Raw genomic sequence first — 41,430 nt, 5'->3', positions numbered from 1 at the left:
GATTTTGGCAAAGCGGGCTCAACTGGGGCGCTCACGCCTAGTGCTGAGAGTCCGCAATGGTCCTTTCGCGCTGGTTACTATGGATAAAGTGGTATTGTTCGAATAGCGTTCCGACTGGCATAGTCGGCAAGGAAGCCAAACCGTGCGAGGTCGGGGCCGCTGAATGGCAAAAACCAAAGTGAACCTTATTGGTGCTGGTCGCGTAGGCCAAACTCTTCTCGGTCTTTTGCGACGCTCGCGCAGATACGCGGTTCAAGACATACTGAGTTCTCGCCTGAGTTCGGCGGAACATGCAGTCCAATTTGCTGGGACAGGTCGAGCGTTGGAGCACTACGCAGATCTGGCACCAGCCGAGCTTTGGATTTTGGCTGTGCCGGACTCTCAGATTTCAGTTGTAGCAGCAGAAATTGCAAAGGCCTTTGAATATCACGACCTCAACGAACCGCCGCCAGTGGTGTTTCACTGCAGTGGATTCTTCCCCGCAGATCAAATGGCGCCCCTTCAGAAACTAGGCTGGCGGCTCGCCAGCGTGCACCCGGCGCTGACATTCGCTGAGCCGGTAACCTCGATCCAACAATTCGAGGGAACGCTTTGTGGCGTCGAGGGTGAAAGCTCGGCGTTAGAGCTTGTAGAGGATTTCCTGGATGAGATCGGTGCAATCCCATTTCGGATCAACTCCGAGAGCAAAAGCCTCTATCATGCGGCCGCCGTGATCTCGAACAACTTCGCCGTGGTTTTGCAGGCGATTGCGCGTGAAGCCTGGGCTAAAGCAGGCGTGCCGGATGACATTGCAAAACAATTGAACACCAAGCTGCTTCAAGCGACCTGCGAGAACGTTGTTGCCTATGGGCCCTTGGGGGCACTTACAGGACCTGCGTCGCGAGGTGACACCTTTGTTGTCGCGCAACAAGGGAAAGATGTGGCCGCTTGGCACCCTGCGGCAGGGATCGTCTACAAAGAGTTGAGCCTGCTGGCTCAGAAACTGAAGACGGATGGTAAGACACAGGATGGAGTGGATTCCAAAGGCTAACCGTGCCCACACTTCAATCAGGCTGCGATCTGCGCGCCTTGTAGCCATGCAAAGAAGAGCAATTCATCTTGGTACGTTTACCACGGGCCAGCCGTTCGCGTTCTCGCGTGCTGCCTTTGTGGGCTGCTGCGGTGCCCGAGCGATTACAGGGCTTTCGTCAGGTGAGCCGAAATCCCTTTCTCCTGAAGTCGAAGTCACCTGCACTGGAAAACTGCCGATCCTTCCGCGTGGCGCGGTTTGGGATCAGAACCAGGCCGGCCGCGGTTGGATCTGTTGAAGAGGCTTGGGAGATTCGTCCCGCGTCGCGCCAGTTCATGCGGCGTGCAGCGAAAGTCGATCCACACCAGACCGGCCCTTGGTGCAGATCGCCGCGAAGGTATCAGGAGAGCCCGACCTGTACCTTGGATTTTTGTGCTGCGCGCGCACGCAGCGGGAAATTCGCTGCATTTGCAACCATCCAAGTGCTGTCATGCAGCGGAGGAACCGGCCATCGGTGCAAAGCGCAGCGAGAATACGAGAGGCAATTCAAGGGTCGCGGGACAAAACGTGCATTTGCTGAGCGACATCATATGGCTAGTTTTGGCGCTCTGAGGTCATATAAGCCATTGGTCATCATCGAAACTTGTTGACCACTGAAATTAAGACGATGGCGGCTGCAAATCCAATAAATTACCCCAATTGTAATGCAAGGACTAATTGGAAGTTACTAAGAATCTCGCGAGTGCTTCGCACGGTTACTCGAGCAACCGCATGCGTTCATGCGCCTGTTTCGCGTTGGGAAAACAAACCCTTCAGTACGAAATTTGCCGTACTGGGACTATGAGCGGAGGGAAGATCATAAACAATCGCTAACCTGCTAAGGGCCTTAACATCGACATCATGAGGCATTGGGGACATCGGATCGATGAAGAAGAACAATGCGTCGAGCACGCCTTCACAGATCATCGCACCAATCTGCTGATCTCCTCCTAAGGGACCGCTTTTGAGACAGGTCAGCTTCAGCTGTGGTGATGCCTCTAGAACTTTGGCCCCGGTCGTCCCGGTTGCGAATAGATCTGCTCCTTCTAGCAATGAAACATGTTGTCGAACCCATTCGACCAGGTCACCCTTCTTGGCGTCATGGGCGACCAGTGCCAGCCTGAGCGGTTTACCGGATAAATTGCTCAACAAAATCCGCCCCTAGTCACCGACCGGGATTGCAGGATTATTTGCTTGGATCGACTGCGGCAAGGGTCGTTCGGCATGCCAAATGCGCGGTCCATGTTGTCAGGTAACTCACAACGCGGCTCCAACACATTGCGTCTGGTTCGAGGAAGAAACGAACGGCGCGGAAGATGAAAGGACCAAGTTATGGCACTAGTAGATTCGGATCAGCCAACCAAGATTGTGGTCATGTTTGGCCCGCCCGGATCCGGCAAAGGTACTCAAGCGCGACGCCTGGCCGATGAATTGGGATACATCCAAATTTCGACAGGAGATCTGCTGCGTTCGGCGGTAGAAGCACAATCTACATTGGGTTTGATTGCAAAGGCGACGATGGAGGCCGGTGGGCTGGTAAGTGATGACATTGTACTTGCATTGTTGAAAGAGAGGTTGTCGGAGCCAGACGTTCAAGCGGGTGCGATCTTCGACGGGTACCCGCGCACAGTCAATCAAGCCAAGGCACTCGACCAATTACTAAAGCAGTCGGGCCAGCGAGTCGAAAAAGTAGTCGAACTTAAAGTCAAAGACGATGATCTTGTCGAAAGAATTACTGGAAGGCACACATGTGCAGACTGCGGTGAGGGGTATCATATCCGCTTTAAGAGGCCAAAATTGGAAGGTGTGTGTGATGTTTGTGGCGGTACAAGATTCAAGCGCAGGGCAGACGACACCGCCGAGACAGTTCGCACAAGGCTAAGCGAGTACTACGAGCAAACACTTCCTGTGCTTTCGTACTACGTGCCGAAAGGCGCAGTTAGTACACTGGATGGTGCTGACAGCGTCGATGAGGTCTTTGCCAACCTTCTTTCAGTAGTTTCTGCAAAATCGAGGGTAGATACGTGACTCGCGGCGTATGTCCCCAGCTGAAGGGCACGACATCATCGATATCCGGAAGCTGTATGGCAAAGCTGATGCCTTCCCACATGACCTTGGATTTACATCAACCGCATCATGTGAATCTTTACAGTTCAGTTTAGAGCCCGGCGAGGTCAACACCGGTGAATGGCCGGTTCGGTGAAGTCTGCTACGCCGCAGAACAAATCGCGCCAAACGGGCGCCGGCTTTCTGCGTCAGCAATAGCCGCAATTGCACAAGTCCGGTTTGTCCGCAATCTGTGAGTTAGCATGAACCTTGGTCTCGCATACGCAGCGAATGTCGCCTCTGACGGGCCGCACTGCAGCGACGGTGATCAAGGTCGAACGACGGCTATGGGCCGTCGCTGTCTGGCGCGGATCTGCTCGTAAAAAAGATTCTTCGCTTGCTACGACGTCAAATTACTAGAAGGTGCGATCCGATTGAACGTTCGCTCACCAATAATCCAGTTCGGTCTCATATTTCAGCGCCAGCCCGCTTATTGCGCATCGCTTTCACAATCGGCCAAGTGATGATCAGAAGAGTAGCAATTGCCAAGGCGGCCGAAAGCGGTCGGGTCAGAAGTTCGGTCGCGTCTCCCCGGCTGATCAATAATGCGCGGCGAACGCTTTGCTCCGCCATCGGGCCAAGGATCATGCCTAGAATGATTGGGGCCAGCGGTACGTTGAGCTTCTCAAGGAAGTACCCGGCGATGCCAGCCAGGAGCATGACCCAAAGATCAACCGGGCGACCGTTGATAACGTAAACGCCCACACACATTAGGATCAAGATAGATGGGACGAGCAAAACACCAGGAAGGCGCTGGAACTGCGCAAAGACGCGTGTTGCGACAGCACCTCCAAGCAGGAAAATCAGAAGAGAAGTGATTAGCATTTCCATCATGAACCCGCCGACCAGAACGGGATTCTGATGAAAGAGCTGCGGACCGGGTTGGAGCCCGTGGATGGTCAAAGCACTGAGAACTAAGGCAGCCACAACGTTTCCGGGGATGCCCAGCGACAATGCCGGGATCATTGATGCGGCGTTATCGGCGTTGTTTCCGCATTCTGCGGCCGCGACGCCTTGCGGATTTCCTTTGCCGAAACTCTCAGGGTCGTCGGAGGCATTCTTGGCAGCGTTGTAGCTGAGGAAGGCGGCAATATTGCCACCTGCACCGGGCAGAATACCAACGCTGATCCCGATACCAGAAGACCGAAGCCAGGTCGGGATCAGCTTCCGCCTTTCGCCCGGTTTGAACGGGACGTTTGTCAGTTTGAGCTGTGCAGCCGACAGCCCCTTGAGGTCGCACTTTTCAGCTAACTGCAAAACGGGCGGCAGAGCATAAAGGCCCACCAGAACAACGATCAGGTCGAGACCACCCAAAAGCCAAGTCTGATCGAAGGTATAGCGCGCCTGCCCTGACAGGTTGTCGATACCAATGGTGCCGATCAGCAGACCAAGCACCGCCGCCATCACTCCTTTGGCGGGGTCAGAACCCACCATCACGCCCACCGAAGCCATGCCAAATATCGCGATCCAGAAATATTCTGCCGGACCGAAGAACAGCGTGACACGAGCCAGAAGCGGCCCGACCGTCATCAAAGCAATCGCACTCGCGATGCCGCCCACAGCCGAAGACCAACATGCGATTTTCAACGCCTTTGCAGCCTCGCCCTTGTCGGCCATCGGAAAGCCGTCAAATGTTGTCGCAATCGAGGCTGGCGTACCGGGGATGCGCAACAGGATTGCCGGAATGGCACCGCCATACATCGACCCGTTATAAATGCCCGAAACCATCGCAAGGGCGACCAGCGGGTCCATTGAATAAGTCAGGGGAAGCAACAGTGCGATAGCCATAACCGGGTTCAATCCGGGCAAGGCCCCGATAAATACCCCCAAAAGCGTCGCACCGATCATGGCCACAATTGGCCAAACGGTCAGCACCTTGCTCAGCGCCTGTGTATAGAATTCCATCTCAGCCCCCCAGTCCTACCAGCGAAGGCAGAGCCCCGCGCGGAAGCGGCTTTTCCAGAAGCAGAGAAAAGACGAGGTAGATTATGCCCATGAAGACCGCAGCGACGATCAGAGCATAAAGGCCGCGCCGGTACCCCAGCGCGATGGGTAGCGCCAGCATTAACAGGAACGATGCCGGGTAAAATCCCAGTGGCACAATCAACGCCACATAGACGATGCCAAGCACAATCGTGACCAGCATCTGCGCGGGACCATCAACCAGTTTGCGTTCAGATGTTGTCCCCGCGCGCACAGCCTTCAGAACAACAGTTGCACCAAGAAGCGCCAGGATAATGCTCAGCACCATCGGGTAGATACCGCTGGCCCCGGTATATGAGGTCGCCATCCACGCGGCGGCGGCACCCAGCCCCATAAAGATGAGGCCAAGCACAATATCCTGACGCCGTTCCATCAGTTCGACAGTCCGAGGCTTTTGGACACCTCGGCCAATCCATCAAACTCGGCTTGCAGCCTGGCGCCCAAGTCGTCGCCTTTGACGATGTTCGGCACTTCGCCCTTGGTGGCAAGGAACTCAACATAGCTCGGGTCGTTCACCGAGCTCTCAATGACATCCGCTAGCTTTGCGACAATCGCGGGGTCCATATCTTTTGGCCCCAGAATTGCGCGCCACAAAAGTGTTTCTTTGTCTCCCATACCAAGCGCATCCAGACCGGACGCATTCGGCAATGCGGCGACGTCAGCAGCCGAGGTCACGATGGGGCAAGCTGCCTCGCCGCTTTCGACATAGGGCAATACGGTCGAGATCGACCCGCCATAGATGTCCACATGCCCGCCAAGGAAGTTTTGCAGCGTCTCGCCGGCGCCGCCGAACGGGATGGGAACCGCGTCAATACCCTTGGCCTGGAAAATGCGCTCGGCAGCCAACTGCATCGTGCCACCGATGCCATCATTGCCATACGTGTACTTTCCGGGGTTGGCCTCAAGCTCGGCCAGGAAACCGGCACCGTCCGTTGCCGGGAAATCGGTTTTGATACACAGCGTATACGCCGTCTCGGAGGTTGAGGCGATTGGGGTGAAGCTGTCCAGTGAATAGGCAACATTCTGCACCTGCGGCACGGTGGTCAGCGGGCTATTCCATGTCGCAAAAAGGGAATAACCGTCCGGCTTGGCCTGCATGAATTGCGATGCACCGACCGAGCCGCCACCGCCGCCAACATTTAGCACGGCAATCGAGGTTCCCAGCGCCTCTTCCAGCAGGATCGCCAGCTTGCGAGCACTGGTGTCGGTGCCACCGCCGGCGCCCGCCGGGATAGTCAACTCGATGGCGCGTTCGGGATATTCGGCAAAAATCGGCGTCGCCAGTGCGACAGAGGTCAATGCATAGATCATGGTTTTCTGGATGGTCATCTGGTCCTCCCTGGACAATCAGTTGTCAGTTGATCTCGCTGCGATAGCGGAATTGCGCCGCGCTCCCGCGGGCAATGCGCCATTCAACGGGCTTATGCTCGATGTCGAAGGCAGTTCTGTGAATGACCGCCAATGGATCACCTGTTTTCAGTCTCAACTGTTTGGCAACGGTTTCATCAGCCGAGCCAAAAGTCAGATCGTCGGTGGCGCGCTTTACCAGCACCCCAAACTGCTCGAAGTAAATCGGGTAAAGGAGCGGCCCCAGCGCATCTTCGCTTAGTGTTTCAAATCCGGCGAATAGTGACGCGGGGATATAAATCTCCTCGAACAAGACCGGCAGATCACTCAGGCTACGCACCCTGACGATCTTGATCACATCCTGCGTTCCCAGAGCTTCTGCGGCCTCTGTCGGGGCGGGTGCCCGTGTGCGGACGATCAGCTTGCTGGAGGGGATTGATAGCTGCGACCCATCCACCTCACGCCACTGAAAGAATCGGAACAAAGTCGCATCGAATGACGGTGCCTTGACATATGTACCCGAGCCTTGTCGCCGTTCCAGCAAACCTTCGCCAACAAGTCCGTCGATGCTTTTGCGTACGGTGCCGACCGACAGCCCATACTCCTTGGCCAGTTTTGCCTCGGACGGAATTGGTTGCTCTGCGGTCCACTCTCCGGCGGCGATCTGCGCAGCCAGTGTGTCACGCAGCCGAATATAGGCCGGAAGCCTGTCATCCGTGGTGTGAAATGGTGCCGACATCTCTTTCCTCCCAAGAATCCACTACCCCATGTTGACCTATATAGTCAACTAGTCATATATATGATTTAGGAGGCCCGCCAATGATCGACTTTGATTGCCATGCGCATGTCTACGAGCAATTCATTGCAGTTGAAGGTGCGCGTTATGTCCCTAACGCTTCGGCTCCATTGGACAAATGGCTAGAGCATCAGGTGACGCATGGCCTTTCCGGCGGTGTCATCGTACAGGTCAGCTTCTTGGGAACTGATAATTCCCAGCTTCTTTCGGCCCTTGCCGGACTGGACAAGTCGCGGTTTACCGGGGTCGCCGTGGTCCCAATCGATATCGGCGCGGAAGAGCTGGAATCACTGGTCGATCAAGGTATTCGCGGTGTGCGATGGAACCTGGTGCACGGCGCGGCCATTCCTGACTTCTGGTCAAAACCTGTTAGCGACTTTCTTGCGAAACTGCGCTCCCGGAACCTACATCTCGAAATTCATCTCGAAGGCCCCCGCTTGGCTGACATCCTCGACCCGCTAACGGATCAGGGCCTCAAAGTCGTAATCGATCACTTTGGATTGCCGTCAGAAGCTAACCCGCTGCGAGACCAGATGGTTACAGCGGTCAAATCCCTTCAGCGCGAAAATTTGTACATGAAATTCTCGGCACCTTACCGAACGCCGTTCGATCTAAACCCGCATGCCCACGAGTTACTATCGGCTTTGTCTGTGGATAGAGTAGTTTGGGGCAGTGACTGGCCACACACACAGCACGAAACCGTTGCTGATTTTTCTGGCTGCATTGAGTTTGGTCGGAGCCTATGGCCTGCCAGCGACAATAGTGCAGTCACATCACTCTACGGGCTGAAAAGGCTCCAGCGCGTTTAGACATGTCTAAACAAGCGGGCTTTCGCGCCCGGTGTCTAAATGCCTGCTCCAACCGCCGCATCCTGTGAAGGCGCCGAGTGTCCGTTATTAGCCGAAGTCGAAGATGGCTCAAAAAGTGGATCCCAAAAGCTGCACTTTTGCTAGCACGCCCTAAATCTTGACGCCTGGGTCGCGAACTGTGCTGACCAAGTTTGTGTCCGGAAGGAGTAATCGATTTTACTTCTAACCCCCAAAACCAGCCACCTCAGGAAGCCAAGTGGACAAAGGTGGGAATGCAAAGACGAAGATCAGACCCAAAAGCATTAGCACTGCATAGGGCAAGGCTCCTCGAATGACCTCCGACAATGGAGCTTTCGCAATGCCTTTGATTACAAAGAGATTCATCCCCACGGGAGGAGTGATCAACGCAAGTTCAAGGTTGATCATCAGCAAGATGCCATACCAAATTGGATCGATCCCCAGTGCCAGCATGACAGGAAAGACAATTGGTGTTGTGATCAGGATGATTGAGATGGTCTCAAGAAACATCCCCAACACGAGAATGAGCAGCATAACGGCTACGACAAACATGGCGGGGCTGAGGCCGATTGCTGTCACTTGTTCAACGATTTCGATGGGCAGCCGAATAATGGTTACGGCGTGACCAAACAGTGCCGCAGCCGCCAATATCATGAACAGCATCGCCGTTGTGCGCACTGTCTCAAAAGCGGTCACCCATAGGTCTCGCAAACCGAAATTGCGGTAGACAATTACGCTGATGAACAGCGCGTAAAGGCAGCCAATCGAAGCAGCCTCAGTAGCTGTAAAAATTCCAAGGTAGATCCCACCCAAAACCACCGGTGGCATCAACAAGGCCCAGATCGATTGAATCATACGTGCCCAGATAACGCCCATACCCGCAAATGGTTGAGAGACAACTGCGGCCCCAAACCCGGCGCTGGCCATCGCCCAAATCGCGAAAATGACAGCCATCATGATACCCGGCACCAACCCGGCCAGGAACAAAGCTCCGATCGAAGCTTCGGTTACGATGGCATAAAGAATAAGAGGCCCAGAGGGAGGGATGAGAATCCCGAGCGTACCGCCCGCTGCAATCACACCGTAGGAATAGCTCGGGCTGTAGTTAAAGCGCTTCATCTGCGGGATAGCCGTCGAGCCAATAGTAAGAGCCGTGGCAACAGAGGAACCTGAAATGGCTGCGAAAATGGTGCAGGATAGGATTGTGGCCACCCCAAGACCACCGCGCAAATGGCCGACCATCGCATTAGCTGCATCATACAGATCCTTAACCACACCAGCCCGGATCATCACATGTGCCATGAAGGCAAACATCGGTATGGCCGTCAAAAGACCGTTGTTCAGTTTGGCAAACACCGTATCAGCCGCGCTGTTCACGTTGCCTTCTGTCAGCATCATTATGATCAGCGATGTCAGACCGAGCCCGGCGAAAATTGGCATCCCCGTAAGCAAAAGGACAATCAGACCGGCTAAAATCAATAACGTCATCATAGTCGGCGCACCGTCAGAAGCGTGAAGATGCGAGCCAGCGCCGCAAGGATCAGAATGATCATGCCAACGAGAAGAAAGCACTGCGGAATCCACATCTGAACGCTCAGATATCCATCTGAATAAATGCCGAAGTCGTATGAAAACTGCACCATAATCACCGCGCTGTAGAGAATAGCCGCAGCGACCAAGATCACACCTATCATCCCCCAAATCTCGACCAACCATTGAGTTCGAGGACCAGCACGCTCAGTCAGCAGGTCAACTCCGAAATGTTCGCCGCGCAAAAGGACCTCGCCCGCTCCGAGTGCCACCATTGCCACGACGATAAAGCCGTTGAGTTCATCGGAAAAAGTGATCGGTGTGCCAAGGATATAGCGCATAAAGACGCTGTAGCTCACGACCCCGAATACAACTAGCACCAGCAACGCGGCGATACCTGCCCCAGATAACGTAACCAGACGCACCGCGCGCTCCACCCCTGAGACCGGCAAGGCCTCAGAGGTGTCAGTTTCATGACCCTGCTTCATGTCAGTTCGAAATTTGGCCGACCAGCTCAAGCAGCTTGACGCCGTCTTCACCGGTTGCGTCGCCAAACGATTTATCGAAAGCAGGTACCATGAGCGCTTTCCATGCGGCTTCTTCCTCAGGCGTCTGGAAATGCACTTTCATGCCATTGTCAGCCAGTTGATCGGGTGCTGCGGCAGATGCTTCTTCGGACGCGGCAACTGCCCATTCTGCCGCTTTGGCCCCCGCCTCGGCTATAGCGGCTTTCTGTGCATCCGTCAGACCATCATACCAAGCCGGGTTAAGGTAGCCGTGGAAGAACACACTAAAGAGCGGCACGACCGTCACATGGTCCTGGACTTCAAAGTATTTGCGCGAATAGGCGGCGGCAATATCGGTCATGCCCGCGTCGATCACACCGGTTGAGAGTGCTTCGTACACTTTCGAGCCAGACATCGCTGAAGGTGCTGCCCCCATGGCGACAAGCCCCTCATCCGCCACCGGGTTCAGGCCCCGGATCTTCACGCCTTCGAAATCTTCCGGATTGATCAGCGGCGATCCCTTTGACGTCAACGCTGTCATCCGTGTTGTGAACAGCCAGACCGCGTTCTGCACACCTTTTTCAAGCAGCTTCTGATCCAGAAATGCTGCGGCTTCACTATCCGGCCAAGCGGCGAGCGTCTCCGTATCAGTGACAGCATAGGGTTTCAGCGTAACGTTCATGATCGGCAGGGTCTTGCCCCATTGCGGGTTAATCGAGAATGCGCATTCAATGTTGCCCTTGGCTACCGAAGCGATGTTCTCGCGCGCGCCAACTAGGCTGTTGGCACCAAAGACCTGAACGTCGATTTCTCCGTTCGACAGGGTCTCAATCTCCTCGGCCCATTGGTCGATGACATTCGCGATATGGTGCCCAGGGGGTAATTGGTGGCTGCAGCGCATCTCGGTTGCTTCTGCGTGGGCCGTGCTACCTACGGATGTTGCGGCCAATAGCGCGGCCGCTGCTGTTCTGAAAATGTTCATGTTCTCCTCCACTTATTTAGCTTGTTGTTTATCGGGCACGCCAGCTGATCAGGCGCGGTGCTCCGGCGCGTGGCAACGCACCAAAGAGCTGTTCGTCGGGCATTTCGGACGAGGCGATCTCTCGCACAGACATCAGCTGTTCTAAGTCGATGCCGGTTGCAAAACCTTTACGTTCACAGAGATATACAAGGTCTTCAAAGACCACGTTCCCTGTTGCGCCGGGGGCAAAGGGGCAGCCTCCGAGGCCTGCCAGCGAGCCATCGATCACCCGGATACCTGCGTCTAGGGCGGCAGAGGCATTGACGATCCCCATTCCCCTTGTGTCGTGCAGGTGAATGCTCAGCGCAACGTCGCCCAGTTCGTTTTTCACACATTCAACAAGGTCTTGCACCTGATCTGGACCCGCAAATCCGACTGTGTCTGCAAGACCGATCATGTCCACACCCGCCTCCGCGCATGCGGCCGCGATGCGCACCACATCGTCCGGATCGACTTTGCCAGCAATCGAGCAACCGAACGCCATGGCGATGCCGACCTGTACCAAAGGTGAGGTTTCTGAGCCTCTTGCCAGTTCGACGGTTTTACCAACCAGAGCAATTGCTTCCTCACGTGTACGACGTGTGTTTGCCTGGCTATGTTCCTCGGTCGCCGAGACCACTGTGACGATTTCGCCGACCGGAGTTTGAACCGCGTCCGTCGCGCCGCGATCATTCAAGGCAAGCGCTGCCGAATGGACGTTAAGGCTGCGGCAAATGTCGATGATGTCCCGAACATCAGCGAATTGCGGCATAGCTTTTGCCGGAAGGAAAGAGCCAATCTCAAAGTGCCGAACACCCGCGGCACTTTCACGGCGCAACCATTCGGCCTTCGCTGCCGTTGAGGGATATCGTTGGACCATCTGCAGACCGTCGCGCAATCCGACTTCCCGCAATACGACCCTGTCGGGTGGGTATATTTCTGACAGGCGAGTCACGTTGAATTCCTATCCGCCGCGCCACTTGCAGCCGATATTTCCGAAGGTGACAGGCCAAGCTCTGAAAGCACGGTGTCAGTGTCATCGCCGACATCTGCGACATCGAGTGAAACCGGATGTGGAATCCCGCCATCAACTTCGATGGGCAAACCCGGAGCCCGGAACACCTGCCCACCAGCGTCGTGTGAGAGATGCAGACCGCCGGGGCGCAGGACATGTGGATCCTGATACATATCGGCAGGACGATTGATCGGCGAAAAGGGAATGCCCGAAGCTTCAAAAGTCTCGATCAGTTCAGGAAAATCGCGTTTGCCGATTGCTTCTGCAAAAAGGGGAAGTGTCCAGTTCCGCGCTTCGATCTGGTCCATCTTTGTCTGAAGCCGGTTATCCTCCAGCAAATGCTCTAAGCTGATTGCTTTGCACAATATTTGCCAATGGCCCTCAGTGACAGCACCCACAAAGATCTGACGATTGTCCCGCGTGTCGAAGATGTCGTAGACCGGCCAGGAAAATTCCCGCTCGGGCATAGGGGCCGGTTCGTGTCCGTCCAGATCGAATTGCACCATGTGTTGCATGACAAGCATTAGGCAATTCTCGAACAGGCCAATGCGTATCGTCCGACCCTCTCCGGATTCTTGCCGCTCCAACAACGCGCCGAGAACTGCAAGAGCGCCGAAGACCCCACCCATGATGTCATTTGCAGAAGAGCCAATGCGCAAGGGACGACCCGTTGGGCCAGTCATATAGGCCATTCCGGTCATCATCTGAACCACCTCGTCCATTGCCGTTCGGTCCTGATAGGGACCATGCAGGAAGCCCTTGCAGGATGCGATGATCAAATTGGGGTACTTACCTCGCAACGCGGAGGGCGCAAATCCCATCTTGGCAAGTGACTGGTCGCGGAAGTTCTCAACGAAAACATCGGCGGTTGCCAGAAGCTGATCCAGCGCCGACGTTCCGGCCTCGGACTTTAGATCTAAGGTAATTGAACGCTTGCCGCGATTGAAACTTGGGAAGAACCCCCGCCCCATTCCGGTTAGGTGCCGTGTTTTGTCCCCCGCAGGGGGCTCAACCTTGATCACGTCAGCACCAAGATAGGCAAGGACCTGACCGCAACTTGGCCCCATAATCATGTGGGTCATTTCAACGACGCGGATGCCCCGCAAAGGCCTGAAATCGTCTGACACCATGTATGCTCCGGTTGGACTTGCGTTAACCAAAGCTAACCGATCGGTATGCTTTGCAAAATTTCAATGTTAATAAGGCTGCTTTCTGATATTGAGAAAGCATGGACAGCAGGCAACTCCGATACTTTGCTGCGATCTTTGAGGAAGGCGCGTTGGCTCGTGCTGCTGATCGGGAAAGGGTCGCTGTGTCTGCATTAAGCAGGCATCTGTCCAATCTCGAAGCCGAACTTGGTACGCAGCTATTTGAGAGATTGCCAAGGGGCGTGCGGCCGACAGCATCTGGTGCTCGATTATATGAACACGCGCGTGCGATCCTGCGATCCATGCAAGCCGCCAGCACCGATATCCGAGAAACTGAGAATGAGGTCGCGGGTGAGATTTCGGTTGGCTTTGCACATTCGGCTGTCAAAGCTATTGGCGTGCCCCTGGTACAGCGTGTTTCACAAGACTATCCGAACCTACGCCTGCATCTTTCTGAGATCTTTTCCGGGTCTACCGCCCAACAGCTTGCGTCTTCGGAGGTCGATTTGACCCTAACCTACAACCAACTTCCTGACGCGCGTTTCAGGTTCCAACCGGTCTTGGAAGAGGAGTTGGTTCTGGTGGGTCGGCCAGATGTTATCGGTGGAACCGATGCAATCAGTTTTGAGGCACTGCTGGACTTACCGTTGATAATTCTTCGCCAAGGCCTGTACACCCGAGCTGTGATGGACGACCCTTCCCTACTCAGGCGGATCGAAGAGAACGCGCAGTTCCAAATAAACTCGATCTCCGCAATCAGCGGATCCCTTCTGTCTGGCATCGGTTGCATCGTGGGCACCGAGTTTATTCTGAAAGAACACATTGACGCGGGCGCATTGGCGACGCGTCCGATTATCAAGCCAAAACTCAATCGCACGCTCTACATAGGAGATTTAAGTGATCGTCCGGCGACTTTTGCCTTCGAAGCTGTGCGTCGGCTCTGTATTGAACTTACAGTTGAAGCAGTGGAGGCGCGACAATGGAAAGCGACGCTGACGAGTTAGTCGCATGACATTGTCATGAGTTCGAAGCAGTAGTTCGCTGCCAATCGTTTTGCTAATCGCCATAGTGCTATGTGAACCTAGATCGCACAATCGGAACGACGCTGACTTTTGTCCGCAACGCAGATTCCTCGGCGCTGGTCAATTAACACTGATTGTCAACGTCCGCTTACCGGAATCTGCATTACGGCGTAGCGAGTTGCAGTGAAGGTCGGCTTTGGGCCGTCAACGATGGCTTGTCACCTCAAGGAACGCGGAGATGCTTTGCTCTGTTCAAGGACTGCCTCTAAAGCGACTTGCTCACTCGTCAGGACGCAGCGAATGTCATGTGTGGATGGCGCCCGCATAGCAAGAAGAAAATGGATGGTGCGCACCGTTTCAGAAGCGGTCTTGTGTCCGGCCTGTTTGCGCGGTGCACTTGACCGCTGGCCCTGATGGGATCCGCAGATCAGGTTCCCAACTGCTTTGCGGACAGCTACGCCCGTGACATTCGGCGGAGTGTCCTGATCATTGCGGCTGAAATGTGCTCCATCACATCATTGGTCTTGCTATCTCGTTGTTAACGTTATTGGTCAGGCGGCGTGCGGTCGGTAATGCGGGCTGCCGATGCGGCATCCGAGCGGTGCCCTCGATGTCCCTTTTGGGCCGGCTTCGTTTCAGCATCACAGCAGCTTGGCCTGGCATAAAAGGGAAGAACCCCAATCTTTATCGGCGGGACGCTCAAGGCAACTTGATCTACAAGCCTGCCTACAACCGAGACAGCCCCATGGGTTGGCAGGTTGATCACATCTGGCCAAGGTCAAAAGGTGGCTCAGATGCGCGGCGTAATCTTCAAGCTCTTCAAACTGGCGCAAACAAGCGCAAATCGAACAAGACGCCGAGAAGGGCGAAGGCATCGTCTCGGAAGCGCCGATGGTAATCCAACTTACTGTTCCCACGCACTATGCCTAGGTCTTCAAGATGAGATTCGCGCTTTCCGGAGATGTACGACTAGAAGCCACTCCTGGCGCCGTTGGGCTCTGCCCTGGGTGCGGAGCACAGCTCATCGCGAAGTGCGGCTCAAAGAAAGTCTGGCATTGGCCCCATCAGGGTCAACGCCACTGTGATGAGTGGTGGGAGCCTGAAACCGATTGGCACAGATCGTGGAAGAACTATTTTCCTTCTGATTGGCAGGAGATACCCGCCCGAGACAATGCTGGCGAGTTGCATATTGCCGACATCAAGGTTCCAGATGGTCTTGTGGTCGAGGTTCAGCATTCCGCCATTAAAACAGCGGAAGCTAAGAAACGCACTCTGTTTCATGCGCCGATGATTTGGGTAGTTGACGGTCTGAGACGCAAGACTGACAAGACCCAGTTCGAAAAAGCACTCGGGTCTGAATTTTGGAGACGGCCTGAAAAACCGGCTCTTTCGCGACTGTCTCCTTACGACGTGCGCCTAGTTGAGGAATGGTTCGATCTTAGGGTCATAGTCGCCTTTGATTTCGGTGGAGAAGATGTCTGGCTCATGAGCGCGCGCGATTGGGCATGCGGATTCGGGTTTTGGTATGAGAAAGAGGCTCTCGTGGCGAATATTCGTGAACGCACCGATATCCCATTTATCTTTACCGAGCATAAGAACCGCAGAGGCAAGGTGATGAAGCGCACGCACTCGATCCCTTACTCGTTGCCCGAAAAGCACGGCGAGCCAAAGTAGCTCGACTACATCTATGGCAATTCGAATGTCGGCAAAGCTGGCTGCGACTGCAGCATCCGGACTTCCCGTCCAATGTCCGCAATGGGCCGTGTGAGCCACTAAGTTTGAACTTTTGGTTTCCTCACTGGCGGTCTCATCATCAAGCGTTTGTGGCTTGACTTAAACGGCCGACTCGCCCTCGGTTGAGAGATGCTAGGCAACATATTCCCAACTATTGTCGCATCTGCCTGTCTCTTGGCTACGCCCGCCGCATCTAATGTGATGGAAGTCGATCTAGAGCTAGTTCTTCTGGTCGATGTCTCTCGGTCAATGACGGAACGTGAACTCGAGATTCAACGCCAGGGATATGCAGCGGCTCTAAGGTCGGACGAGGTCTTCGCCGCTGTTCAGTCGGGCCTATTACAACGAGTAGCTTTGACATACGTTGAGTGGGCTGGCATGCAAGAAGTGATTGTTGACTGGAGACTTCTGGAAACGCGCGCTGATCTGGAAGAGATTGCACGTTTGCTCACCACCAATTTCGATCCCGCTCTGCGCAGGACTTCGATCTCTGAGGCGCTGATCTTCGGGGCGGCGATGATTGAAGGAAACGATTTCGAAGGCCTGCGCAAGATTATCGACGTGTCAGGCGACGGGCCCAACAACCAAGGTCGCCCAGTATTGCGGGCCCGCGAAACGGTGTTGTCGAAATCGATCATCATAAACGGTTTACCGCTGATGACCCGAGAAGGCATGGGCAGCCAGTGGCACCTCGACGATCTTGATGTTTACTACCAGAACTGCGTGACGGGCGGTCCTGGTTCTTTTGTAATCCCGGTGCTTGACTGGCAGGATTTCGCAGAGGCCGTGCGCCGAAAACTGGTGCTGGAAATCGCGTCAGTGCCGCTGCTCGAACAGATGCTATCTGCGCAATACACACCGGTCAGCGCCTATGACTGCTTGATCGGAGAGAAAATCTGGGAGCGGAACCAACAAATCTGGAACGAACCCTGACGAAAAACGCTTTGGTCGGTATTGCCAAGTTGTTGACCCGAGCAATTGAGGTATTGGCGAAGACAGGATCAAGCGGTCATTTCAGCAGTGTAATCGTCCCAGAGGTTGAATGCGTCGGAACGAGCGTGGCGGTATGAGTTTGCGGTGAGTTGATATCGGCGGGGGCGGAAGACCAGGTTGATCTGGTCATGCGCAGACAGAAATCTCTGAGCCTGTAGGTGAGACTTGCACCGGCCCATTATCTTTTCTCGTTTGCGGGTTGGTCGGTGCGACACTTCGATAGCGTTATTCAGACCTTTGTGGGCACGATGATCAGCCTCTGGTGCCAGTATCTTGATCGGCTTGACATAGCTGCGCAACTTGTCGGTGATGACGACCCTGGGTTCGCCAAACTTGGCAACCAACCCGTTGAAAAAGCGCTTTGCAGCTTTAGCATTTCGGCGCGTTTGCACGAGAATGTCGAGCACGTCGCCATTTGCGGCGATCGCCCGCCACAACCAGTGTTTCTTGCCACGGATCATTATCATGACTTCGTCCATGTGCCACTTGTCATTCGGTCGTGGACGATCCCGTCTGATGCAATCGGCAAAGTGTCGACCAAAGCGACTGACCCATAGCCGAACTGCTTCCCGGCTGACGATCACGCCTCGCGCAGCCAACAGATCCTCAACGTCAGCTGTGCTCAACGCAAAGCGATGGTAAGCCCAGACCGCGTAAGCAATGATTTCACGAGGAAAGCGAAAACCCTTCAGGCGTGGCATGATCGTTGGGATATTCATTAGCGCGACATAGCTGGATCACTCAGCCTGAACAACTTGGCAATACCTCGGCAGGTTCGGGACCTTTCTAGCTTTGTTCCGGTCGAAGCGGTGACCCTGTCACGACGGTTTCATATTTCTGTCGAGGCCATAAATGCCGCATTTGGTGAAGATGCTGATCGAAAAGTCTGGATTCGAAACCTATGAGTGCATTCAAGCGGCCTTCGATAAAATTTCCGACCGCTCAAGATTGAACGTAAGGATCAACTGCCTGCTCTTGGACGTGGCAGGTCACTAGTTGTGCTCGGCGCCAGCTCTGGCATAGACCGGGCGTTGGCAATTGCGATGGCTGGAACAGATTCAGGCGCGGTGAGCGCCGCAGGAACCCATTGCAGACGCTTGTGAAGCGAAGATTATGCGTGAAACATCGGGCAAGTACCCGCATCTGACCAACGACCCGAACAGCTATCCGCGCCAACTCAACCGGCTCTCCGGCGCAATCCGCCGCCTGCAACCGCCCCTGCGCCGGACGGGCGTGACCATCGCCTTCGAACGGCACGGACATGCAGGCGAATGCACTTTCAAGATAGAAAGTGCCTGATCTATTGTCAGCAACACAAAACACTTACAATGCTGACGATCAAATCGGGAGTTCCAAGGTCAGAAGATGAAATCGCCGGCATCAAGCACACCCTCGGCCACGCCCACGAGTGTCATCGTGTTGCCCACGCCATCGCCAATCACCGCATCTGCGCCACCTGAAAGATGGTTGGCCTGGAGATCCGCAAAATCGGTAATCTCCGAAACCCCGCTCAGGTCGATCCGGTCGCCGGGACCAAAACCGATCACCTGATCTTCGCCGCTCGAGAAGACCAGCACATCCGCATCTGCACCGCCACGCAACGTGTCATTGCCCGCTCCACCATTCAACAAATCAGCGCCGTTGCCGCCATAGATCGTATCATGGCCGCCACCGCCATTGATGGTGTCGTTTCCATTGCCACCATAAACTATGTCCCGACCAAACTGATCATTCTGCGCTTCATCGTTGAACACGTCATTGCCGTTGCCCATAAAGATCGTGTCGCGCCCCAAACCACCCCAAATGTGGTCATCGCCATCGCCACCTTTAATCGTGTCATCTTGGTTCCCGCCGTAGAGCGTGTCATTCCCTGTGCCACCGCTTACCAGGTCTGCGCCGTCATTGCCTCGAAACTCATCATGGCCACCGCCACCGTTGATCGTGTCGTTGCCAATTCCGCCGAAAACCTTGTCCCGCCCAAACTGATCGTTCTGCGCTTCATCGTTGAACACATCATTGCCATCGCCCATGAAGATATTGTCGCGTCCGAGACCGCCCCAGATGCGATCATCACCGTCATCACCGTAGATCGTATCGTTCTGATTGCCGCCATGGAGTGTGTCATTTCCAAGGCCACCGTTTACCTTGTCTGCGCCGCCATCACCTCGAAACTCATCATTGCCGCCACCGCCATTGATCGTATCATTCCCGCTTCCGGCATAGACCGTATCGCGCCCGAATTGGTCGTTTTGCGCTTCATCGTTGAACACATCGTTGCCATTGCCCATGAAGATGTCGTCGCGTCCGAGACCGCCCCAGATGCGATCGTGACCATTTCCACCGTGGATCGTGTCGTTCTGGTTCCCGCCATAGAGTGTGTCGTTCCCTACGCCACCGCTTACTTGGTCTGCGCCGTCATTGCCTCGAAACTCGTCATGTCCGCCGCCGCCATTGATCGTGTCATTCCCGCTCCCGCCGTAAACCTTGTCACCGCCGAACTGATCGTTTTGAGCATCATCGTTGAACACATCGTTGCCATCGCCCAGATACGCCTTATCGCGCCCCAGACCGCCCCAGATGCGGTCGTCGCCGTCACCACCGTCAAGCTTATCGTCCTGATTGCCGCCATATAGGGTGTCATCGCCGGCACCGCCTTGCAGCGTATCAGCCCCCGCACCGCCCTGTAGCGTGTCGCGGCCGCCTTCGCCCTGCAGCAGGTCATGACCATTGCCACCATCGATCAGATCATTGCCGCTGAGCCCGGCGATGTCGTCATTACCGTCGCCACCTTCCAGCGTGTCGTTGCCATTGGCACCACCGTCGATGGTATCCCGTCCGCCCCGGCCCTCGATCCGGTTGTTCTGACCATTTCTGCCGGTCAGGTCGTCATGCCCGTCGCGCGAGCCGCGCACATGTTCAATATTGCTGATCGTATGGGTGAAGGCCTCACCCCGCCATGTGCCGGTGGCGGTGCCCGTGTTCAGATCCAGCGTCACCGCCTCGACCCCGGTCCGGTCATAGCGCAGCAGATCAAAGCCGCCAGCGCCATTGACCGTGTCATTGCCGGCTTTAAGAATGAACTGGTTGTCCTGATTGTTGCCGAGAACCGAGTCAGCGAGCATAGTCATATGCACAGAACTCAGGTTTGCGACGCCGTTTATCTTGTCAGTCATCCCATGCCCGTCATCGCTCACGATGCCGGTGGTGAGGTCGATGGTGACGCCATTTGTTATCTGCCAATCATCAAACGCCAGACGTATATGCCCGTTGCTGGCTTTCAGATTGAACGTGTCATTGCCAGCATATGTCCTGATGACAAGGAAACCTCCCGCGCCCGCCGTGGCCGTATAGGTATCGTCGTGGACAGTGCCGTCGATCACCAGGCCGCCGATTTCGGTCGGTAGCGGCACGCTTACATCCACCAGCTCGGCCGAGCCGTTGGCGCCTTTGTTGATGTAACCGGTATTTGCGGTGCCATTGATCCAGACCCTGACACCCGCATCCAGATCCCAAAGTTGGACAGAGGCCTGACCAGTGATCATGTCTGAGAAGACAATCGTGTCGTGACCCGTACCGGGCCGGATCGCATCCACATTGGAGTTGTCTCCTGGTTCGAGATAGTCGTTCCCAGAACCGCCAACGATTGTGTCGTTTCCAAGCCCTCCGCGAAGCGTGTCATTGCCATCGCCGCCATACAGTTCGTTGTCGTGAGAGTTGCCGATCAAGAGATCGTCTCCCACACCGCTGTCTGCGTTTTCGATCACGCTGCCCGGCGCGATGGCTAAGTTGAGACTCAGCCCGGCTATGCTCGAAAACTCACCCTCTCGTAGATCGATGACCTGGTCCGCGTTGGTGTCGTAGAATGAAAACCAATCAATGCCACCGCTGTCCTGAACCGTAAAGAAACGTGGCACATCTTCATGGGTCACCTTGACATCGCCGGACTGCCACCAGAACACATAGTCGGTATCGCCGGGATTACGGGTTGGATTCAGGCCATAAAGCGCATTGATCGCTTCGACATCTGCAACTTGCGGAGAAAAGATATAAGCATTGGTTCCCGGCGCGTATTCGTGGTCGCCTGGAAAGAAATACGACATGATCGTATATTGCGTGCTGTCATTGGGAAACAGATTATCTTCACCATATGTCGCCGTGAAGTTGTAGTTTCCGGGGTGGCCCAATCCCAGCGCATGCCCGATTTCGTGTAAATAGACTTCGAATGCAAACCCCCACGGCTGAAGTGGATCGCCGGCGGATATGCTCGGATGTACGTTGATGTAAGCAGTATCAATATATGGTCCGGCTAGATCATAATAGGCGTGGGCACCTCGTTCTTCATTGTCGAAAATGATCTGCGCATTCGTCGTGGTTTCGACAAATACCAGACCGGAGGATTCGGACCAGGCATCCAAGGCAGCGCGCGCAAAATAAGCACCCTGTGCATCCAGATCCTTGACCGAATAAGTGATCTGTCTGGAGGCATCTATGTCAAAAATTCGCCGCGCCTCGCCGATGCTTTCCCAATAGCCGTCAGTGAGTTGCTTAGCGAATTGTTCGACGTTAGCCCCATCTGGTCTGCCGTACTCTATTATGTTTATTAGATTGCCTCTATCCCAGACCGTGCCATCAAAGAAGCTCACCTGATCGATGTATTGGTCAAATTTGATTGTGTCGCCATTGACGTGGATCAGCACAAATTTACCATCGACACGTTGAAAGTGTACGTCGCTGGGCAAAACTCCATTCCCAAACTCGATCGCCTCACTATCATGTTCAAAAATTAGGATCGTGTCATGGCCCCAGCCGAAATCGAACGAATATAGATTATCACCGGAACCCCCGTCTAAAACATCATTCCCAGCGCCGCCAACAAGTGTGTCGTTTCCGGCTGCTCCATAGAGAGCGTCATCTCCTGAACCTCCGCGAAGATAGTCGCTACCATTGTGCCCGCTAATGACGTCATTGCCCGCGCCGCCAAAGAGGAAGTCATCGCCTTCGTTTCCTAGGAGTCGGTCATCTCCTTGAAGGCCGGCCAACGTGTCACTTTTGCTACCACCGGTGAGCGTGTCGGCAAGCTCGGTTGAGACGTTCGTCAAAGTCGTTAGATCGTCCAAGTCCCAAACAGTGCCATCTGCAAAACGCACCTCTTGGATGCGAGAACCGCTTGCCAAAAATTGATTGTTAATCTCTACGCTATCGCCGTTCACATGGGTCAGGACAAGATCATTTCCGACCCAACGGCCACTAACATCGACGGAGAAAACGCCCGTCCCAAATTCAATCCTGTTAACAATTACAGAACTTGAGGAGCGCGAGTCAGAGACCGAGTCCTGTCCCCAGCCTAGTTCGAATATGAATAAATCATTGCCAGATCCGCCACTTAGATCGTCGTTTCCGGTACCACCGCGCAAAGTGTCATTTCCGGAAGATCCCGCGATCGTATCATTGCCCGACCCGCCAATCAAAAGATCGTTGCCATCATTCCCCAGAATACTGTCATTGCCTTGCAATCCGGATAGCGTATCGTTCGCGTCAAGACCCCTGAGAGTGTCACCAAGCCCGGTTGCGACATTTGTCAGCACCCAGAGGTCGTCAAAATCCCAAACCGTCCCGTCCGCAAATCGCACCTCATCAATACGATAGTTTGTAAAGTGAAAATGGCCATCGACAGTAATCTTGTCACCATTGGTATGAGTCAGCACCAGATCCGAGTCCAACCACTGACCACTGATGTCACTCTTTAGAATGCCTGCCTCGAACTCGATGACTTTCAGGCCGCCCGTGTAATTCAAGATATTGTCATGGCCCCAGCCAAGAGCAAATACATAGACGTCGTCGCCGCTCTCGCCACCTAGATCATCACCAGACAATATGTCATTTCCGGCGCCCCCTCGCAGGGTGTCATTTCCATCGCCGCCTGTTAAGAAATCGGTGTCCGCGCCCCCGTCCAGGCTGTCATCACCACCCTCACCTTCGATTCGATCGACTCCGCCAAGACCGAGAATAGTGTCATTGCTATCTGTTCCAATGAGGTAATTGTCCTGCTCCGTCGCAGTATTTGCCAGTGTCTCCAAGTCATCCAGGTTCCAGATTGTACCATCTGCAAACCGCACCATTTCAATCTGATAGCTGGTATATCGGAAATGGTCAGTCACTATGATGCTGTCGCCATTGATCGTCGTAAGGATCATATGCCGAAAGTCTTTTCCAACCTGAATATCTTGAGGCAAAATACCGACACCAAATTCGATCGTGTCGAAAGACACAGTGTCGAAGTTACTGATCCTATCTTGCCCCCAACCAAGATCGAACACATACAGGTCTTCGCCCGCACCGCCCGAAAGGTGATCATTCCCGACACTACCGCGCAATGTGTCATTGCCGCCATCGGCATAGATGGCGTCATTGCCCGCTCCGCCATCCAGGCTGTCTCCGCCATCTGCACCGCGCAAGGTATCGTTGCCAGCAAGACCCAGCAACGTATTGCCCGCCGCATCTGCTATCAGTGCGTCTGCACCATCCGTGCCCGAAACCACCAATCCACTCATATTGCCTGCCCCCAAACGGCCTTCCGGGCCGCATTCGCTTCACCAATCATGTGTTTTGTTACTCTTCGAACCCGTCAAGGAGCTTTGTTGTTCCGCAACCGATCAGGTCAAATTCCGATCTTCCCCAATTGAACACAATCCCAATCTGTCTTCGAATACAACACTCAACCAGCGCACAGCATCTAATCTTAATACTAGTAGGTTCAGTGTTTCCGCTCACGAACAGGTGCAGCATCGTAGATAGATTTGGTTCCCGCTTCGCATGAGATCAGACGTATCCGTCCGCTGTTAGCTACTCAAACGTAGCACTGGGTGTTGTGGCCAAACGCGAGAAGCGCCCTTTGGGACGCTAAACAATTGATCTACAACCTTTATATTGGTTACGGGAGTAGGATTTGAACCTACGACCTTCAGGTTATGGGCCTGACGAGCTAACGTTTGTTTTTCGCTAAACATGCCGGATGCGCCGCAGTGATTCAAGATGTGAACAAGCTCTCCAATGGGACGTCCTGCTTGGATATGCTTGGAACAATGGGCAGGTAAGTGTTGCGTCAGACAGTGGATTGAAAGTAGTACAGTTCACTCCTGCCGCCCGTCTGCGTCTGTGATAAGCTGGTCGATTTGGCCGCCACAAAAGCAAGCGGCGCGTATTGCACATAATTTCGCTTACAAGATAAATTTTGGGACTGTTTCTACGCTTTGATCATTGCTTCTAATTGGGAAGGGTTTCTCAGAATCTAAGCGAATTGTTGTCTAACGCTCTTCGAAGTTTGCAACAACGACCGCTCGACGGTGCTCCTGATCTCTTCAAACCGAGTCGACGGGACTGGAACTGAAATGGCGTGTAACTCGCCACCCCAATCGCGAAATGCAAAACCTACTGCTGAAACACCTGTGGAGTGCTCATTGATGTCATAGGCCAGACCATCTGTCCGAACATTATCAAGTTCATTCAATAGCGCTGAGATTTCTCCGGCCATTCCGGTTCTTTTCCACTCGGCGTTTATCAGGCGCCTTGCGTCCGCTTCCTCAAGCTGTGAAAGACAGGCCTTGCCATTTGCTGTCGTAGTGAGTGGAAAAACCTCTCCCACATGAGAAATCGTTGTCAACCTGTGGGTTCCTGGCACTTGGTCGAGAAAAACCATGCCCATGCCGCGCATGACGGAAAGATCGGCCGTTTCGCCAGTCTTTTGCGTCAATTCGGTCAGCAGCAGACGGCAGTGCTCGACGACATTATATTGATTGCTACCTGCCAGCGATGTGAGCTCGGGACCCAGCCGCAGGCCATGGCCTCCGACATCACTGATAACCATATTCTCCGCAGCCAGCGCACTAGTGATTCTCTGCACCGTTGAGCGGGGCAGGTCTACCCTTCGGGCTATCTGCCCAAGACTCATGCCGTTCTGGTTCTCTTTCAAAGCGCGGAGAATTGACGCGGCTCTTTCGATGACCTGAATTCCGCCTTTCTCTTTTTTTTCTACATTATCAACCACGTATGCGCTCCCGGTTTGTCAATAGAGACCAGATTTCAGACACTTTACGAACATTTTGTGTGTTCCGCAATGTAGTACAGCTAGACCGTAGAGCAGTTTGCTGTTGACTGCTATGCGATGCATATGCATCATAATGCGGGACAGATGGGAGGAGCCATCCTGACATTCGTAAGACGAAAACGCCGGGGCTCCGGCGAACAGAGGAGATATGCTCAATGGTTGAAATTCGCGGTATTGAATTCCAGGGAAACACTGACAATGACATGGGGCTTGAGTTCTACAATCTGAGTCACCGCTTTGGTTTCCAGAACCCGAACTGGCCCTATTTCCAAGACACTAAGATCGAACGCATTCACTACATGGCCAAGTCAGGTGTGCTGAGTCAGCGCATCACCACCACGATGCATGCGACCACACATATCGATGCGCCCGCGCATGTGGTACAGGGAACGCCGTTTATCGACGAAGTTCCCCTGCCCCACTTCTTCGGCACGGGCCTTGTCGTATCGATCCCCAAGAAGAAATGGGAACCGATCACAGGAGAGGATCTTGAAAAGGCCTGCGGTCATGCCATCCGCAAGGGTGACGTGCTGATCATCAACACGGGCTGGCACCACGATTACGAAGATGGCGACTATTTCGCCTATTGCCCGGGCCTCGTGTCGTCGGCTGCGGAATGGATGGTGGAAAAAGGTGTTAAGGTGGTGGGTCATGACACTCAGGCCAATGACCACCCGCTGGCCACCGCTATCGGCCCTCAGCGCAATGGTCCGCTGCTGCCGCATCTTGAAGAAGAGTATCGCGAATGGTCCGGCGGCAATGACTGGAAAGATGATTTCCCCGAGTGGGAGCCGGTCCACAACATCCTGTTCAAAAACGGTATTCTGGGCATTGAAAACGTCGGTGGAGACCTGGACGCAGTCACCGGCAAACGCTGTACTTTTGCGTTCTTCCCCTGGAACTGGGATCGCGGCGACGGTTGCATCATCCGTCTGGTCGCGATGATCGACAAATCTCAGGGGTTCCGGATCGACGACGGCGCGGAATTCTAACTCCTCCCCGACTGGTCGCCGGGTCATCCGGCGGCCACTTTTCATTTGAACTTCAGGGAGGATTCACATGCGCGTGAAACGCTTCAACGACGCCTCGCCCTATGAGGCACCGAACCACTTCGGATGCTACGGATTGCGATTGCAAGGTTTTGAAGAAGGTGGCCCCGAAAACCAATGGGTGGGCTACAGCCAGTTCCTGCCAGGTGGTGGGGCCGGACCGGATTCAACACCGTTCGAGAAAGTGTATGTCGTTCTCGAAGGCGAAATGACGCTGACCATCGATGGCGCGGAAACCACGCTGGGTCCGCTTGACAGTTGCACGATACCGCCCGGTGAGATCCGCCTTCTGGAAAACAAAACAAACATGACCAGCAAAATGCTGGTTGTCATCCCCTACCCGCCGGAGTCCTGACCCATGAATGCAATTCACAAACCACATTCCATGTTTGATGTAACGGACGATGTCGCCCTGATAACCGGTGCCTCGGGCGCTTTTGGCATGGTCGCCGCCCGCGTTCTGGCCGGAGCCGGGTGCAAATTGGTGCTCGTTGCTGGCAATCAGGCAGCGCTCGACGAGATCGCCGCCGAATGCCGCGAGTTGGGCGCAGATGTAACGGCAATCAACACACGTCCCCACGATGAAGATACCTGCGAAAGCCTAGTTGCTCAGGCCGTCGACGCCTACGGCAAGCTGGACATCCTCGTTGTCGCGTCCGGAATGAACAAGGTTGCGCCAATCAACGAGATGGAGCACGAGACCTTCAAGTCGGTCATGGATGCGAATGTCACGCAGACCTGGCTGCTTGCCCGAGCGGCCGCGGGGCAAATGAAACAGCATAGCTATGGCAAGATTGTCTTGGTTAGCTCAGCACGCGGGTTACTGGGCCACCCAGCCGGATACACCGCCTATTGCGCGTCCAAGGCGGCAACCGATGGCATTACCAAGGCGCTCGGCTGCGAGCTTGGCCCGACCGGGATCACGGTGAACGCAATTGCGCCGACCGTGTTTCGCTCCCCACTGACCGCCTGGATGTTCGAAGACAGCGAAGAGGCCAAGAAAGTTCGCGACGGGTTCCTGACCCGTGTTCCAAAAGGACGGCTGGGTGAGCCCGAAGACCTTGCGGGGCCGCTCTTGTTCCTGTCGTCCAGGGCATCAGACTTTTACACCGGGCATATCATGTATGCCGACGGCGGCTATACGGCGGGTTGAGCGATGGCTCGAAAGAAGCAGCAAATCGCGGTTCTGGGTGCCGGGCTTATGGGTCACGGGATTGCGCTGACCTTGGCCCGCGCAGGCCAATACGTAGCGATAACCGATCCCGTGGAAGAGACTCGCAACACGGTGGTGGCGCGCATGCGACAGAGCATGCAAGCGCTGGGGGATGACGAGTTTGTCATCGCCAAGGCTCTGAAGATGATCGAAATATTTGAAACCACAGGGGTAGCAGTACAGAAAGCCGATGTTGTATTTGAAGCCGCGCCTGAAAAACTGGCTTTGAAGCAACAGATATTTTCCGAGGTTGAGGCGCACGCGCCCGACCACTGCGTTCTGGCTTCGAACACATCCGTTATGCCGATCACGCAGATCATGGCCAACCTGCGGCTGAAAAATCGCGCTGTTGGTACGCATTGGTGGAACCCGCCGCATATGATCCCGCTTGTTGAGGTGGTCAGTACGGAATGGACCGATCCCGAGGTTGCGAAGGCCATGTTTGACCTGTTGGAGGATGCGGGCAAAACACCAGTGATGGTAAAGAAAGACGTACCCGGGTTCATCGGTAATCGATTGCAGCATGCGCTGTGGCGCGAAGCGATCAGCCTTGTCGAGAACGACATCTGCGATGCCGAGGCCGTCGATACGGTCATCAAGTCCAGCTTTGGAAGACGTCTTTCGGTATTGGGGCCGCTGGAAAACGCAGATCTCGTTGGTACGGACCTGACGCTAGATATCCATGAGAACGTTTTGAACGATCTTGAATCGCGAAAAGGTCCATCGCCGTATCTAAAAAAGCTCGTCGAAGACGGACGGTTAGGAATGAAATCCGGGGAGGGATTTCGCACCTGGACGGATGCCGAGGCCCAAGATGTACGAGACCGTGTGGCCCGTCACCTACAGCGATTGGACAAGATTCTGATCGACTGATCGAAGTCCAGGTGAATGACAAAAGGGAGGAAAAGACAATGAAATCAATTCGGAGTTCGCGCCGCTCGTTTTTGGCCGGATCAGCGGCGCTCTTGGCGGCACCTGCGATTCTGACCAGTACACGGGCCTATGCAGCCACACCGACATTGCGTGTCGGCCATGTCAGCCCGCGTACCGGACCGTTGGCAGGCTTTGCCGAAGCCGACGAGTTCGTTCTTGCAGGTATTCAGGAAGCGTTCGCGGGCGGGATCGAAAACAATGGCAAGGCGTGGAATGTCGAGATCATCTCGAAAGACAGCCAGTCCAACCCGAACCGCGCCGCCGAGGTCGCAGCCGACCTCATCCTGGGCGATGAGGTCGATATCATTGTTGCCGCCTCGACGCCTGACACAGTCAACCCGGTCAGCGATCAGGCCGAGGTCAATGAAGTTCCCTGCATTACAACGGATTGCCCCTGGCAACCCTATTTCTTTGGCCGAAACGGCGTGCCTGGCGAAGGGTTTCAAAGCACCTATCACTTCTTTTGGGGGCTTGAGGACGTCATCGGTGCCTTCCTCGGCATGTGGGACCAGTCTGGCGTAACAAAGACCGTTGGCGGTCTGTTCCCCAACGATGCGGACGGAAACGCATGGGGGGACGCCGAGCTGGGTCTGCCCAAGCCGTTGGCCCAAGCCGGATATACCCTGACCGATCCCGGTCGGTATCAGCCTCTGTCCGACGATTTCTCGAACCAGATCGCGGCGTTCAAATCCGCTAGTTGCGAGATCGTCACGGGAAACATGATCCCGCCCGATTTCGGTACGTTCTGGAGCCAGTCTGCACAGCAGGGCTTCAACCCAAAAGTTGTAACCATCGGCAAAGCGCTGTTGTTCCCATCGGTGATAGAGGCCTTGGGCGACCGTGGCGATGGCCTGAGCTCGGAGGTTTGGTGGTCGCCGAACCATCCGTTCTCATCTTCGCTCACAGGCACGTCTTCCAAGGAATTGGCTGACGGATATAGAGCCGCATCGGGTCGCCCGTGGACACAGCCCATCGGCTTTAAACATGCCCTGTTCGAAGTTGTCGCTGACGTTGTTCGCCGCGCCGAGGATCTGGAAGACTACGAAGCGATTACCGCTGCAATTCCTGAAACAAATCTCGATACGATTGTCGGCACGGTGAACTGGGCGGATGGTCCGATCAACAACGTGACCAAGACACCGCTGGTAGCCGGGCAGTGGCAGAAGGAGGGCGATGCCTTCGATCTGAAGATCGTTGCCAATTCGGCGGCACCAAACATCCCAGTTACCGCTGACTTGAAACTCCTGGGCTAACGCCAACCGAGCGGTGCCCGCCCGGGTGCCGCTCGCTTAAACACAGAGAATGACATGACCTCTCTTTTGACACTCGACGGTCTTTGCAAAGCCTACGGCGCGGTGAAAGTCGCGGATGAGCTGAGCTATGACGTGACCACTGGCGATGCTCTTGGCGTCATCGGACCAAACGGGGCGGGCAAGACCTCAATGTTCAACCTGATAACTGGGACCGTAAGCCCGGATTCAGGAACAGTCACCTTCGCGGGACAGAATGTCACCGGCTGGAGCGCCGCTAAACGCAGCCATTTTGGGATTGCCCGGTCCTTTCAGGTTCCGCAGCCGTTTTCAAATATGACCGTGTTCGAAAACGCGATGGTCGCTGCAACGCAATCCGCTGGCCTGTATGGGCGCGAGGCCGAAGCGCTGTGTCTGGACGTGCTGGAGAAGACAGAACTGTTGTCCAAGGCCAACACACCCGCAGGCGGTTTGACACTGTTGGGTCGCAAAAGACTAGAGCTGACGCGGGCGTTATGCGCCAAACCCAAGCTTTTGCTGCTGGATGAAATTGCGGGGGGTCTGACCGAAGGCGAATGCCAATCGCTGGTCCAGACCATCAAGGATATCCACGCCTCGGGCGTCACGATCATCTGGATTGAGCACGTGGTTCATGCGCTTCTGGCCGTGGTCGACCGTCTGATCGTGATCGATTTCGGCAGAAAAATTGCCGAAGGCGAACCCAAAGCGATCATGGAAAGCCCTGAAGTCAAAGAGATTTATCTGGGGATCGAAGCCGATGCCTGATCCGATCTTAAAAATGCAGGGGCTCAATGCCCATTACGGTGATTTCCAGGCGCTTTACGGCGTGGATATGGACGTGGCGCAGGGCGAAATACTGGCCATCATCGGGGCGAATGGCGCTGGGAAGACAACCTTGATGCGGTCGATCACCGGGTTGCTGTCCAATGCACCGGGTCAGATCACCTATGAAAACGAAGATATCAGCCGATTGCGGGCCGATGAAATTGCAGCGCGTGGGTTGGCCATGGTGCCCGAAGGCCGACAACTTTTCCCGTCACTTTCGGTCCGGGAGAATCTGATCATCGGCGGTCAAATAGGGCGCAAAGGTCCTTGGGATCTGAATGCAGTCTACAAGCTGTTCCCAATCCTTGAGGAGCGGAAGGATCAGCAATCAACCTCACTGTCGGGCGGCCAACAACAGATGGTGGCCATTGGCAGGGCTCTGATGGCCAACCCCGACCTGATCCTGTTTGACGAGATAAGCCTCGGGTTGGCACCGATCATCATCAAGGACATTTACGAAGCGCTGCCAAACATCATCGGCGAAGGTATGAGCGCCGTAATCGTCGAGCAGGACATCACCAAGGCGTTGTCGGTCAGTTCTCGCGTCTATTGCCTGCAAGAGGGGCGGGTGTCGCTCGAAGGCGGCTCGGACACCGTATCGCGGGAAGACATCTCGCGCGCTTATTTTGGGATCGAATAATATGGAATGGCTGAACGCAGTGGTGCAAGGCACCCTACTTGGCGGTCTCTACGCGCTGTTTGCGGCAGGGCTGAGCTTGATTTTCGGCATTATGCGTCTCGTCAATATCGCGCATGGTGATCTGATTGTGCTGGGCGCGTATCTGGGTCTGGTTGTGACCACTAGCACGGGCCTGCATCCGTTGCTTGCGCTGGCTTTCGTTGTTCCGGCAATGGCGCTGATTGGCTATGCCCTACAGCGCGGTTTGCTCAACCAGACGCTGGGCGATGACCTGCTGCCGCCGCTTCTGGTGACCTTCGGCCTCAGCGTGATCCTGCAAAACGGGCTGCTCGAGGTATTCACCGCGGACCCGCAAAAGATAAGCGCGGGCGCTTTGGAAACTGCAAGCATCTCCGCCGGAGGGCTGTCATTGGGAATACTGCCTGTTTTGACATTCGCAATCGCAATTGCGGTGATCTGGGGGTTGCAATGGACCTTCTACCACACCGCCCTGGGCCGCGCCTTTCGCGCTGTTTCGGACAATCAGGACATTGCACAGCTTATGGGTCTCAACCGACGGCATATTTTCGGGCTCGCGATGGCGCTTGCACTTGGGGTGACCGCGATTGCAGGCGTACTGCTGGGCATCCGCACCAGTTTTGACCCGTCCATTGGCAGTGGGCGCCTGATCTTTGGCTTCGAGGCCGTTATAATCGGCGGCCTTGGTAACCTTTGGGGTACGCTGGTCGGTGGCGTAATCTTAGGTGTCGCCCAGACAATCGGGGCCAAATTCGATCCCGGCTGGCAAATTCTGGCAGGTCATGTGGCCTTTCTGGTCATTCTCGCAATTCGCCCGAACGGCTTGTTCCCGAGGGTTTCGGCATGACGACTCAGACCCATACCATAACGCGCTCATCTAATGCCGCTCGTGTAGCTGCAGTGATCGGAGCCCTTGTCCTGATTGTACTGATTGCCGCCCCTTGGTGGGCAGGCCGCGCCGACATGCGCCTGATGGGAGAGCTGTTCCTCTATCTGGCGCTTGCAAGCCTGTGGAACCTGCTGGCGGGCTATGCCGGGCTGGTATCCGTCGGCCAACAGGCCTTTGTCGGGTTTGGCGGCTACATGCTGTTTGCCTTGACCATCTTTGGCGGCTTGCACCCGCTTGCGGCGATTGCGCTCGCCGGAATGTTGGGTGCATTGATCTCTGTACCCGTTGCGGTTCTGATCTTCCGGCTACGCGGAGCGTATTTCGCCATCGGGACCTGGGTGATAGCCGAGGTCTTCCGGTTGGGCTTTGCTCAGATATCAGCACTGGGTGGGGGATCCGGGTCATCGCTGCCGGTCGCGATCGTGAAGTCCTTGGCCGATAAGCGGGCAATGCGGGAATCTCTGAGCTATTGGCTGGCACTTGGGGCAGCCATACTCGTGATCACCGCCGTCTACTTGTTTTTAAGGTCCCGAAAAGGACTGGCTTTGACGGCAATCCGCGACAACGAACTGGCGGCGAGCAGTCTGGGCATCGATATCTGGCGGACCAAGTTCATCGTCTATGTCGTGACTTCAGCGCTGACGGCAATGATCGGTGCTTTGATCTTCCTGCAAAAGCTGCGGATTTCCCCGGATGCCGCATTCAACGTCAACGACTGGACAGCCTTTGTGATCTTCATCGTGGTCATAGGCGGCATCGGCACCATCGAAGGTCCGATCATCGGTGCGCTGGTCTTTTTCGCATTGCGTGAAACTCTAGCCGATCTGGGAACCATCTATCTGATGGTGCTGGGGCTTGTGGCGATCGTCATGATGCTCAAGGCCCCCAAAGGTATATGGGGCCTCATTAGAAGCCGTTTTGACCTTCAGATTTTCCCCCTTGGGTATCGGGTGATCGCATCCGAAGGCCCGACTTCACCCGAAACAGAAAAGGAAGCCTGATCCATGGCACGCCAAAAGACTGTCATTACGTGCGCCATTACTGGTGCGATTCACACCCCAACCATGTCGGATGCGCTTCCATATACCGCGGATGACATCGCCAGCCAGGCCTTGGCCGCCGCCGAGGCAGGCGCTTCGGTTCTGCATCTTCACGCCCGCAATCCCGAGAATGGCGCGGTTTCGATTGATCCCGATAACTTCGCGGCGTTCTTGCCACGGATCAAACAGGCCACGGACGCCGTCGTGAACCTTTCCACGGGCGGTAGTTTGACCAACACAATCGACGAACGTATCGCGCCGGCGCTGAAGTTCTCGCCCGAAATGTGCTCGATGAACATGGGCTCGATGAATTTCTCGTTCCACCCGCTGGCGAAACGATATGACGAATTCAAATTCGATTGGGAGAAGGCCTACATCGAGAATTCGGACACCTATATCTTCCGCAACACCTTCGCCGACATTCAGAATGCCGCCAATCAGCTTGCCCCGCATGACATCAAGTTCGAGCACGAATGCTATGACGTTGGCCATCTCTATAACCTGAAATTCTGCATGGATATCGGGTTGTTCAAAGCTCCAATCTTCATCCAATTCATCTTTGGCATCCTCGGCGGGATCGGGCCGGAAGTGGACAACCTTATCTTCATGAAGCGCACCGCTGACCGGTTGTTCGGCGACAATTATCGCTGGTCAGTCTTGGGTGCGGGTGGTTCGCAGATGTCGCTGGCGACCACGGCCAGTCAGATGGGCGGCAATGTGCGCGTCGGACTGGAAGACAGCCTGTTCATCTCTCGCGGCAAGCTTGCGGAGTCGAACGCGCAGCAAGTCGCTAAGATCCGCCGTATCGTCGAAGACCTCGGTTGCGAGGTGGCCAGCCCGGATGAAGCCCGAGAAATACTGGCGCTCAAGGGCGGGGACCGTGTCAATTTCTAAACGCGACACTTGGACTTCAGCGCGATCTCTCCGGAGATCGTGCGCCGCGGGCCGCCATCTTCGCACGTAGGTGTGCCTTGAAATCCGACGTCAGCTTGGTTTCAGTGCGCTGCGTCAAAGTGATTGCGCTTACGTCGTGTCTGACGTCAGGAAGATCAATGGGGACGATGCCAAGATTGTCGCTCCCGTCGTGGCTCAGAGCATACCGCGGCAGAACGGTAAGAAAGTCCGTCACCGTCAGAAGCTCCAGTACAGCACCAGCGGATTCGCTTTGAAAGGCCACACGCGGCGCCACGATACCCAGCAGGCGCAGCGCATCCTCCATGTCGGATCGCAAAAGACTGCGATCCGAGTGCCCCACCCAAGTGTAGCCTTGCAGATCGACGGAAGTCCGGCTTTCAACCGCAGTCAAAGGATGTCCTTTGCGGCCGACAACAACGTTGCTATCGCTGAACAGCCGTTCAAGCGTCAGCTCGGTGTTTCCTTGTTCGGCGAATTTCGATGGCCCCACGATCACATCGATCTGGTTATGGTAGAGCTTCTCCATCAAGCCCGCGCGGTAATCTGGGATAAGGTCAATCCGAATATTAGGACGTTCCGACAAAAAGTCGGCAATCGCTTCGGTCATCAGGCTTTTGCAAAGAAACGGCGGCGCTCCCAGCTTCAGGACCCCAAAGAATCCGCGTGCGCCAAAGTCGACCATTTCAGCTGCGCGCAGACGGGCGGAGCGAATGGCCTTTCCTTGTTGCGAAAGCTCAAGCCCGATCGCAGTGGGCGTCAATGGCCGGGTCGTGCGTTCAAAAAGCGTCATACCAGTTCGCAATTCAAGATTAGCTATCATGCGGCTCAGGGCAGGCTGGGAAGTTCCGAGTTTCTCAGCCGCAAGCTGCAATGTGCCTTCCTCGACGATTACGGCGAGTTGCTCAAGATGACGGGGGTCAATCAGCATATCATTAACGCATGTTATCTTACCAACGAATTATTAGACTGTTATGTTAATCTTGACGATCATCCAAGCAAGGGAAAAGTACAAAAGCGTTCGCGCCGTCTTTGGGAGGAGATTGTATGTGTTCCGCACACCAATCACACCAGTCGAAAAGTACCGACATTTTTGGGTCGGCAACCGCGCTTGGTTGAGGCGCCTGAACTGCGCCAACGCCCCCAACAAAAGCCACACGCTGTCTTAGGGTTCCCGCTTCACTATAGGCGCGTTGAACCGTCCGGGAAATGACGACTGAACATCTATGATGAGGAGGAAAATGAAATGAAATCCAAGCTACTTATGGCGGCGGTCGCAATGACCTTTTCTGCCGGAATGGCGGACGCGAAAACCAGGCTATTGGTGAATTGCTTCTGGCCCCCGAAACACTTTGCCTGCTCCGAGGTCCTTCCCACTTGGATCGAAGAGGTGGAGCGGGTCACCGAGGGACGCGTAACCGGGATCATTCCTCCAAAATCAGTAGCCCCACCACCAGAGCAACTCGCCTCAGTCGAAAAGGGGCTGGCAGATGTCGCAGTTCAGTTCAACGGTCTGATTCAAAACCGGGTCACTGGACCGTTGGTCGCAATGCAGCCCTTTACCGGAACCCATGACGCGGAACAAATGAGCCGCGCCCTTTGGGCGACGAACCGTGAGTACTTTCCGGATGAATTCGACACGGTTGAACTGATTTCACAATTCGTGATTTCCCCGGCCGAGCTGTACAGCCAGAATGACACACCGATCAATTCGATCGACGAGTTGGCAGGCCGCAAGATGTGGGTTCTGCCCGGCCCCCTTGCGGCGATCACAAAAAATCTTGGCTCGGGCGTTGTTTCTAGCCCCGCCGTGAAATCGAACGAGATCATCTCACGGGGTGTTGTGGATGGCCACCTGGGCCTGGACCCGCAAGCGGTGAAGGCTTTCCAGCTTTTGCCCTACACCAAGTCCACTACATCCTTTGACACGGCCATCTATTCCACGTCCTTTTCGGTTTTTGTCAGCAAAGAAAAATGGGACGAAATCTCGCCCGAGGATCAGGCCGCAATCATGAGCGTTTCTGGTGATGTCCTGGGGGTCGCGTTCGGTGCGCGCTGGAACCAAGCCGCGGAAGAAGCCGAAGCCTCTTATGAAGAGGCTGGCATTACCGTTGTCGAAGCTGACCCAGCTTTCGCTGAGGCGCTGGCCAACGCATCGGCGTTTGTGACCGAAGACTGGATCAAGGCTGCAAACGAAACCGGCATAGACGGCGCGGCGGCGCTCGAATTCTACAAGGCACAATTGGCGCAGTAACTGCGCGTGGTCAGGGGAGGAGGGCTTATGGCTGAAACAGTTTTGAACGGGATCATTCGAGTTTTGGAGGTGCTGTGCAGCATTGTCCTTGCGGCCATGATGCTCCTGACCTTTGTCGATGTGATCGGCAGATACTTGTTGGGAGCGCCGGTATTCGGCGCTTCCGAGATGATTTCGACGATGCTGGCTCTGACGATCTTCATGGGTCTTGGCATCGCCAACGCCCGTGACAAACACATCGTGGTCGAGCTGTTCGATCATAAGATCCGAGCATTATCGCCGCGGCTTTATGATGTGGTCGTGCAGGGCTTTTCGATCATCGCAATGCTTTTGATTGTCTATGTCCTGTGGGAACAGGCCGTTGAAGCCGCCCATGTCGGGTCGATGACAGTTGTTCTTGAATGGCCACTTGCATGGATCACCGGAACGGTCGCCGCTTTGGCAGCACTCAGTGTCGTCAGCCAGATCCTTGGTTTGATCGTCGCGCGTCCGGACGACCACATTCATCTGGAGGACGTGTAATGGCGACAGCACTCATCGGTTTTGCCGCGCTTCTTGCGCTTTGTTTTCTGGGATTTCGCGTCGGCTTCGCCACGCTGATTGTCGGCTTCGTCGGCTTTGCAACCCAGCGCGGGTGGGAGGCTTCTTTTGCCATGGTGGGTCAACAGATCTTCCATGACAGTATGAACTACAATCTCAGTGTCATTCCCCTGTTCATCCTGATGGGCGTACTGATCGTACACGCGCGCATCAGTCAGGATCTTTATGACGCGGCTTATGCCGCTCTCGGCAAGTTTCGCGGTGGGCTTGCCCTGGCGACAGTGTTGGCAGCAGGCGGTTTCTCGGCTGTTTGCGGATCGACCTTGGCGACGGCTGCTACAATGGCCAAAGTCGCGATGCCGCCGATGCGGAATTACAATTACTCCAATCGCTTGGCGTCCGGCACAATCGCTGCGGGCGGCACGCTTGGGATCATGATCCCGCCATCGGTACCGCTAGTCATTTACGGGATTATCGCCGAACAGGACATCGGACTACTCTTTATCGCGGGAATTTTGCCCGGGCTATTGCTGGTCACGCTGTTCCTGATCTGTGTGGGCTGGGTGGTGCGCCGCGATCCGACTGCCGCGCCCCCTGCCCCTCCGCTGGAGCCAGAACGCAAGAAAGAAGCCGTTCGCGGGACTATGCCGGTGCTAGTACTTTTCCTTGTTGTGCTGGGCGGTATCTATTCCGGTGCATTCACCGCTACCGAAGCCGCAGGCATTGGCTCTTTCGGCGCGGCGGTCATCGCGGTTTTGCGAGGGCACATGCGCTCACTATCGGAATGGAAAGACTGCTTGGTCGAAGCGACGACGACGACCGCCACGATCTTCCTAGTCCTGCTTGGCGCCATCGTTTTCTCGCAGTTTATCAACCTCAGCGGAATGCCCTACGATTTGCTCGACATGGTTGACGAGTGGCAGCTGTCTCCATTCGGACTGGTCATCTTCGTCTGCATCATCGCCATTCTGATGGGTATGGTGTTCGAGGCCATCGGCATTCTGGTGCTGTTGGTCCCGGTCTTCCTTCCGGCGCTGACGATCAATGGTATCGATATGATCTGGTTCGGAATCCTGATCGTGCTGGTCAGCGAAATCGGCCTGATCACGCCGCCAATCGGCATGAATGTCTTTGTTGTAAAATCTGTTTTACCAGAGGTTCCGCTGGGCAAAATTTTCCGCGGCGTCGTTCCCTACATCTTCGCATTGGTAATCGGTCTGGTGCTTGTGATCGCCATCCCGCCAATTGCGACCTTACTGCCCGGACTAATGAGGTAGCAGCCATGACCAAAGTTAAGAATATCCTCTTCATTATGGCGGACCAGCTTCGGTGGGACTACCTGAGTTGCTACGGGCACCCGCACCTGCACACGCCAAACATTGACCGGCTGGCCGAAAAGGGCGTGCGGTTTGACCGCGCCTATGTTCAGTCACCGGTTTGCGGACCGTCACGGGCTTCTTGTTACACCGGCCGCACTGTGTTCAGCCACGGTGCGACTTGGAACCGGGTTCCGCTGCCGATTGGCGAGCTGACCCTTGGCGATTACCTGAGACCTTTAGGCGTTCGCACGGCGGTAGTCGGCAAGACGCACATGATCCCCGACCGCGAAGGTATGGCGCGGCTTGGTCTGAATAGCGATACTGAAATCGGCGTTCGCATCAGCCAACCCGGCTTTGACCCTTATGAACGCGACGACGGCTTGCACCCCGATGGGGTTCTGAAAGCCAAGGGCGGCAAGCTGCGCTATAACGACTGGCTGTGGTCCAAGGGATACGACGGAGACAACCCCTGGAACGATTGGGCGAACTCTGCCGATGGTCCGAATGGTGAGCTTCTGTCCGGTTGGCACCTGAAGAACTCCAACCTTCCCGCACGGGTAAAGGAAGAACACTCCGAAACCGCCTATATGACGATGCGGGCGCAGGAGTTTATCGAGGAAAGCGGCGACACGCCCTGGCTGTGCCACCTGAGTTACATCAAACCGCACTGGCCTTATATGGCACCGGCCCCCTACCATGACATCTACGGGCCTGAGAGCTTTGTGCCCATCGTCCGGGACGAATGCGAGCGCGAAGACCCCAATCCGGTTTTCCAAGCCTTCATGAGCATGGAAGTCAGCGAAACCTTCTCCATGCAGGGTGCAAGAGAAACCGTTTTGCCTGCCTATATGGGTATGATCAAACAGATCGACGATCACCTTGGTCGTCTTTTTGCCTGGCTGGAGGAAACCGGCAAGGACAAGGAAACGATGATTGTCCTGACCTCGGATCACGGGGATTACTTGGGCGATCACTGGCTGGGCGAAAAAGAGCTGTTTCACGAATGCTCTGTCCGGGTTCCGCTGATCATCTATGATCCTCGTTCTGAAGCGGACGCGACACGCGGCACTGCTTCCGACGCGTTGGTTGAGGCGATTGACCTGGTGCCCACGTTCTTGGAGGCCACCGGTGCGCCGTCCGCCAATCACCGGCTCGAAGGTCGCTCGCTAATTCCGCTTTTGCAAGCCGGCACGCCTGATGACTGGCGCGAGACAGTCTTTTCCGAAATAGACTATGGGTTTTATGCCGCTCGCGACACGCTCAAGGTCGGTCCCTCCGATGCGCGCGGCTATATGATCCGCTCAGAAGACTGGAAGTACGTGTATTTCAAAGGCTTCCCACCCCAGCTTTTTGATTTGCTGAACGACCCGCTGGAACTGAACGATCTGGGGCGAAAGTCGGAATATGAAGCTCAGCGGCGGAATATGCATGCGTTGTTGCTGGAACGGCTTATCAGCCGAAAGAACCGGGTTACGATGACTGATGAGGAAACTCTGGCGCTGCGACGCGATGAAGACACGTCCGGCATTATGATTGGAAAGTGGGCCCCTTAACCCACCATTGAAGAACGAAAAGATGAAACGGATGACAAACCTTGCGGGGTTTGAATGGCTGACTGCTGTCAATCGTTCCTCGCTCAAGTCTGATGCTTTTGCCGGGCTGACCGGCGCGGCTGTGGTCTTGCCACAGGCGGTCGCGTTTGCCGCCATTGCCGGGCTGCCTCCGGAATACGGTCTTTACACTGCGATGGTGACACCGGTCGTGGCGGCATTGCTCGGATCATCTCTGGTCATGGTGTCCGGACCCACCACGGCCATATCCGCTGTGGTGTTTTCAACATTGGCGGGCAGTCTGGAGCCAGGGTCGCCCGAATTTGTCCAAGCCGCCATTGTTCTGGCCCTTATGGTGGGCGTTATTCAAACTGTTCTGGCTATCGCCAAGGTCGGACGACTGGCAGGTTTTGTGTCACATTCTGTCATGACCGGCTTCACCGCCGCTGCCGCTATTCTGATCGGCGTCAGCCAGTTCGGCCCTGCATTGGGTTTGCCACCCTCCAAGGGGCATGGCGTTTTGGGGCGGCTCGAGGCGCTGATCGAATCCGCGCATCAGTACAGCGTGCCTGCAGTGATCTGCGCCGCTGTGACGTTGGCAACGGTCGTGCTATTCCGCATATTCCTGCCCCGCTGGCCCGGCTTCCTGCTTGCCATCGTAGCGGGAACGCTTGTGGTTCAAATCATGGGAGGCGAAGCCACCAACCTCAGCTTCATCGGGTCGTTGCCAGCCGCCTATCCTTCGCTGCACTTTCCGCAAATTGGCTCATTGAACCTGCCCGAACTGATGCAAAGCGCATTTGCCATTTCGCTGATCGGTCTGCTGGAAGCGATCGCCATCGGCCGCAGCCTGGCCCATCGAACCCGAACCGAGTTTTCCGCCAACCGCGAAGTTTTTGGGCAAGGTGTCTCGAACACCGTGGGTAGCCTGTTTCAATGCTACCCGGCCTCAGGCTCTTTCACTCGATCCGGGGTAAATCTTGAGGCCGGCGCCAGCACACCCTTCGCGGCTGTGTTCTCTGCCCTGTTTCTTGTCGTGATGGTCATGATTTTCCGACCATTAGTCGAGATTGTTCCTATCGCATCAATTGCAGGGTTGATCCTATATGTAGCTTGGAAACTGCTGGACTTTAAAGAGTTCAGCCATCTGATCCGAACAAGTCCGCGCGAGACGACAATCGCTGCCTTGACCTTTCTAACAGGGACACTCGTGGACCTTGAGTTTGCCATCTATGTCGGCACGTTCGCCTCGCTCGCAGTGTTCCTCAGTAAAAGCGCAAATCCGGTGCTCGCCGTTGGCGCACCGGACCCAGGCGCCGAGCATCGCAAGATTAAAAACGCTGAAATGTTCGGTCTGAAAGAATGTCCGAGCGTTCTGATCGCGCGTCTGGATGGCCCTTTGTTCTTTGGCTCCGTGGACTCGATTAACCTGCAGCTCCGCAAGCTTGCCCGAACGCGCCCGGATCAGGTCAATCTCGTATTGATCCTGCACGGTGTTGGCGACGTTGATCTTCCAGGTGTTCAACTGTTGGAACGAGAAGTCGAAAGACGGCGATCACTGGGTGGCGACGTGTTTGTCGTGGCCCACTATCCGCCACTTGCCAAACGGCTAAAGAACCTTGGGTTCGTCGACATTGTCGGATCAGAACACCTCTATGAAAACAAAGGCGAAGCCATAGCAGCTGCCATTGCCAACACCGGAAGCGACATCTGTTTGAACTGCACAATGCGCGTGTTCAAAGAATGCGCTGGCCGGCCTGGCGCCAAACAGGAATAGGAATGCAGGAGCAAGGGATGAACGAGAAACCTCTAACGCTG

At 55.2% G+C, this 41,430-nt stretch carries 37 protein-coding genes and 1 pseudogene; 24 read left to right on the top strand and 14 right to left on the bottom strand.

The annotated features are described in order from the left end of the window. Positions 1 to 163 precede the first annotated feature (163 nt). Positions 164 to 1,030 carry a Rossmann-like and DUF2520 domain-containing protein gene (locus Q5Y75_RS26445; RefSeq protein WP_306203218.1) on the top strand — a complete coding sequence of 289 codons (867 nt, stop codon included), beginning with the start codon at positions 164 to 166 and terminating at the stop codon, positions 1,028 to 1,030. A 756-nt stretch (positions 1,031 to 1,786) separates the two neighbouring features. Here the strand turns inward: Q5Y75_RS26445 and Q5Y75_RS26440 are convergent. Next, positions 1,787 to 2,197 carry a methylglyoxal synthase gene (locus tag Q5Y75_RS26440; protein WP_306203216.1) on the bottom strand — a complete coding sequence of 137 codons (411 nt, stop codon included), beginning with the start codon at positions 2,195 to 2,197 and terminating at the stop codon, positions 1,787 to 1,789. Between the two features lie 14 nt (positions 2,198 to 2,211). Between Q5Y75_RS26440 and Q5Y75_RS26435 the strand changes: the two are divergent. Both Q5Y75_RS26435 and Q5Y75_RS26430 read left to right on the top strand, forming a co-directional pair. Continuing rightward, positions 2,212 to 2,304: pseudogene (locus tag Q5Y75_RS26435) on the top strand (universal stress protein); the annotation flags it as partial. 76 nt (positions 2,305 to 2,380) lie between these two features. Continuing rightward, on the top strand, positions 2,381 to 3,076 hold the full coding sequence (locus tag Q5Y75_RS26430; protein WP_306203214.1) for an adenylate kinase: 696 nt from the start codon (positions 2,381 to 2,383) through the stop codon (positions 3,074 to 3,076). Between the two features lie 486 nt (positions 3,077 to 3,562). On the opposite strand, the gene Q5Y75_RS26425 is transcribed toward Q5Y75_RS26430, so the two are convergent. Genes Q5Y75_RS26425 through Q5Y75_RS26410 form a run of 4 tightly spaced genes read right to left on the bottom strand, consistent with a single transcriptional unit; the run spans position 3,563 to position 7,223 of the window. Beyond that, positions 3,563 to 5,059 (bottom strand): tripartite tricarboxylate transporter permease, encoded by a 1,497-nt coding sequence (locus Q5Y75_RS26425; RefSeq protein ID WP_371933313.1) that lies wholly within the window; start codon positions 5,057 to 5,059, stop codon positions 3,563 to 3,565. Between the two features lies 1 nt (position 5,060). After that, positions 5,061 to 5,510: a tripartite tricarboxylate transporter TctB family protein gene (locus tag Q5Y75_RS26420; RefSeq protein ID WP_306203212.1), complete on the bottom strand. Its 450-nt coding sequence runs from the start codon at positions 5,508 to 5,510 to the stop codon at positions 5,061 to 5,063. After that, on the bottom strand, positions 5,510 to 6,466 hold the full coding sequence (locus Q5Y75_RS26415) for a tripartite tricarboxylate transporter substrate binding protein (protein WP_306203210.1): 957 nt from the start codon (positions 6,464 to 6,466) through the stop codon (positions 5,510 to 5,512). Before Q5Y75_RS26415 ends, Q5Y75_RS26420 begins: the two co-directional genes overlap by 1 nt. A gap of 25 nt (positions 6,467 to 6,491) precedes the next feature. Next, a complete protein-coding gene (locus Q5Y75_RS26410; protein WP_306203208.1) occupies positions 6,492 to 7,223 on the bottom strand; it encodes a GntR family transcriptional regulator in 732 nt (243 codons plus the stop codon). A gap of 80 nt (positions 7,224 to 7,303) precedes the next feature. On the opposite strand from Q5Y75_RS26410, the gene Q5Y75_RS26405 reads away from it, so the two are divergent. Beyond that, entirely contained in the window at positions 7,304 to 8,089 is a 786-nt protein-coding gene (locus Q5Y75_RS26405) for an amidohydrolase family protein (protein ID WP_306203206.1), read from the top strand. A gap of 222 nt (positions 8,090 to 8,311) precedes the next feature. Here the strand turns inward: Q5Y75_RS26405 and Q5Y75_RS26400 are convergent, their stop codons facing one another. The 5 genes from Q5Y75_RS26400 to Q5Y75_RS26380 are packed head-to-tail and all read right to left on the bottom strand — an operon-like array spanning position 8,312 to position 13,288. Beyond that, a complete protein-coding gene (locus tag Q5Y75_RS26400; protein ID WP_306203204.1) occupies positions 8,312 to 9,598 on the bottom strand; it encodes a TRAP transporter large permease in 1,287 nt (428 codons plus the stop codon). Then, entirely contained in the window at positions 9,595 to 10,125 is a 531-nt protein-coding gene (locus Q5Y75_RS26395) for a TRAP transporter small permease (protein ID WP_306203201.1), read from the bottom strand. Before Q5Y75_RS26395 ends, Q5Y75_RS26400 begins: the two co-directional genes overlap by 4 nt. A 1-nt stretch (position 10,126) precedes the next feature. Further along, positions 10,127 to 11,125: a TRAP transporter substrate-binding protein DctP gene (gene dctP, locus Q5Y75_RS26390; protein ID WP_306203200.1), complete on the bottom strand. Its 999-nt coding sequence runs from the start codon at positions 11,123 to 11,125 to the stop codon at positions 10,127 to 10,129. Positions 11,126 to 11,153: 28 nt separating this feature from the next. Next, positions 11,154 to 12,098: a hydroxymethylglutaryl-CoA lyase gene (locus tag Q5Y75_RS26385; RefSeq protein ID WP_306203198.1), complete on the bottom strand. Its 945-nt coding sequence runs from the start codon at positions 12,096 to 12,098 to the stop codon at positions 11,154 to 11,156. Next, a complete protein-coding gene (locus Q5Y75_RS26380; RefSeq protein ID WP_306203196.1) occupies positions 12,095 to 13,288 on the bottom strand; it encodes a CaiB/BaiF CoA transferase family protein in 1,194 nt (397 codons plus the stop codon). The genes Q5Y75_RS26385 and Q5Y75_RS26380 overlap by 4 nt, the downstream gene beginning before the upstream one ends. A gap of 98 nt (positions 13,289 to 13,386) precedes the next feature. Here Q5Y75_RS26380 and Q5Y75_RS26375 point away from each other — a divergent pair, with 98 nt between their 5' ends. The 4 genes from Q5Y75_RS26375 (at position 13,387) to Q5Y75_RS26360 (ending at position 16,995) form a co-directional block, all read left to right on the top strand. After that, entirely contained in the window at positions 13,387 to 14,310 is a 924-nt protein-coding gene (locus tag Q5Y75_RS26375; RefSeq protein WP_306203194.1) for a LysR family transcriptional regulator, read from the top strand. A 628-nt stretch (positions 14,311 to 14,938) separates the two neighbouring features. Continuing rightward, positions 14,939 to 15,226 carry an HNH endonuclease domain-containing protein gene (locus tag Q5Y75_RS26370; protein ID WP_306203192.1) on the top strand — a complete coding sequence of 96 codons (288 nt, stop codon included), beginning with the start codon at positions 14,939 to 14,941 and terminating at the stop codon, positions 15,224 to 15,226. Positions 15,227 to 15,267: 41 nt separating this feature from the next. Beyond that, positions 15,268 to 16,002 (top strand): competence protein CoiA, encoded by a 735-nt coding sequence (locus Q5Y75_RS26365; protein WP_306203190.1) that lies wholly within the window; start codon positions 15,268 to 15,270, stop codon positions 16,000 to 16,002. Between the two features lie 261 nt (positions 16,003 to 16,263). Further along, entirely contained in the window at positions 16,264 to 16,995 is a 732-nt protein-coding gene (locus Q5Y75_RS26360) for a DUF1194 domain-containing protein (protein WP_306203188.1), read from the top strand. A 68-nt stretch (positions 16,996 to 17,063) separates the two neighbouring features. Here Q5Y75_RS26360 and Q5Y75_RS26355 read toward each other — a convergent pair whose 3' ends face one another. After that, the gene (locus Q5Y75_RS26355; RefSeq protein ID WP_306203186.1) at positions 17,064 to 17,774 is read right to left on the bottom strand and encodes an IS6 family transposase; all 711 of its coding nucleotides are present in this window, start codon (positions 17,772 to 17,774) and stop codon (positions 17,064 to 17,066) included. A gap of 394 nt (positions 17,775 to 18,168) precedes the next feature. Here Q5Y75_RS26355 and Q5Y75_RS26350 point away from each other — a divergent pair, with 394 nt between their 5' ends. Beyond that, the gene (locus tag Q5Y75_RS26350; protein WP_306203184.1) at positions 18,169 to 18,354 is read left to right on the top strand and encodes an AICE-type RepA C-terminal domain-containing protein; all 186 of its coding nucleotides are present in this window, start codon (positions 18,169 to 18,171) and stop codon (positions 18,352 to 18,354) included. Between the two features lie 59 nt (positions 18,355 to 18,413). On the opposite strand, the gene Q5Y75_RS26345 is transcribed toward Q5Y75_RS26350, so the two are convergent. Both Q5Y75_RS26345 and Q5Y75_RS26340 read right to left on the bottom strand, forming a co-directional pair. Further along, positions 18,414 to 23,606, bottom strand: coding sequence for a calcium-binding protein (locus tag Q5Y75_RS26345; protein ID WP_306203182.1), 5,193 nt, complete (start codon positions 23,604 to 23,606; stop codon positions 18,414 to 18,416). A 737-nt stretch (positions 23,607 to 24,343) separates the two neighbouring features. Beyond that, on the bottom strand, positions 24,344 to 25,099 hold the full coding sequence (locus tag Q5Y75_RS26340) for an IclR family transcriptional regulator (protein WP_306203180.1): 756 nt from the start codon (positions 25,097 to 25,099) through the stop codon (positions 24,344 to 24,346). A gap of 215 nt (positions 25,100 to 25,314) precedes the next feature. Between Q5Y75_RS26340 and Q5Y75_RS26335 the strand changes: the two genes are divergently transcribed. The 10 genes from Q5Y75_RS26335 (at position 25,315) to kce (ending at position 33,931) form a co-directional block, all read left to right on the top strand. After that, the gene (locus Q5Y75_RS26335) at positions 25,315 to 26,151 is read left to right on the top strand and encodes a cyclase family protein (protein WP_306203178.1); all 837 of its coding nucleotides are present in this window, start codon (positions 25,315 to 25,317) and stop codon (positions 26,149 to 26,151) included. Positions 26,152 to 26,218: 67 nt separating this feature from the next. Beyond that, the gene (locus Q5Y75_RS26330; protein WP_306203176.1) at positions 26,219 to 26,563 is read left to right on the top strand and encodes a cupin domain-containing protein; all 345 of its coding nucleotides are present in this window, start codon (positions 26,219 to 26,221) and stop codon (positions 26,561 to 26,563) included. Positions 26,564 to 26,566: 3 nt separating this feature from the next. Beyond that, positions 26,567 to 27,361: an SDR family NAD(P)-dependent oxidoreductase gene (locus tag Q5Y75_RS26325; RefSeq protein ID WP_306203175.1), complete on the top strand. Its 795-nt coding sequence runs from the start codon at positions 26,567 to 26,569 to the stop codon at positions 27,359 to 27,361. Between the two features lie 3 nt (positions 27,362 to 27,364). After that, positions 27,365 to 28,294, top strand: coding sequence for a 3-hydroxyacyl-CoA dehydrogenase family protein (locus Q5Y75_RS26320; protein ID WP_306203173.1), 930 nt, complete (start codon positions 27,365 to 27,367; stop codon positions 28,292 to 28,294). 38 nt (positions 28,295 to 28,332) lie between these two features. Next, complete coding sequence (locus Q5Y75_RS26315) at positions 28,333 to 29,607, top strand: ABC transporter substrate-binding protein (RefSeq protein ID WP_306203171.1); 1,275 nt, start codon at positions 28,333 to 28,335, stop codon at positions 29,605 to 29,607. A gap of 54 nt (positions 29,608 to 29,661) precedes the next feature. Then, positions 29,662 to 30,390, top strand: coding sequence for an ABC transporter ATP-binding protein (locus tag Q5Y75_RS26310; protein ID WP_306203169.1), 729 nt, complete (start codon positions 29,662 to 29,664; stop codon positions 30,388 to 30,390). Then, positions 30,383 to 31,090 (top strand): ABC transporter ATP-binding protein, encoded by a 708-nt coding sequence (locus tag Q5Y75_RS26305; protein WP_306203167.1) that lies wholly within the window; start codon positions 30,383 to 30,385, stop codon positions 31,088 to 31,090. Before Q5Y75_RS26310 ends, Q5Y75_RS26305 begins: the two co-directional genes overlap by 8 nt. 1 nt (position 31,091) lies before the next feature. Next, positions 31,092 to 31,955, top strand: coding sequence for a branched-chain amino acid ABC transporter permease (locus Q5Y75_RS26300; RefSeq protein WP_306203165.1), 864 nt, complete (start codon positions 31,092 to 31,094; stop codon positions 31,953 to 31,955). Beyond that, entirely contained in the window at positions 31,952 to 32,998 is a 1,047-nt protein-coding gene (locus Q5Y75_RS26295; protein ID WP_306203163.1) for a branched-chain amino acid ABC transporter permease, read from the top strand. Before Q5Y75_RS26300 ends, Q5Y75_RS26295 begins: the two co-directional genes overlap by 4 nt. 3 nt (positions 32,999 to 33,001) lie before the next feature. Continuing rightward, on the top strand, positions 33,002 to 33,931 hold the full coding sequence (gene kce / locus Q5Y75_RS26290) for a 3,5-dioxohexanoate:acetyl-CoA acetone transferase (RefSeq protein WP_306203161.1): 930 nt from the start codon (positions 33,002 to 33,004) through the stop codon (positions 33,929 to 33,931). A gap of 16 nt (positions 33,932 to 33,947) precedes the next feature. Here the strand turns inward: kce and Q5Y75_RS26285 are convergent, their stop codons facing one another. Beyond that, complete coding sequence (locus tag Q5Y75_RS26285; RefSeq protein WP_306203159.1) at positions 33,948 to 34,880, bottom strand: LysR family transcriptional regulator; 933 nt, start codon at positions 34,878 to 34,880, stop codon at positions 33,948 to 33,950. 315 nt (positions 34,881 to 35,195) lie between these two features. On the opposite strand from Q5Y75_RS26285, the gene Q5Y75_RS26280 reads away from it, so the two are divergent. From Q5Y75_RS26280 to Q5Y75_RS26260, 5 genes are read left to right on the top strand one after another with little or no spacing between them, the layout of a single operon-like run. Then, positions 35,196 to 36,203 carry a type 2 periplasmic-binding domain-containing protein gene (locus tag Q5Y75_RS26280; RefSeq protein ID WP_306203157.1) on the top strand — a complete coding sequence of 336 codons (1,008 nt, stop codon included), beginning with the start codon at positions 35,196 to 35,198 and terminating at the stop codon, positions 36,201 to 36,203. 42 nt (positions 36,204 to 36,245) lie between these two features. Beyond that, positions 36,246 to 36,725 carry a TRAP transporter small permease gene (locus tag Q5Y75_RS26275; RefSeq protein WP_306203155.1) on the top strand — a complete coding sequence of 160 codons (480 nt, stop codon included), beginning with the start codon at positions 36,246 to 36,248 and terminating at the stop codon, positions 36,723 to 36,725. Beyond that, positions 36,725 to 38,020: a TRAP transporter large permease gene (locus tag Q5Y75_RS26270; RefSeq protein ID WP_306203153.1), complete on the top strand. Its 1,296-nt coding sequence runs from the start codon at positions 36,725 to 36,727 to the stop codon at positions 38,018 to 38,020. Before Q5Y75_RS26275 ends, Q5Y75_RS26270 begins: the two co-directional genes overlap by 1 nt. Before the next feature lie 5 nt (positions 38,021 to 38,025). Continuing rightward, a complete protein-coding gene (locus Q5Y75_RS26265) occupies positions 38,026 to 39,615 on the top strand; it encodes an alkaline phosphatase family protein (protein ID WP_306203151.1) in 1,590 nt (529 codons plus the stop codon). 22 nt (positions 39,616 to 39,637) lie between these two features. After that, positions 39,638 to 41,389: a SulP family inorganic anion transporter gene (locus Q5Y75_RS26260; RefSeq protein WP_306203149.1), complete on the top strand. Its 1,752-nt coding sequence runs from the start codon at positions 39,638 to 39,640 to the stop codon at positions 41,387 to 41,389. The last annotated feature ends 41 nt before the right edge of the window (positions 41,390 to 41,430 follow it).

The sequence above is a fragment of the Ruegeria discodermiae genome (genome assembly GCF_030758345.1).
Taxonomy (GTDB): Bacteria; Pseudomonadota; Alphaproteobacteria; order Rhodobacterales; family Rhodobacteraceae; genus Ruegeria_C.
This window is presented reverse-complemented; position numbering and strand designations above follow the sequence as displayed.

Bases quoted from the DNA above. Each gene is read 5' to 3' on its own strand.
- Q5Y75_RS26295 (WP_306203163.1), top strand. From the start codon at position 31,952: ATGACGACTCAGACCCATACCATAACGCGCTCATCTAATGCCGCTCGT.
- Q5Y75_RS26360 (WP_306203188.1), top strand. From the start codon at position 16,264: ATGGAAGTCGATCTAGAGCTAGTTCTTCTGGTCGATGTCTCTCGGTCA.
- Q5Y75_RS26370 (WP_306203192.1), top strand. From the start codon at position 14,939: ATGTCCCTTTTGGGCCGGCTTCGTTTCAGCATCACAGCAGCTTGGCCT.
- Q5Y75_RS26420 (WP_306203212.1), bottom strand. From the start codon at position 5,510: ATGGAACGGCGTCAGGATATTGTGCTTGGCCTCATCTTTATGGGGCTG.
- Q5Y75_RS26400 (WP_306203204.1), bottom strand. From the start codon at position 9,598: ATGATGACGTTATTGATTTTAGCCGGTCTGATTGTCCTTTTGCTTACG.
- Q5Y75_RS26300 (WP_306203165.1), top strand. From the start codon at position 31,092: ATGGAATGGCTGAACGCAGTGGTGCAAGGCACCCTACTTGGCGGTCTC.
- Q5Y75_RS26280 (WP_306203157.1), top strand. From the start codon at position 35,196: ATGAAATCCAAGCTACTTATGGCGGCGGTCGCAATGACCTTTTCTGCC.
- Q5Y75_RS26350 (WP_306203184.1), top strand. From the start codon at position 18,169: ATGCGTGAAACATCGGGCAAGTACCCGCATCTGACCAACGACCCGAAC.
- Q5Y75_RS26425 (WP_371933313.1), bottom strand. From the start codon at position 5,059: ATGGAATTCTATACACAGGCGCTGAGCAAGGTGCTGACCGTTTGGCCA.
- Q5Y75_RS26330 (WP_306203176.1), top strand. From the start codon at position 26,219: ATGCGCGTGAAACGCTTCAACGACGCCTCGCCCTATGAGGCACCGAAC.
- Q5Y75_RS26285 (WP_306203159.1), bottom strand. From the start codon at position 34,880: ATGCTGATTGACCCCCGTCATCTTGAGCAACTCGCCGTAATCGTCGAG.
- Q5Y75_RS26405 (WP_306203206.1), top strand. From the start codon at position 7,304: ATGATCGACTTTGATTGCCATGCGCATGTCTACGAGCAATTCATTGCA.
- kce (WP_306203161.1), top strand. From the start codon at position 33,002: ATGGCACGCCAAAAGACTGTCATTACGTGCGCCATTACTGGTGCGATT.
- Q5Y75_RS26445 (WP_306203218.1), top strand. From the start codon at position 164: ATGGCAAAAACCAAAGTGAACCTTATTGGTGCTGGTCGCGTAGGCCAA.
- Q5Y75_RS26335 (WP_306203178.1), top strand. From the start codon at position 25,315: ATGGTTGAAATTCGCGGTATTGAATTCCAGGGAAACACTGACAATGAC.
- Q5Y75_RS26320 (WP_306203173.1), top strand. From the start codon at position 27,365: ATGGCTCGAAAGAAGCAGCAAATCGCGGTTCTGGGTGCCGGGCTTATG.
- Q5Y75_RS26415 (WP_306203210.1), bottom strand. From the start codon at position 6,466: ATGACCATCCAGAAAACCATGATCTATGCATTGACCTCTGTCGCACTG.
- Q5Y75_RS26260 (WP_306203149.1), top strand. From the start codon at position 39,638: ATGAAACGGATGACAAACCTTGCGGGGTTTGAATGGCTGACTGCTGTC.
- Q5Y75_RS26430 (WP_306203214.1), top strand. From the start codon at position 2,381: ATGGCACTAGTAGATTCGGATCAGCCAACCAAGATTGTGGTCATGTTT.
- Q5Y75_RS26375 (WP_306203194.1), top strand. From the start codon at position 13,387: ATGGACAGCAGGCAACTCCGATACTTTGCTGCGATCTTTGAGGAAGGC.
- Q5Y75_RS26305 (WP_306203167.1), top strand. From the start codon at position 30,383: ATGCCTGATCCGATCTTAAAAATGCAGGGGCTCAATGCCCATTACGGT.
- Q5Y75_RS26315 (WP_306203171.1), top strand. From the start codon at position 28,333: ATGAAATCAATTCGGAGTTCGCGCCGCTCGTTTTTGGCCGGATCAGCG.
- Q5Y75_RS26325 (WP_306203175.1), top strand. From the start codon at position 26,567: ATGAATGCAATTCACAAACCACATTCCATGTTTGATGTAACGGACGAT.
- Q5Y75_RS26410 (WP_306203208.1), bottom strand. From the start codon at position 7,223: ATGTCGGCACCATTTCACACCACGGATGACAGGCTTCCGGCCTATATT.
- Q5Y75_RS26365 (WP_306203190.1), top strand. From the start codon at position 15,268: ATGAGATTCGCGCTTTCCGGAGATGTACGACTAGAAGCCACTCCTGGC.
- Q5Y75_RS26355 (WP_306203186.1), bottom strand. From the start codon at position 17,774: ATGAATATCCCAACGATCATGCCACGCCTGAAGGGTTTTCGCTTTCCT.
- Q5Y75_RS26395 (WP_306203201.1), bottom strand. From the start codon at position 10,125: ATGAAGCAGGGTCATGAAACTGACACCTCTGAGGCCTTGCCGGTCTCA.
- Q5Y75_RS26380 (WP_306203196.1), bottom strand. From the start codon at position 13,288: ATGGTGTCAGACGATTTCAGGCCTTTGCGGGGCATCCGCGTCGTTGAA.
- Q5Y75_RS26265 (WP_306203151.1), top strand. From the start codon at position 38,026: ATGACCAAAGTTAAGAATATCCTCTTCATTATGGCGGACCAGCTTCGG.
- dctP (WP_306203200.1), bottom strand. From the start codon at position 11,125: ATGAACATTTTCAGAACAGCAGCGGCCGCGCTATTGGCCGCAACATCC.
- Q5Y75_RS26310 (WP_306203169.1), top strand. From the start codon at position 29,662: ATGACCTCTCTTTTGACACTCGACGGTCTTTGCAAAGCCTACGGCGCG.
- Q5Y75_RS26345 (WP_306203182.1), bottom strand. From the start codon at position 23,606: ATGAGTGGATTGGTGGTTTCGGGCACGGATGGTGCAGACGCACTGATA.
- Q5Y75_RS26270 (WP_306203153.1), top strand. From the start codon at position 36,725: ATGGCGACAGCACTCATCGGTTTTGCCGCGCTTCTTGCGCTTTGTTTT.